Raw genomic sequence first — 46,004 nt, forward strand, 5'->3', positions numbered from 1 at the left:
AGGCCGAGGGCTTGTCCATATTTGCTCGCGTCCACTGTGTTAGTTCTGAGGCAACGACCGTGTCTTTTCCGGTCGAACTTCATAGTGTTTCGGTGGTCATAGCGTGAGGGAAACGCCCGGTTACATTCCGAACCCGGAAGCTAAGCCTTACAGCGCCGATGGTACTGCAGGGGGGACCCTGTGGGAGAGTAGGACACCGCCGAACTCCTTTTATAGCTCCGGCTCTTGGGCACTGCCCAAGAGCCGGAGCTTTTTTGCGTTGAGGTAGGGTCAGGGAGCATCGTTGGCACGTTTCCCACAGGAGGCCCCCGGGTGGAGGTCCAGGAGACCCGGGTCCAGACGGACCGGGTCCTCACCATCCCCAACATCCTCAGCATGGCGCGGCTCGTTGGGGTGCCGCTCTTCCTGTGGTTGATCCTCAGGCCTGAGTTCGGAGGGCCCAAGAGTGACGGCTGGGCATTGCTGGTGCTCGCTCTCAGCGGCATCAGCGACTACCTGGACGGCAAGCTGGCACGCAAGTGGAACCAGATCAGCAGTCTCGGCCGGCTGCTCGACCCGGCCGCCGACCGGCTCTACATTCTTTCGACCCTGGTCGGACTCACCTGGCGTGAGATTCTGCCGATCTGGTTGACGGCTGCACTTCTCTTGCGAGAGCTGGTTCTCCTGGTGATGGTGGGCATCCTCAGGCGTCACGGTTATCCGCCGCCCCAGGTGAACTTCCTCGGCAAGGCCGCCACCTTCAACCTGATGTACGCCTTCCCCTTGCTCCTGCTCAGTGACGGAACGGGTTGGCTCTCGTCACTCGCTGCTATTTTCGGATGGGCGTTCGCTGGATGGGGTACAACCCTGTACTGGTGGGCAGGAGTCCTCTACGTGGTGCAAGTCCGCCGCCTGATTCGTGCGGACGCCATGGCCGATTGAACTCGTCCCTGCGGCACGGCCGAAGCGGCTCGATGGCCCCCGGCGGAAAAGTGCGGGACAATCTGGGCGGGTGAAGTCGGCTAGACCGTCATCTCTTGGAGGAGGACGCTTCCGACATGAAGGCCGTCGTGATGGCCGGAGGCGAAGGCACACGCCTTCGTCCCATGACCTCAAGCATGCCCAAGCCGCTCCTGCCGGTGGCCAACCGGCCGATCATGGAGCACGTTCTGAGGCTGCTCAAAAGGCATGGGCTCAACGAGACCGTGGTCACCGTCCAGTTCCTGGCCTCTCTGGTCAAGAACTACTTCGGTGACGGCGAGGAGCTCGGCATGGAGCTCTCCTATGCCAATGAGGAGAAGCCACTCGGTACCGCCGGAAGCGTCAAGAACGCCGAAGAGGCGTTGAAGGACGATGCTTTCCTTGTCATCTCCGGTGATGCCCTGACCGACTTCGACCTCACCGAGCTCATCAACTTCCACAAAGAAAAGGGCGCGCTGGTCACCGTCTGTCTGACGCGTGTGCCCAATCCCCTTGAATTCGGTATCACCATCGTCGACGAAGAGGGCAAGGTCGAGCGCTTCCTGGAGAAGCCGACCTGGGGCCAGGTCTTCTCGGACACCGTGAACACGGGCATCTATGTCATGGAGCCCGAGGTCTTCGACTATGTCGAGGCCGATGTGCCCGTCGACTGGTCCGGTGATGTCTTTCCCCAGTTGATGAAGGAAGGCAAGCCGGTCTACGGCTATATCGCGGAGGGCTACTGGGAGGACGTCGGTACCCACGAGAGCTACGTGAAGGCCCAGGCCGACGTCCTCGAGGGCAAGGTCGACGTCGAGATCGACGGGTTCGAGCTCTCCCCGGGCGTATGGGTGGCCGAGGGTGCCGAAGTGCATCCCGATGCCGTTCTCCGCGGCCCCCTGTACATCGGGGACTACGCGAAGGTCGAGGCCGGCGCCGAGATCCGGGAACACACCGTCGTCGGCTCCAACGTCGTCGTGAAGAGCGGGGCCTTTCTGCACAAGGCCGTCGTGCACGACAACGTGTACGTGGGCCAGCAGAGCAATCTCCGCGGCTGTGTCGTCGGAAAGAACACCGACATCATGCGTGCCGCCCGGATCGAGGACGGCGCGGTCATCGGCGACGAGTGCCTCGTCGGCGAGGAATCGATTATTCAGGGGAATGTCCGGGTCTACCCGTTCAAGACCATCGAAGCCGGCGCCTTCGTCAACACCTCGGTCATCTGGGAGTCCAGGGGACAGGCGCATCTCTTCGGCGCCCGTGGGGTGTCCGGCATCCTGAACGTCGAGATCACGCCGGAGCTCGCCGTCAGACTGGCCGGTGCCTATGCGACGACCCTCAAGAAGGGTTCGACGGTCACTACGGCCCGCGACCACTCCCGAGGCGCCCGGGCGCTGAAGCGGGCGGTGATCTCCGCCCTTCAGGCCAGCGCGATCGACGTACGCGACCTGGAGAACGTGCCGCTGCCCGTTGCGCGGCAGCAGACCGCTCGGGGCAGTGCCGGCGGGATCATGATCCGGACCACGCCCGGGGTGCCGGACTCCGTGGACATCATGTTCTTCGACGGGCGGGGCGCGGACCTTTCGCAGGGCAGCCAGCGGAAGCTGGACCGGGTGTTCGCGCGGCAGGAGTACCGGCGGGCGTTCCCCGGCGAGATCGGGGATCTGCACTTCCCGGCGAGCGTCTTCGACTCGTACACCGGTTCGCTGCTGCGGAACGTGGACATCACCGGAATCGCCGAGTCCGGGCTGAAGGTGGTCGTCGACGCCTCGAACGGCAGCGCGGGTCTGGTGCTGCCCAGTCTGCTCGGGAAGCTCGGGGTGGACTCGCTCACCATCAACCCGGGACTCGACGAGTCCCGGCCGACCGAGACGGCCGACGCGCGGCGGTCCGGCCTGGTGCGGCTGGGAGAGATCGTGGCGTCCGCGCGGGCCGCGTTCGGTGTGCGCTTCGACCCCGTGGGCGAGCGGCTGTCCCTGGTGGACGAGAAGGGGCGGATCATCGAGGACGACCGCGCGCTGCTCGTCATGCTCGACCTGGTCGCCGCCGAGCGGCGCAGCGGCCGTGTGGCGCTTCCGGTGACGACCACGCGGATCGCGGAGCAGGTGGCGGCGTATCACGGCACGCAGGTCGAGTGGACCACCACCTCGCCCGACGATCTCACCAGGGTCGGACGCGACGACTCGACGATCTTCGGCGGTGACGGCAAGGGCGCCTTCATCGTGCCGGAGTTCAGCAGCGTCTTCGACGGTACGGCGGCCTTCGTACGCCTGATCGGGCTGGTGGCGCGGACGCAGCTCACGCTCAGCCAGATCGACGCGCGGATCCCGCGGGCGCATGTCCTCAAGCGGGACCTGGCGACGCCGTGGGCCGTCAAGGGACTGGTGATGCGGCGGGTCGTGGAGGCGGCGGGCGATCGCTTTGTCGACACGACCGACGGTGTCCGGGTCGTCGAGACCGACGGACGCTGGGTGATGGTGCTGCCCGACCCGGCGGAGGCGGTCACCCATCTGTGGGCCGAGGGGCCGGACGACGCGTCCGCACAGGCCCTGCTGGACGAGTGGTCGGCGGTCGTGGACAGCGCCGGCCGCTGAGCCCACGCACGCACGCGTGCCGGACATGTGTCCCCAAGGGGGCGTGTCCGGCACGCCGATGGGGCCATTCGGAGGTAGGGGCCGCGACGTGCGACGATGTGCGGCATGCCGCAGCAGCCCCCCATTCGGAGCACCCCCACGCGACCCCCGCGTCCGGACGCCTCCATGTCGCTGCTCACCAACGTCATGGATCACAGCCTCGACGACGGGTACGCCGAGGCGGCGGCCCGCAAGAAGGCCGCCGGCGAGGGTGGGCTGCCCAAGACGTTGCGGGCGAGGCTCGGTCTGGCCCTCGGCCTGGTGCTCGCCGCGCTGGTGGTCACCGTGGGGGCGGCTCAGGCGCGGGTGGCGGCTCCGGTGGTGGCCAAGGAGCGCCAGGAGCTCATCGACCGCATCGACCGCGAGGGCGATACGGCCGACAAGCTCGAGGAAAATGTCGACACGCTGCGCGACGACGTGAGTTCGCGGCAGCGGGAGGCGCTCAAGCAGAGCGGGGAGAGCGGCAAGGCCGACCTCGTGGGCATCCTGTCGGGCGCCGCGGCGGTGCACGGGCCCGGCGTCAAGCTGGTCGTGAACGACGCCAAGGAAGCCACCACGGGCGGCGACGGCAACCCGCGTGAGACGTCGGGGTTCTCCGACACCGGACGGGTGCGCGACCGGGACATGCAGCGCGTGGTCAACGGGCTGTGGGAATCGGGTGCCGAGGCCATCTCCATCAACGGACAGCGGCTGACCGCCCTGTCGGCGATCAGGGCCGCGGGTGACGCGATACTGGTCGACAACAAGCCGCTGGTTCCGCCGTATACGGTGCTTGCGGTGGGGGACGGGCAGCGGCTGAGCACCAGGTTCCAGAACAGCGCCGACGGGCTGTATCTGCACGCTCTTCAAGGGGACTACGGCATCCGGACCGCGATCTCCGTGGAGGACGACCTCCGGTTGCCGGCCGCACCGAGTGTGATCGTACGTACAGCAAAGCCGAGAACTGAGAAGGGCACATCGTGATCGCCGTACTGGGCCTCGTCGTGGGAGTCGTGGCCGGCCTGTTGGTCCGGCCCGAGGTTCCGGCTGTTGTCGAGCCTTATCTGCCGATCGCCGTGGTGGCGGCGCTGGACGCCGTCTTCGGTGGTCTGCGCGCCATGCTCGACGGCATCTTCGACGACAAGGTCTTCGTCGTGTCGTTCCTGTCGAACGTAGTCGTGGCCGCGCTGATCGTGTTCCTGGGCGACAAGCTGGGTGTGGGCGCCCAGCTGTCGACCGGTGTCGTCGTCGTGCTCGGGATCCGCATCTTCTCGAACGCCGCGGCGATCCGCCGGCACGTCTTCAGGGCGTGACGCCGATGAGCGAGCAGGAAGAGACGCCCGGCAACGGGCTGCGCAGGGAACTGCCCGAGGAACTCCCGGCGGAGCAGCAGGCGACGCCCGTCGAGGAGACCGCGGGTCCGGCGGCGGAGGCCGACCTGACCGGTCGTCAGAGGCTGGTCAAGGGCCTGTGGCCGCCGCGTGTGACCCGGGCCCAACTCATCGTCGCGGTGCTGCTGTTCGGCCTCGGGTTCGGTCTCGCCGTCCAGGTGGCGTCGAACAGTGACAGCGACAGTGCGCTGCGGGGGGCGAGGCAGGAAGATCTCGTGCGCATCCTCGATGAACTGGACGACCGCACCCAGCGTCTTGAAGACGAGAAGCAGGGCCTCGAGAAGCAGCGGGACGAGCTGGAGAACAGCTCCGACCAGGCGGAGGAGGCCCGCAAGCAGACGGTCGAGAAGGAGCGGCAACTCGGCATCCTGGCGGGCACGGTGGCCGCGCAGGGGCCGGGCATCGAGATGACGATCCAGGACACCAAGGGGACGGTCGAGTCGGACATGCTGCTCGACGCGATCCAGGAGCTGCGGGCGGCGGGCGCGGAGGCGATTCAGGTGAACGGCGTGCGGGTCGTCGCCGGTACCTATCTGTCGGACTCCGACAAAAGCGTGAGCGTCGACGGGAACAAGATCACCGCTCCGTTTCGTTTCAAGGTCATCGGCAATCCGCAGGACCTGGAACCGGCGCTCAACATCCCTGGAGGCGTGGTGCAGACTCTCGAGAAGGAGCAGGCCACGGTGGCCGTGGAGCGGTCGGACAAGATCGTCGTGGACGCCTTGCGGGCGGCGAAGCGGCCTGACTACGCTCGGTCGTCCTCCCGGTGAACCGGGGGTGCATGCGGCGCGTCGGGCAAGGGCATGAGGTTGCGGGGGGTCGGCGCACCGATTGGGTGGTGCGTGGTGGAAACTGTCTGGTGGAAACGGACGTTGTCAGGGTGTCCGGGTCGGCCGGTGTGTTCAATCAGGGTTCGTCCTGCCCCACGGGCGGGTCTGTTTCGGTCAAGGGGAATCGCCCGTGAAGTTGTTTCAGAAGTTGTTCGGCAAGAGCGCGCGAGAGGGTAGCGACAACAACGCCACCGCTCGGCACCGCGCACAGCCCGAAGCCGAGGGCCAGCGCCCGCTGTTCCGGGACCAGGTCGGCGGCCCGGGCGGTGACATTTCCGGAGGTCAGGGCGTGCCGTCTGTTGACCCTGCCCAGTCCGGCGGCATAGGTTTCGGGCAGCCGTCAACCTCAAGTACGGGTGGAGGGTTTTCCCCTATGTCGGCCCAGGTGTGTACGAGGTGCGGTAACCGCAACGCGGAGAACAGCCGCTTCTGCTCCAACTGCGGCGCCCCGCTGCGGGCCGGTGCGGTTCCCGAGCGTCCCTCGGAGACGACCTCCACCATCTCCATCTCCGGCCTCGAGGCCTACGACTCGGAGGTCACCGGCCAGACCCAGATGCCGGCGCTCTCCCCGGAGGCCCAGGCCGCCGTGGACGCGCTGCCGCTGGGCTCCGCGCTGCTGGTCGTGCGCCGCGGTCCGAACTCGGGCAGCCGCTTCCTGCTGGACGGCGAGCTGACCACGGCCGGCCGTCACCCGCAGAGCGACATCTTCCTCGACGACGTCACCGTCTCGCGCCGCCACGTGGAGTTCCGCCGGGGCCAGGACGGCTCGTTCACGGTGTCCGACGTGGGCAGTCTCAACGGCACGTACGTCAACCGTGAGCGGATCGACTCGGTCGCCCTGAACAACGGCGACGAGGTGCAGATCGGCAAGTACCGGCTGGTGTTCTACGCGAGCCAGCAGGGCTACTGACCCTCCCAGGGAAGGTCCATGCTTCAAACACCGGGCGGCGGTGCCGGACACGGCACCGCCGCGACGGACAGTGGACTGATGAGCATCGGCACGGTGCTGAACGTGCTGCGCGACGAGTTTCCCGAAGTGACCATCTCCAAGATCCGTTTCCTGGAGTCCGAGGGCCTCATCGAGCCGCAGCGGACGCCCTCCGGGTACCGCAAGTTCAGCAACCGGGACGTCGAGCGACTCGGCCACGTCCTGAGGATGCAGCGGGACCACTATCTGCCGCTCAAGGTCATCCGGGAGCACCTGGACGCCATGGAGCGGGGCGAGGCCGTCGCGCTGCCCACGGTGGGCCGTCAGCGGGACGGAGAAACGGTCCTGGAGGTCTCCGAGGGACCCACCGCGGCCCGGATCGGCCGTGCCGAGCTGCTGGCCGCCGCCGAGATCGGTGAGCCGGAGCTCGCGGAGTGGGAGTCGTACGGGCTCATCACCCCGCTGCCGGACGGGGCGTACGACGCCGAGGCGGTGACCGTGGCCGCGCTCGTCGTCGAGCTCGGGCGGTTCGGGATCGAGCCGCGGCACCTGCGGGCGATGAAGGCCGCCGCGGACCGTGAGGCGGGGCTCGTGGACCAGGTGGTGGCTCCGCTGAAGCGCCACCGCAATCCGCAGACCCGCGCGCACGCGGAAGCCCGTGCGAAGGAACTGGCGGGGCTCACGGTGCGGCTGCATGCCGCGCTGGTGCAGACCGCCCTCGGTGTGCGGCTGCCCTGAGGACGGCAGGTGCAGGAACTGTCACCCGTTTCCTGCCCGACTACCCAAACGTCCCGGGCACGGCCTAGGGTTGCTGTGTGAACGAGCTCGATGTCGTAGGTGTCCGGGTCGAAATGCCCTCCAACCAACCGATCGTGCTTCTGCGTGAAGTGGGAGGCGACCGCTACCTCCCCATCTGGATCGGGCCCGGGGAGGCGACCGCGATCGCCTTCGCGCAGCAGGGCATGGCCCCCGCACGACCGCTGACCCACGACCTGTTCAAGGACGTGCTGGAGGCGGTCGGCCAGGAGCTCACCGAAGTGCGCATCACGGACCTGCGTGAGGGCGTCTTCTACGCGGAGCTGGTGTTCGCCAGCGGGGTCGAGGTGAGCGCGCGGCCGTCCGACGCCATAGCGCTGGCCCTGCGCACCGGGACGCCGATCTACGGCAGCGACGGGGTGCTCGACGACGCCGGCATCGCGATCCCGGACGAGCAGGAGGACGAGGTGGAGAAGTTCCGCGAGTTCCTCGACCAGATCTCCCCCGAGGACTTCGGCACCAGCAGTCAGTGAGACGGGGTGCGGCCGGTCCGGCGGGTCAGTGGTCCGTGACGGGCCGGGCGTGTCCGGTCGTCACCGAAATGCCGGCATTTGCCACCGGCGTGTGAGAGCGTCCTGCGGCCCGTTCGGAGCGCATTCGGCTAGCCTTTCCCCGCGGATGGCTACGGGAAACCACTCTCAGGGTGATTATCACTCGGCGTGCCGAGTGTGGCGATCGTTGACGCACCCCTGGTGACTGCCTACCGTCGAGAAGGCAGGTCAAGGACGGAGGTCGGCGTGAGAAGCAGCGGCGACGGTACGGCTGGGGGTGCCCCCGGACGCAGTCTCGGGGCGAGCGGTCCGTACCCGCTTCACAGCAGCGCGGCCGATCATCACGTTCCGCAGCGACCGGCGGCCGTGCCGAGCAGCGGAGGGGCGACGTCCATGGCGTCCGAGCAGATCGGCTACCGCGGCCCTACGGCGTGCGCGGCGGCCGGCATCACCTACCGGCAACTCGACTACTGGGCACGCACCGGACTCGTCGAGCCGAGTGTGCGGCCCGCCTACGGGTCGGGGACGCAGCGGCTCTACAGCTTCCGGGACGTCGTCGTCCTGAAGATCGTCAAGCGGTTCCTGGACACCGGCGTGTCGCTCCAGAACATCCGCACCACGGTCCAGCACCTGCGGGAGCGGGGATTCCAGGACCTGGAGCGCATGACGCTCATGAGCGACGGGGCCACGGTCTACGAGTGCACCTCGCCCGACGAGGTCCACGCACTCCTCCAAGGCGGACAGGGGATCTTCGGGATCGCCGTGGGTGTGGTGTGGCGGGACGTCGAGAGCGCGCTGTCGCAGTTGCACGGGGAGCGTGTGGACACCGGCGAGACGCTCGTCGGCACCAACCCCGCGGACGAGCTGGCGCGGCGGCGCAACCGGGCCGTCTGAGGTCCTGCTCCGCTGTTCCGGCGGGGCATTGTCAGTGGCGTAGGGCAGCATCGGACATGTGAGAAAAGCGCCCACGATCCTGCATCTCGACATGGATGCCTTCTACGCCTCGGCGGAGCAGGCGTCCAAGCCGAGTCTGCGCGGGAAGGCCGTCGTCGTGGGCGGGCTGGGGCCGCGGGGTGTGGTGGCCACCGCGTCCTACGAGGCCCGGGTGTTCGGGGTGCACTCGGCGATGCCCATGGCCCAGGCGAGACGGCTCGCGCCGAACGCCGCCTATCTCGTCCCGCGCTTCGGGTTCTACAAGGCGATCAGCGAGCAGGTGATGGGGCTGCTGCGGGAGCTGTCCCCGCTCGTGGAGCCGCTGAGCCTGGACGAGGCGTTCGTCGATCTGGAGGCCGGTGGAGCGGCCTGGGACGAGGGGTCGGCCCGACTGGCCGGAGCGAAGCTGCGGGCCGACATACGGGCCGTCACGGCGCTCACCGGGTCCGTGGGGCTCGCCGCCTCCAAGATGCTCGCGAAGATCGCCTCCGAGCAGGCCAAGCCGGACGGGCTGGTGGTGATCGAGCCGGGGACCGAGCGGGCGTTGCTCGGACCCATGTCGGTGCGGACCCTGCCGGGGGTGGGTCCGGCGACGGGGGACCATCTGCGGCGGGCCGGGATCCACACCGTCGAGGAGATCGTGGAGGCGGGGGAGGACGAGCTCGTACGGCTGCTGGGGAAGGCGCACGGGCACGGGCTGTACGCGATGGCGCTGGCGCGGGACGAGCGGGCCGTGGTGGCGGAGCGGGAGACCAAGTCGGTGTCGGTGGAGGACACCTACGACGTGGACATCCATGACCGGGTCCGGGTCGGGCTCGAGGTGCAGCGGCTGGCGGACCGGTGTGTGCGGCGGTTGCGGGGGGCCGGGTTGTCGGGGCGGACCATCGTGTTGAAGGTCCGGCGGTACGACTTCTCGACCTTGACGCGGTCCGAGACGCTGCGGGGGCCCACGGACGACCCCGCGGTGGTACGGGAGGCCGCTCTGCGGTTGCTGGAGGGGGTGGACTCCACGGGGGGCGTGCGGTTGCTGGGGGTCGGGGTCTCGGGGCTTGCCGACTTCACCCAGGAGGATCTGTTCGCCCAGGCCGCGGGGGACGGGGTGGAACACACCGAGGAGGAGGTCGCCGCCGATGTGCCGGTCGAGGAACGGGAGTCGGGCGGCGAGCGGCGGTGGGTCGCCGGACACGATGTGCGGCACGCCGCGTACGGGCACGGGTGGGTGCAGGGGAGCGGGGTGGGGCGGGTGACCGTGCGGTTCGAGACGCCGGACTCTCCTCCGGGGCGGGTGCGGACGTTTTCCGTCGACGATCCCGGGCTGGAGGTCGCCGAGCCGTTGCCGCTGGGGGTCGTGGGTCGCACAGCGGTGGGTCAGGGCTCCGCGTCCTCCGAGCCTGCCACCTTGCCGAAGGGGCGGTCCGGCAGCGGTGGGGGTGGGGCCAGGTCCAGGCCGTAGTGGTGGTAGAGCTGGAGTTCCTGGGCCGGGGAAAGGTGGCGGCCCACGCCGAAGTCAGGGGCGTCCTTGATCAGGGAGCGGTCGTAGGGGACCTTCAGGTTGCCCTCGACCAGTTCGCTGGGCTCCAGGGGGACGAAGGCGTCGCGGGAGAAGAGGCCGGTGCGTATCGCCGCCCACTCCGGGACCCCGGTGGCGTCGTCGAGGTAGACCTCGTCGACGGTGCCGATCTTCGTGCCGTTGCGGTCGAACGCCTTGCGGCCGATCAGGTTGCGCGGATCGATGTCGGTCTGCACGGGCCCTCCACTTGGTCGCAACTCATCCGAAGCGGTCGTAACACTACGAAAGAGCACATTGGGGTGGGCGGCCACTCGAACGCTCGATCGCGGACCGCGCTGGTAGGCTGGCAGACGGCTGTCGACCCCGTGCGGGAGAGTCCTCCAGACGACATCGGAGGCGCCGAAGGAGCAAATCCTCCCCGGAATCTCTCAGGCTCACGTACCGCACGGACGAGGTCACTCTGGAAAGCAGGGCGGGTGTCGACGGCGGCCTCCGCTCTCACCGACGGTGAAAGCCGGTGGCCCTCGGGCGACCGGTGAAGCTCTCAGGTTGAGATGACAGAGGGGGAGGCCGTCGGGGTACCCGCGCCGGGGTACCCCTCGAAGGTCGCGTCAGACCAGGAGGCCTCCGCAATGACCGCCCACCGCATTCCGCTCGCAGAGCTCGAGCAGGGGATCCCGTTCGAGCAGCGTCACATCGGTCCCGACCACGAGGCCCGGGCCAAGATGCTCGCCCAGGTCGGGTACGGCTCGCTCGACGAGCTGACCGCCGCCGCGGTGCCCGATGTGATCAAGAACGCCGATGCCCTGGAGCTGCCCGGAGCGCGCACCGAGGCCGAGGTGCTGGCCGAGCTGCGGTCGCTGGCCGACCGGAACCAGGTCCTCGCCCCCATGATCGGACTCGGGTACTACGGCACCTTCACGCCGCCCGTCATCCTGCGGAACGTGATGGAGAACCCGGCCTGGTACACCGCCTACACGCCGTACCAGCCGGAGATCTCGCAGGGCCGGCTGGAAGCCCTGCTGAACTTCCAGACCATGGTCGCCGAACTCACCGGGCTGCCGACCTCCGGCGCCTCGCTGCTCGACGAGGGGACGGCGGCCGCCGAGGCCATGGCCCTGTCCCGGCGCATGGGGAAGAACAAGAAGGGCCTCTTCCTCATCGACGCGGACACCCTCCCGCAGACCGTCGCCGTCATCGAGACCCGCGCCGAGCCGACCGGTGTCGAGGTCGTCGTGGCGGACCTGAGCCAGGGCATCCCGGCAGAGATCGCCTCCCGTGAGATCAACGGAGTGCTCCTCCAGTACCCCGGCGCCTCCGGGGCCGTACGCGACATCAAGCCCGTCATCGACCAGGCCCACGAGCTCGGCGCGCTCGTGACCGTCGCCGCCGACCTGCTCGCGCTGACCCTGCTGAGGTCGCCGGGTGAACTCGGTGCGGACATCGCGGTCGGGACCACGCAGCGGTTCGGTGTGCCGATGGGCTTCGGCGGGCCGCACGCGGGCTACATGGCCGTGCACGAGAAGTTCGCGCGGAGCCTGCCCGGGCGGCTCGTGGGCGTGTCCGTGGACGCCGACGGGAACAAGGCGTACCGGCTCGCGCTCCAGACGCGGGAGCAGCACATCCGGCGGGAGAAGGCGACCAGCAACATCTGCACCGCGCAGGTGCTGCTCGCGGTCATGGCCGGGATGTACGCGGTCTACCACGGGCCCGACGGGCTCAAGGCCATCGCGCGACGGACCCACCGGTACGCGAACATCATCGCCGCGGGGCTCACCGCCGGTGGCGTGGAGGTCGTGCACGGCTCCTACTTCGACACGCTCACCGTCCGCGTGGCCGGCAGGGCGGCCGAGGTCGTCGACGCCGCGCGGCAGGGCGGCGTCAACCTGCACCTCGTCGACGCCGACCACGTGTCCCTCGCCTGTGACGAGACCACCCTGCGGGCCCAGGTGGCCGCCGTGTGGGACGCGTTCGGGGTCGAGGGCGACATCGAGGCGCTGGACGCGGCCACCGAGGAGGCGCTGCCGGACGCGCTGCTGCGGGGCGACGACTTCCTCACTCACCCCGTGTTCCACCAGTACCGCTCCGAGACCGCGATGCTGCGCTACCTGCGCCGGCTCGCCGACCGTGACTACGCGCTGGACCGGGGCATGATCCCGCTGGGCTCCTGCACCATGAAGCTCAACGCGACCACCGAGATGGAGCCGGTCACCTGGCCCGAGTTCGGGCAGCTGCACCCCTTCGCGCCCGCCGAGCAGGCCGAGGGCTATCTGACCCTGATCCGGGAGCTGGAGGAGCGGCTCGCCGAGGTCACCGGGTACGACAGCGTGTCGCTCCAGCCGAACGCCGGGTCGCAGGGCGAGCTGGCCGGGCTGCTCGCGGTGCGCGGGTACCACCGGGCCAACGGGGACGAGCAGCGGACCGTGTGTCTGATCCCGTCGTCCGCGCACGGGACCAACGCCGCAAGTGCCGTGATGGCGGGCATGAAGGTCGTCGTCGTGAAGACCGCAGGGGACGGCGAGATCGACGTCGAGGACCTGCGGGCCAAGATCGAGCAGCACCGGGACGAGCTCGCGGTTCTGATGATCACCTACCCCTCGACGCACGGCGTGTTCGAGGAGCACGTCGCCGACATCTGCGCGCAGGTGCACGAGGCCGGCGGGCAGGTGTACGTCGACGGGGCCAACCTCAACGCGCTGGTGGGGCTCGCCAAGCCGGGGCACTTCGGCGGTGACGTCTCGCACCTGAACCTGCACAAGACCTTCTGCATCCCGCACGGCGGCGGTGGTCCGGGCGTCGGCCCGGTGGGCGTGCGGGCGCACCTCGCGCCGTACCTGCCCAACCACCCGATGCAGCCCGCGGCCGGCCCGGAGACGGGCGTCGGGCCCATCTCGGCCGCGCCCTGGGGTTCCGCGGGCATCCTGCCGATCTCGTGGGCGTACGTGCGGCTCATGGGCGGTGAGGGGCTCAAGCGGGCCACGCAGGTGGCCGTGCTCTCCGCCAACTACATCGCCAAGCGGCTCGAGCCGCACTACCCGGTGCTCTACACCGGGCCCGGCGGGCTGGTCGCGCACGAGTGCATCATCGACCTGCGGCCGCTGACGAAGGCGACCGGCGTGAGCGTCGACGATGTGGCCAAGCGGCTCATCGACTACGGCTTCCACGCGCCGACCATGTCGTTCCCGGTGGCCGGGACACTGATGATCGAGCCGACCGAGTCCGAGGACCTGACCGAGCTCGACCGGTTCTGCGAGGCGATGATCGCCATCCGCGGGGAGATCGAGAAGGTCGGCTCGGGGGAGTGGGACGCGGACGACAACCCGCTGCGGAACGCTCCGCACACCGCCGGTGCGCTGGGCGGCGACTGGGAGCACGCGTACACGCGTGAGGAGGCCGTCTTCCCGGGCGGTGTCTCGGTCGCGGACAAGTACTGGCCGCCGGTACGGCGGATCGACCAGGCCTTCGGCGACCGCAACCTGGTGTGCTCGTGCCCGCCGCTGGACGCGTACGAGGACTGATCCGAACTGAGGAGGGCCCCGCTTCGGCGGGGCCCTTTTCGCGTCCGGCGTCGGGTGCGGCGCGACGGCGTCAGGCGTTGGCCAGGGCGACCTCGGTCGACTTGATGAGGGCGACGACCGGGGTGCCGGTGGTGAGGGCGAGATCGGTCGCGGATTCCGCGGTGATCGCGGAGGTGAGTTCGCCTCCTTCCACGGCGATCCGCACGGTGGCCATGGCGGCTCCGGTGGCCACGCCTGTGACCGTGCCGGGGAGCTGGTTGCGGATGGACACACCGCGGACCGGGGCGGTGGCGAGGGAGACCTCCGTCGACTTCACCAGGGCGCGTACGGCGGAGCCCTGGGAGAGGCCGAGGTCCTCGACGGCGTCGAGGGTGATCGCGGCCGTGAGGTCCTGGCCGCCGTCGAGGCGGACCTTGACCGTCGCCATGGCGTCACCGGGGGTGACGGCGGTGACGGTGCCGGGGAGCTGGTTGCGGATGCTCAGGGTCATGGGGTCACGGTAGGGCTGGTGCGGGAGCGCGTCCGGCAGGGCACTGCCGGACGCGCTCGCGGGTCACCCCGTGTGGACGCGGGGGCGGCGGGCGCGGTCCGGTTCGGCCTCGCGCAGGACCTCCCGGGTGACGGGGGCGACCTCGCCCTGCCCGAAGAGGAAGAAGCGCAGGAAGTTGGCGAACGGGCCGCCCTCGGTCCACTCGAAGTAGATGTGCGGGGTGCAGCCCGTCTCGTCGCGGACGTGGAGGAGGAGGGCGGCGAGGGCGTTGGGGATGGAGGAGGACTCCAGGGTCAGGACGCGGTAGCGGTTGTGCAGCACCTCGCCCCGTACGGTGAGGCCGGCCTCGAACTCCGAGGGGTCCAGGACCGTGACCTCCACGAACACGAAGTCCTCGCCCGGGATGTCGTTGTCCTCGCGGATCTGCTCGATCTTGTCGCGGTACTCGGCCTTGTCGCGCGAGTCCGGTTCGTTGGCGATGAAGCGGATCTTGCGGCTGGCCATGTCCCGGACGAAACGTTCCGCCAACGGGTCGAGCGTGACGCTGGTGACGCGGAGTTCGAAGGCACGGGCCAGCCGGGAGAGCAGGGACACCAGGATGATGCCGGCGATGAAACAGGCGCCGATCTTCACGCCGTCCGGGCGCTCGATGACGTTGAGCACGGTCGTGTAGAGGAACACCGCGGAGATGACCGCGAAGCCGATCGTCCAGCCCCGCTGGCCCGCCTTGTGGGCGGCGATGGTCACCGCGATCGCCGCCGAGCTGATCAGCACCAGCACGCCGGTGGCGTACGCGCCGCCCTGCGCGTCCACGTCCGCGTCGAAGATCCACGTCACCAGGAAGCCGATGAGCGTGAACACGATGACCATGGGGCGGACGGCGCGGGCCCAGTGCGGGGCCATGCCGTAGCGGGGCAGGTAGCGCGGCATCAGGTTGAGCAGCCCTGCCATGGCGGAGGCACCGGCGAACCACAGGATGGCGATCGTGGACACGTCGTAGAGCGTGCCGAAGGCGCCGCCCAGGTACTGGTGGGCCAGATAGGCGAGGGCGCGGCCGTTGGCCGGGCCGCCCGACTCGAAGTCCTTCTCCGGGATGAGGAGGGTGGTGATGAAGCTGGTGGCGATCAGGAAGCCGCTCATGATCAGGGCGGCGGTGGTGAGCAGTTTCTTGGTGTCACGGATACGGCCGGTGGGGCGCTCCTCCGTGTCACCCTCGTCGCCCTGGACGTGCGGCATGACGGCGACGCCGGTCTCGAAGCCGGAGAGGCCGAGGGCGAGCTTGGGGAAGACGATCAGGGCCACGCCGATCATCACGAAGATGTTGCCGTGTTCGGCGGTCAGGGCGCTGGACCAGTCGGTGACGACGTGGCCCGCCGTGATGATGTGCCAGAAGCCGACGATCACGACGACGACGTTCAGGGCGAGGTAGAGGCCCACCAGGACGACCGCGACGCCGACCGCCTCCAGGAAGCCCTTGAGGAACACCGCGCCGAGCAGGGCGACCAGGACGAGGGTGATCAGCATCTGCTGGTCGTGCAGGGCGCTGTTCAGGTGCGGGTTCTCGACGAGGTGGGTGGAGGCGTCCGCGGCGGACAGGGTGATGGTGATCAGGAAGTCGGTGGCGGCGAAGCCGAGCAGGGTCAGGACGAAGAGCTTGCCCTGCCAGAAGGACAGCAGCCGCTCCAGCATGGCGATGGAGCCCTCGCCCCGGGGGCTCTCCTCGGCGACCCGGCGGTAGACCGGCAGGGCGCCCGCGAGCGTGACGATCACGAGGACGATCGTGGCGATGGGGGAGAGCAGGCCGGCCGCCAGGGCGGCGATGCCGGGCTGGTAGCCGAGGGTCGAGAAGTAGTCGACGCCGGTCAGGCACATCACCCGCCACCAGCGCTGGCCCCGGTGCGCGGGTTCCGGTTCGGCGTGGGGGCCCGTGTGGCCGCCCGGCTTGCCCATGTCGGACAGGCCTTCCAGCATCCAGGCGCGCAGGCGACTGGCGGGCGGCTGTTCGGTCGTGGCCATCGGGGGGTGCTCCTGCGGTGCGGCTCAGCGGGGTGGCGGCCGCCCGGCTGACGGCGGGACAAGCGTAAGCGGAGAGTGACGTCTGGGCCTTCGGATCGGGGCCGTATGGGCGTCAAGCTTCCGTTAAGACTCGGTCCGCAGCGGCCCGGAGTGGGCGATGGGGAGATTCGTCCCGGTTCGGGCTGTGTTGGAGGAGGGCGCGGGGTGGACACGCAGCGTCATGGTGAGGGGGCGAGATGCGGGGACTGGCGGCGCATCTTAGTGGGGGCTCAAGCGCCGGTGGGCAGCTCGACTGGTCGCTCTCGTAAGGATCGCTGAGAATGCCGAATGTTTCGGCTGTAAGTGCGTGGAGCGGCGGTCAGTGACGGCGACTCCCGGGCGCTCGGCCCAGGGCTCGCCGCGCTTCTCTCGCGCGCTTGTCTCCCCCGTGGGTGGCCTCTCCCTTCGTGGGTCCGATCATCGTCCTCTATGGCATCCAGGGCGCCGCGGGCTTCGTCCGGGGCGATCACCTCACCGCCCCTCGCGACGAGTTGAGTGGTTGTTCTTCGAACATTCCCTCTGCACAGGGGGTTGCCACCCCTCCGTAGCTGTCTCTAGGGTGCGGCAGCAGCGAAGCTTTCTGGATCTCTTTCGAAACTTTCGAGACGCAGGGCGGACCAGGACGTCTCCGTCCCGTACCCAAGGAGCGCAAAATGGGCGACCCGGCACTGTCCCGCCGTGGATTCATAGCGGCGTCCGCCGCGGCCGGTCTGAGCATGACGGCACTGACCGGCTGCGGCGGTGACTCGGACGGAGGGTCGTCCGACGGCACGACCACGGTGGAGTGGTGGAACATCTCCACCACCGAGCCGGCGAAGACGGTCTGGGCCGGTCTCGCCAAGAAGTTCGAGGCGCAGAACCCCAAGGTGAAGATCAAGATCGTCCAGCTGGAGAACGACGCCTACAAGTCGAAGATGACGGCGCTGACCGCCTCCGGCAAGCTCCCCGACATCTTCCACACCTGGGGCGGCGGTGTCCTCAAGCAGCAGGTCGACGCCGGTCTTGTCGAGGATCTGAGCGACCGGACCAAGCCCTGGTCCGACGGTCTGCTGAAGGTCACCAAGGAGCCGTACATCCTCGACGGCAAGCTCTACGGCGTTCCGTTCGACATGGGCATGATCGGCTTCTGGTACAACAAGAAGCTCTTCAAGCAGGCCGGGATCAGTGAACCCCCCACCACTTGGAGCGGCTTCCTGGAGGCCGTGAACAAGCTGAAGGCGAAGAACATCACGCCCATCGCCCTCGCCGGCAAGGAGAAGTGGCCGGGGATGTACTACTGGGCCTACCTCGCGATGCGTACCGCCGGCATCGCCGCCCTCCAGAAGGCCAGCGAGGACAAGGACTTCACCGGCGCCGGGTTCGTCGAGGCCGGCCGGCACCTCAAGGACCTCGTGGACCTCCAGCCCTTCCAGAAGGGCTTCCTCAACGCGGCCTACTCCACCCCGACCGGCCAGGCGGCCGCCGTGGGCAACAGCAAGGCGGCCATGGAGCTCATGGGCCAGTGGGCGCCCTCCGTGCAGGCCGACTCCGGCAAGGGACTCGGCTCCGATCTCGGGTTCTTCCCGTTCCCCGCGGTCGAGGGCGGCAAGGGGGCCATCACCGAGGTGTTCGGCGGTGGCGGCGGCCACGCGCTGCGCCGGGGTGCCCCGCAGGCGGCCGTCGACTTCCTGAAGTTCTTCGCCTCCGAGGCCACCGAACTGGAACTGGTCAAGAAGACCAGCATCCTTCCCGTGCTGCCGAACGCGGAGAAGGCCATGACCGACCCCAACCTCAAGCTCGTACAGGCCCAGTTGAAGGCGGCCACCGGCTTCCAGCTCTACCTCGACCAGGCGTACGCGCCCGCCGTCGGCCAGGAGGTCAACGACAGCGTGGCCGCGCTCATCGCCGGCTCCAAGTCCCCCGAGCAGGTTGCCCAGTCGATCACGCAGACGGCGAAGGAAGAGCAGTAGCCCGCGATGACCTCCACGTTCCTCGCAGACAAGCGGAGCGGTCCGGGCACCGAACTCCCGCCCCCGGAATCAGTCAGGGCCCGGGGGCGGGGCCGTCGACGGGTGCTGCACTGGCTCACCGCGGTCGGCTTCCAACTCCCCGCGCTGGTGCTGTTCATCGGCATGGTCCTGCTGCCGATGCTGTTCGCGCTGTACGCCGCGTTCTTCCGCTGGGGCGGCTTCGGCATGCCGTCGGACTACGTCGGCACCAACAACTTCACGGACCTCTTCGACAACCCGGTCTTCCTGGGCGACCTGTGGCGCTGCCTCGTCCTGGTGGTGCTCTCGCTCGTCATCCAACTGCCGTTCGCGCTCGCCATGGCCGTCCTGCTCAACCAGCGGCTGCGCGGCCGGGCCGTCTACCGGATGCTGTTCTTCGCGCCCTACGTGCTCTCCGAGGCGATCACCGGCGTGCTGTTCAGCATGGTCTTCGCGCCGGACGACGGACTCGCCGACCACGTGCTGGGCGCGGTGGGGCTCGACGGCGTGGGCGGGCTGTGGTTCGCCGATCCCTCCTACGTCATGGCGACGCTCTTCCTCGTCATGACCTGGAAGTACTTCGGCTTCCACATGATGCTCTACCTCGCCGGACTCCAGTCCATCCCGAGGGAGTTGACCGAGGCCGCGCTCATCGACGGCGCCGGCGCCTGGCAGCGGTTCCGCAACGTCACCCTGCCGCTGCTCGCGCCCACCCTGCGCATCAGCGTCTTCCTGTCCGTCATCGGGGCGATCCAGCTCTTCGACCTGGTCTGGGTGATCACCCAGGGCGGGCCGGACCACCACTCCGAGACGATGGCCGTGACCATGTTCCAGTACGGCTTCAAGCGCTACCAGGTCGGCTACGCCAGCGCGATCAGCGTGGTCATGTTCGGGATCTGCCTCGTCTTCGCCCTCGCCTACCAGCGGTTCGTGCTCCGCCGCGACCTCGAAGGGGCCACCACGACGATGAGGGGGGACGGCAAGTGACCAGCCGTACAAGCGGTGTTCGCACCCTGCCGATGCACGTGATCCTCGTCGTCGTCGGCGCGGTGATGGTCGTACCCCTCGGGTACGCCGTCCTGTCCGGCTTCAAGTCGACCGACGAACTCTCCAGCAATCCGTTCGGTCTGCCGAGGAAGTGGCTCACCAGCAACTACACCGACATCCTCGGCGGGAGCGACTTCTGGCGGCTGCTCGGCAGCAGCACGCTGATCGCGGTCGGGACGACGGTGCTGGTGGTCGCCCTGTCCGCGCTGGCCGCGTTCTCGTTCGCGCGGTTCGCCTTCCGGGGGCGGGAGGCGCTGTTCACGCTCTTCACGATGGGGCTGATGTTCCCCTTCGCGGTGGCGGTGCTCCCGCTGTTCCTGCTGCTGCGCTCGCTCGACCTGCTCGACAACCCGCTCGGTGTGATCCTGCCGCAGGCCGCCTTCGGGCTGCCGATGACCATCATCATCCTGCGGGCCTTCTTCCGGGAGATCCCGGGGGAGCTGGAGGAGGCGGCCACGCTCGACGGGTGCAGCTCCTTCGGGTTCTTCTGGCGCGTGCTGCTGCCGATGGCGCGGCCCGCGCTCGGCACGGTGTCGGTGCTCGCCGTCGTCACCAGCTGGAACAACTTCATGCTGCCGCTGCTGGTGTTCACCGACAACACATGGTGGACGCTGCCGGTCGGTGTGCAGCAGTTCCAGGGGCAGTACTCCGCCGAGTACGCGCGAGTCTTCGCCTATCTCGTGCTGGCGATGGTGCCCGCCCTCGCCTTCTACTCGGTCGCCGAACGCCAACTGGTCGGCGGCCTGACCGCCGGAGCCACCAAAGGCTGACGGCGTTTTCTCCAGTACGGCTCACCCACCCCCGCACGTGAGGAGTCGCACCATGCGCAAGAACCGTCTCAGACTCGCCGGAGTCCTGGCCGCGGCCCTGGTCGTCACCGGCCTGGGCGCGCCCGCCGCCCAGGCCCACGGCAAGCCGGCCACGCTCGCCGACCTCGCCCAGCGGCACGGCCGGTACTTCGGCAGCGCCACCGACAATCCCGAGCTCGTGGACGAGCCGTACAAGAAGATCCTCGGCAGTGAGTTCGACCAGATCACGCCGGGCAACGGCATGAAGTGGTACGCCACCGAGCCCCAGCAGGGCGTGTTCGACTTCTCCGCGGGCGACGAGATCGTGAACCTGGCCCGGGCTCATCACCAGAAGGTGCGCGGCCACACCCTGGTCTGGCACAGCCAGTTGCCGGACTGGGTCACCTCGCGCGAGTGGACGGCGGGCGAGCTGCGGGCCGTACTGAAGAAGCACATCCAGACCGAGGTACGGCACTACCGGGGCAAGGTGTTCGCCTGGGACGTCGTCAACGAGGCCTTCAACGAGGACGGTACGTACCGGGAGACCGTCTTCTACAAGACGCTCGGTCCCGGTTACATCGCGGACGCGCTGCGGTGGGCCCGGCAGGCCGACCCGAAGGTCAAGCTGTACCTCAACGACTACAACATCGAGGCGGTCGGGGCGAAGAGCGACGCCTACTACAACCTGGCCAAGGAGTTGAAGGCGCAGGGCGTTCCGCTCGACGGGATCGGGCTCCAGGCGCACCTGGCGCTCCAGTACGGCTACCCGGCCACCCTGGAGGACAACCTCCGCCGCTTCTCCAGGCTGGGCCTCGACACCGCGCTCACCGAGGTCGACATCCGGATGATCCTGCCGGCCACCGAGGAGAAGCTGGCCCAACAGGCCGAGTGGTACGCCGACGTGACCGACGCGTGCCTCGCCGTGCGGCGGTGCGTCGGCATCACGGTGTGGGACTGGACCGACAAGTACAGCTGGATACCGGCCTTCTTCGAGGGCGAGGGCGCTGCGCTGCCCTGGGACGAGCAGTTCCAGCCGAAGCCGGCGTACTTCGCGATCAGGGAGGCGCTGAAGTAGGGGGCGGGTGCGTACGGGGCTGGGGCGGGTCCGGTCGGGGCACCTTCGGGGGCGCTGACCGGACCCGTGCGCTGGCCGTGCTCGGGGTGGTGAGGTCCATGGGGGAGCGGGGGTCCTCGGGGCGGGAGTGCTGATCCGTGTGCCTTCAGCGGGCGGCCCTGGGGGCTCTCGGGCGGCAGAATCCTGCGGCTTGGCGCGCCAACGGCGCAGCTGGTCTATGAGTTGGCCGCGGCGGTGGGGGGCATACGTCGGTGGCTCGGCAGGGTGGCCACCGGCCCGCCTCGCGGACCGGCGGGCTTCGCCGGTCGGGGCTGTCCTGCGGGCGTGGGGCGGTCCTGGCCGGCGGGGTCCTGTAGTCCACCGGTCGGGCCAGTGCGGTGTGGAGCTCGCGGGTCCCGCTGTCTGTCGGTGGGGTGGCTGCGGCGTGGTGGTTTGGGCGGAGCGGGACCTGTGCGGGGGCGGAGGTGCCGTGGTCCTGCCCGGGGCGCTGTGGTTGGGCGCTGGGTCGCCTGACAGAAGGGCGTCTTACTGGTTGCGTTGCGCGTGGCGCCACCCGCCAGGGGGTCGTCGGAGTGGCCGTGTCCGCGTTGCAGCCCCCGTCCGGGCCGTTCCCGTGTGCGGCGGCGTGCGTCAGGGGGGCGCAGGAGGAGCCGTGCTGGATCGGACCACCAGTTCTGTGCCCAGTTCTACTCGGGGGCTGTCCGGGGGTTCGTTGCGGGTCAGTTTGAGGATGGTGCGGACGGCCAACTTGCCCATCTCCGAGAGGGGTTGGCGGATGGTGGTGAGTGGGGGTGCGGACCAGCGGACTTCCGGGAGGTCGTCGAAGCCGACCAGGCTCATGTCCTCCGGGACCCTGAGGCCGCGTCGTCGCAGAGCCTCGATCGCGCCGAGGGCCATCTGGTCGCTGGCCGCGAAGACCGCGGTCGGCGGCTCGGGGAGGTCGAGGAGCTTCTCGCAGCCGGCGAAGCCGGACTCCGGGTGGAAGTCGCCCGGCACCACCAGTGACTCGTCGAGGGCGAGCCCGGCGCCCTCCAGCGCGGCCCGGTAGCCGTCGAAGCGGGCCCGGGAGCACAGCAGTCGGGGCGGTCCTGCGATCAGGCCGATCCTGCGGTGGCCCAGCGACAGCAGGTGCTCGGTGGCCGCCAGTCCTCCCGACCAGTTCGCGGCGCCGATGGTCGGGGCCTCCGGTGCGGGTGAGCCCGCCGGGTCGACGACGACCAAGGGGACGCCGAGGGCGCGCAGTTCGTCGTGGAGGACGGTGTCCAGCGCCGAGGTGACGAGGATGACCCCGTCGGAGGCGCGGGCGCGGAGGTTGCGCATCCAGTCGCGGGCCGCGCCGGAGCGGCCGTGGATCGCGGAGACCACGGTGCCGACGCCCTCCGCCTGGGCGACCTCCTCGACACCCCGGATGATCTCCACGGCCCAGGGGCTGTCGAGGTCGTTGAAGACCAGGTCGAGCAGGGCGGCACGGGTGCCGGGGGCCGCCGGGCGCCTGCGGTAGCCGTACCGCTGGAGGAGTTCCTCGACCCGGGCGCGGGTGCGCGGGGAGACGTCCGAGCGCCCGTTGACCACCCGTGACACCGTCGGCACCGAGACTCCGGCCTGCCGGGCGATCTCCGTGATGGTGACTCTGCCCCGGGGCTCGGCACCGGCCTCGCCAGCTCTCACTGCCCACCTCCGCGTCGTAGCCCCGAAAGCGTTCGGGTTCCGAAAGCGTCCGAGTGCTGAAAGCATCCCGTGTGCCGAAAGCTTCCGAGCTCCGAAACTTCCAGGAGTCTTCCGGAAGAGTGGGTCCATATACAAGGCGTCACAGTAAGTGATCGCCCTCCGACATGCGTCGGGGCCGGTGCGCAGACAGTCGCTGCGAGCCGGCCCCTCAATGTCTCCGGGCGGTACGGCGGCCAGGCCCTGGCCGCCCGGCAGTGCTCAGGCCGCCGTGGCCCCCGCGAGCGGGCGGTGCGGGGCGATGACCCGGCCGTCGGGCAGGAGCTCACCGGTGTCCTCGAAGAGCAGGACGCCGTTGCACAGCAGGCTCCAGCCCTGTTCCGGGTGGTGCGCCACGAGGCGGGCGGATTCCCGGTCGGCGGAGTCGGCGGTGGGACACGGTGGCTGGTGCTGGCACATGGGTGGGATCTTTCGCTGTGTTGTGGTCATGACGTCCCCCGTCGCGATTACTCAGTCGGAACCCAGTGTTGCCCCACGGGCGTCAATCCGCAGGTATTTCGCATCACCACTTCTTCACAGATTGGAGACGCGTCACCCGGCCGGGCGGTTCATCTGAACTGCACTGTCCCTTCGGGTGGTTCGAGGGGGCCGGATAGGGCTAGTTCCCTTGGATTCAGCATCTATTTGGCTCTTTCGAGCAATTCCGCGCTCGTACGAGCAAGTGATTTCCGTGGGCCCGGTGGCGTCGGTGGCGTCGGAAACGCCGACGTACCCCGCGACCCGGAATTCGGGGCGGGGTACGAGGGGGGCGCGGGTGCTTCTTCAGGCCGGTGAGCTCAGCAGGGGCGCCGGAGTCAGCCGATGGGTCAGCAGCGGCAGGAGTTCGGCGGCCCGGTGCGGACGGTGGGCGGCGATGCCCGGCGGGGCCGGGGCGAGCGGGACGAGAAGGTCGGTGGCGGCGGGGCGGCCGGTGGCGGCGTCCGCCGCGCAGTCGCCGTGCAGCCACAGCGCGAGCATGTACAGGGCCGGGATCGACAGCAGTCGCGGCTGGTACGGCTGCTGCATCACCTCCGCCTGGCGCAGTGCCTGCTCGGTGGACGCGAGGTAGGGGCCCTCGAAGAAGTGCGAGAACGCCCAGCCGTCCGCGGTCAGCCTGGTCTCCGCGGCCGCCACCGAGCGCTCGCCGCAGCGGATCAGGAAACGCCACCCGGTCAGTCGGGTGGCGGTGCCGTCCAGTACGTGCACGGGGAGGGGCAACTCGGGTGTGACGGGTCCCTGGGCGCGCAGCAGGGACGGGGTCCGGGCCTCACGGACGGCGGTGGGTGAGGCGAGGGCGGTGAGGACGGAACGAAGTGCGGGCGCGGGAGCCGGGGGTACATGCAGCGGCATGGTGGGTCGCCTCTCATTCGACAGGCACGATGGCGCGAGGGCGGGGGCGGACGGCGCTGTCAGCTCACGGGGTCAGAGAGGCGGGGGCCGGGGTCCGGTGACGCGGGGGCGAGTGAGGATTGCCGTACGTCACCTGACGGCAGGATCCAGGACCGCGGGTGCCAACCCTCTGCCTTGTTCGCGGAGTTTATACGACAAATGTTCACACGGTGTTTCGGCTAGCCGTTTCCGTCGCCCGGGGCAAGGGCCCAATCGGTCGGCGTTACGCGGGAATCATCCCGATACCGCGCCTGCATCACGGCGGTGACCTCGGGAAATGCTTCCGAACTGGTCGGCCAATTCTCGTCGGCGTTTCTCACGAGTTCTTCAGGGAACTAGAAACTGCTGAACGCTTCATGCCGAGTGAATGTGCCACCGGTCACATCCAACAGGGTAGCGGCATCGGGGCCGCCGCGGGGACGTTACCGATCGTTCCGGCTGGGCATCATCCCACCTGACTGATGACGGATCGAGGAGGTACTCCCGATGGGGGAGAAGGTCGTGGCAGGCCGGTTCGACCTGTCCGATCGCCAGAACTACCGCGACAAGCTCCGCAGGTGTCTGACGGGGCTGGAGCGGCTCCTGGCGGAGCAGCGGTTCGATCGCCCCAGGAATCTGATGGGCCTGGAGATCGAATTGAATCTGGTCGGTCCTGACGGCATGCCGAGAATGCTGAACGGGGAGGTCCTCGAACGCATCGCGAGCCGAGATTTCCAAACAGAACTCGCCATGTTCAACCTGGAAGTCAACATAGCCCCACACGGGCTGGGTGGCCGCGTATTCGACCGGCTCGCGGAGGAAATCCGTACCTCGCTGGCGTACGCCGACCGCAAAGCCGGCGAACTCGATGCGGGAATCGTGATGATCGGCATTCTGCCGACCCTCGACCGGGACGACCTGGTCTCCTCGAACCTTTCCGACGTCGACCGCTACACCCTGCTCAACGACCAGATCGTGGCCGCGCGCGGTGAGGACTTCCTCCTCGACATCGATGGCGTGGAACGCCTCACCTGCACCTCGAAGTCCATCGTCCCGGAGGCCGCCTGCACCTCGGTGCAGCTGCACCTCCAGGTCACCCCCGGCCGCTTCGCCGACGTGTGGAACGCCGCGCAGGCGGTGGCCGGGGTGCAGATAGCCGTGGGCGCCAACTCGCCGTTCCTGTTCGGGCGCGAGCTGTGGCGCGAGTCCCGCCCGCCGCTCTTCCAGCAGTCCACGGACACGCGCCCGCCGGAGCTCCAGGCCCAGGGGGTACGGCCGCGGACCTGGTTCGGGGAGCGGTGGATCTCCTCGGCGTACGACCTGTTCGAGGAGAACCTGCGCTACTTCCCGGCGCTGCTGCCGATCTGCGACGAGGAGGACCCGCTGGAGGTCCTCGACGAGGGCGGGGTGCCCTCGCTCGCCGAACTCGTCCTGCACAACGGCACGGTGTACCGCTGGAACCGGCCGGTCTACGGCATCGCCGACGGAGTCCCGCACCTGCGCGTGGAGAACCGGGTGCTGCCGGCCGGGCCCACCGTCACGGACGTCATCGCCAACGCGGTCTTCTACTACGGCCTCGTCCGCGCCCTCGCCGAGGAATCCCGGCCGGTGTGGACCCGGCTGCCGTTCGAGGCGGCCGCGGCCAACTTCGACGAGGCCTGCCGGTACGGGATCGACGCGCGGATGACCTGGCCCCGGCGCGGGCGGCACGGCGGCACGGTCGAGATCGACGCGGTGAGCCTCGTACGCGACGAACTGCTGCCACTGGCCGAGCAGGGGCTGGCCGGGTGGGGCATCGAGCCGGCCGACCGGGACCTGTATCTCGGGGTGATCGAGGAGCGGTGCCGGCGGCGGACCAACGGGGCGTCCTGGCAGGCGGCGACCTTCCACCGGGCGCTGGAGGCGGGGATGCCACGGGACGCGGCGCTCGCCGCGACGACCCGCCGGTACCGGGAGCTGATGCACCAGGGCGAGCCGGTGCACACCTGGCCGGTGGGGTTGCCGGAGCCGGCGCCGTTGGGGTGACGGGGCCAGACGTGGTCGGGGCGGTGTTCTCGCGCGGATGCACCGCGCGAGAACACCGCCCCGACTGACCTACCGCTGGTCAGCGGTGGCTCTGCTGACGCGTCCTCCGTGCCGTGAGGAACACCAGCGCGCCCCCGGCCACCAGCAGCGCGGCGATGCCCGTGCGCAGCAGGACGCCGTCCGTGCCCGTGGCGGCGAGTCCGCCGCCGGTCGTCGTGCCGCCGCTCCCGGTGCCCGCGCCGGAGCCGGAGGGGCTCGCCGTGGCCGACGGGGACGGGGTGCCGGACGGTGACGCGGAGGTGCTGGGCGACGGGCTCGGCGAGCCGTCGGCCTGGACCGCGATCACCGCCGTGTCGTTCGCCGTGTCCTCGTCACGGTTGGGGTAGTCGGGGTTCTCCACCGCCTTGACGCTGCCCTGCGCGCCGGGGACGACCCGGTCGATCCGCACCGTGAACTCCTGGGTCACCGAGTCACCCGGTCCGAACTCCGTGCTGGCGATGGCGCAGGTGTAGCTCTTCGCGCCGGCCTTGCGCGGGGTGCAGTTCCACAGCGGCCCGGGGTCGCCCTGCTCGCCGGGGCCGGGGGCGCCGGTGATGGTGGTGCCCGCGGGCGGGGTCACCACGAAGGTGCCGGAGTCGTCGGCGTCCATCCAGCGGAAGTCCATCAGTCCCGGCCCGGCGTTGCGCACCCCCACGGTGATGCTCACCGTGTCGCCGACCTTGCCCTCGACGGTGTCACCGATCGCCTGGTAGTCGGCGTGCTGGGAGGTGGCGAAGGTGCCGTACCCGGAACCGGTGAAGCCGGAGCCGGGAGCGACGGACTTCAGGCCGAGCGGGGCACCGGTGCCGGCCTCGGGAAACGCGCTCGGGTCGAAGGAGTCGGGCGCGGTGCCGCCGACCGGCCACACGACGTAGGTGTTGTAGCCGTACATCGTCTCCGTGGCGGCGGTGTAGCGCAGCGGAGCGTTCGTCTCGTAGGCCGAGCCGGGTGCGATCGTGGTGTCGAACCGGCACCAGGCGCCGGTGTCGGGCCGGTCCGAGTAGTGGCAGTTGGAGTGGTCGCGGGCGAGCTTGACGCCCTCGGAGTCCTGCACCAGCAGCATGACGCCCTTGTCGGCGGGGGCGGTGCCGGTGTTGGCGAAGGCCGGGGTGCGCGCGAAGACGGCGCCGGGCGCGATGTCCTTCAGCGCCGGGTAGGGCCGGGCGACGAGCTTGGGGCCGCCGACCAGGACGTCCGTCTTCCCGGTCACGGTGGGCGCGTCCGAGGCGGTGGCGGTGTAGGTGATCGCGCCGGTGTCACCCGCCTTGGCGGCGGCCGTGGGCTTCAGGAAGAACGGGTCGATCGACTCCTTGCCCGACAGCGCGCCCACCGAGCACTTCACCTTGAGGGCACCGGTGCTCTCGCAGTCCCCCGTCACCACCATCGTCGCCTTCCCGGCGAGGGAGGAGGCGTCGACCGCGACCGAGACGTCATGGGCGTCCCCGCCCGAGGCGGTGACGGCGAGGTTCAGGTTGGGGCCCTCGCCCGCGGTGGGCAGGTAGTAGTTCTCCTGGGTGTCCAGGACGAGCGTCGTTCCGGCGGCGTGCGCGGCCGGGGTCACGACCGCGAGGGCGGCCGTCGCGAAGGCGGCAGCAGCCGCTGCCCGCCAAGATCTGGATGTCGTCAGCACGCTACATGGACACGCCAGGCGTCGCGAAGGTTGCATCCGAGGGGCCGTCAGTTGACGGACGGGGTGCGTTCTTCCGCTTCCGCGGGCGGCACGCCGCTGCCGGTGTGCCACCAGCGGCGGGACCCCAGTGCGGCCAGTCCGGCGCCGGCGGTGTTGAGCAGGACGTCGTCCACGGACGACACCCGGTCCAGATGCAGGACGTACTGCGCCGTCTCGACCAGGACCGAGCAACCGGCCCCGAGCGCGAGAACCCGCCGCAGGGATGCCAGTGCCGTGAACCGCAGGGGGCCGAGGGAACCCAGCGCCGCGAACACCAGCAGGTTGCCGACGATCTGGCCCGCGTCCATCGTGAGCAGGTCCCGCAGCGGCACCAGGTTCACGACCGCCCGGCCCTCGTCGCCCGGCAGCAGGATCAGCCGGACCGGCGGCACGGTCCCGTAGACGATGCCGACCTCGGCGACCGACCTGCGCCAGGCGGCGGACGCCCTCGCACCGGCGAGCCTGCGCCGACGGGCCGGCGCCCACGCCACCAGCGCCGCCAACGGCAGCGCGGCCACCGTGAGGAGCACCACCCCGGTGAACGTACCGACCCAGCCGTGCCATCCTTCGAGCCGCACCCCGTCACCCCTGCCCCTGCTTCCGCCCGGTTGTCTTGAGGAGTCTCACCGGCGGGATGTATCGGGGGCGTATCGGTCGACGCCGACGATCAGGCGCCGCTGCCGCTGCTCCGGGCGCCCGCTGCCACGATCGCCTTCAGGATGACCGTGTGGATCTGGGACGGGTCGTTGACCTGTTGGCCCGAGCCTCGGGTGGCCCCGGCCAGCTGCTGGGCCTCGGCCCGGTCCGCGTCGGGGCCGACCGCGATGACGATGAGAGGGACGGGGCGCTCGGGGTCGGAGAGCCTTTCGAGTTCGGAGATCAGCTTCGCGCGCGAGATGCTGCCCGGGTCCTGGTTGACACCGTCGGTCAGGACCACCAGCGCGTTGAACTTGCCCCGGGCGTAGGAGGAGGTCGCCGACCGGTACGCGGCGAGCGTGGTGTCGTACAGCCCCGTCGCCCCGCCCGGCACCGGCTTCAGCCCGCCGAACGCCACCGACAGGCGCTCGCGTTGGGTGCCGGCGCCGCTCCCGCCCCCGCTGTCGCCCAGTCGTTGTGTCGGCACCAGGACCTTGTAGTCCTTGTCACCGTCGAGTTTGGTGGAGAACTCCCACAGGCCGATCTCGTCCTCCTGGGTGAAGGTCGAAAGGGCCTGGAGGAGCGACTCCTTGGTGACGTCCATCCGGGAACGGCCGGTGCCCGGAACCGTCTCGGACATGGACGCGGACGCGTCCACCACGGTCGTGATCCGCGCGCTCTGCACGGTGATCGTCCAGGTGCCGAGGGCCTGCTGGAGGGCCGCGGCCGAGGCGGGCTCGACGGCTGCCGCCGTGTAGGGCTGCGGCACCTTCCCGCCGGCCTTCGCGACCAGGGAGGACGACACCTGGTCGTCGGACGTCCTGAACCCCCGTTCCGTCAGCAGCTGTTCCTGCTCGGGCCTGCGCAGGTACGTCATGAACCGGATCGCCGCGCGGCTCTCGTCCGTGCTCAGCCGGGTCTCGTCGACGAGCGCGTACGGGTAGTCCAGCCGCGGTGAACCGTCCTTCGGGTAGAAGAAGTCGAGGCCGTCCCCGGAGTCCGTCGAGGAGTTGTGCGCGAACGCCGCCTGTTCGGACAGGACCAGGGCCTGGTTGCGCCTCGGGTTGCCCTGCTCGGTGCCGGAGGCGTCCCGGGGGAGCGTCTCCGGCACCTGGCCGTCGCTGTCCGAGATGCGCTGCGAGAGCGACTTCATCATCGCCGCCGCCTGCGTCTCCCCGCCCTTGACCTGCCCGGCCGCGTCACTGAGCCGGGTGAGGGCGAGCAGCCCGGTCGCGCTGCGCGCGGGATCGGCGGCGCCCAGCCTGAGGGAGTCGTCCTTCAGCGTGGCACCGGCCAGCTCGAGCCAGCCGTACGTCTTCCTCGGCCAGCCCAGCGACCGCGCGGCGGCCGGCACCATCGCCACCCCGACCGGGCTGGAGGCCACGTTGCCGACCCGCGCCACCTGCGTCGCGCCGCCGTCCGCGTCGATCTGCTCCACCCACACGTCCGAGTCCGGCACCCACACCTGGGCGCCCGGGTCCTTGCCGGCCGCGAGGGTGTCCCGGACCTTGTACGACTCGCGCGCGGTCACCGAGATGGCGACGCAGCGGCCGTCCGAGGTGAGGTTCTCGTCGTGCGCCCGCTCGGCGGCTGCTCGCAGGGCCGGGGCCACGTCGGGGGAGGCGGCGACGTCCAGCCGTACCGCCTCGTCCCGGCAGGAGGAGCCGAAGGAGAGCAGACCGCCCCGGACGGCGACGGCCGTACCGCCGGCGGCGGCCAGGACGAGCACCGTCGCGACGGCCACGGTCCGGCGGCGGCCCGAGCGTGGACGGGGGTCGCTGCCGCCCGCCCCATACTGATCGGGCAAGCTGTGACGTCCCATGACGGTGGTGCCCTCCCCTGTCGCTCGCTCCGTACCGGCACGGCCGCGTATGGCAGGACAGGGGCGGTGAACCCCGTACGGCGTCCGTCCCCCCGACGGCCTGGCGCACGATCTTCGTCACTTCTTTCGAAGGACCCTAGCGGGGCGGCGGTGGGGATGAGGCTGGATTACTCAACTGGAGGCAGGTGTGCAGGCGGAGGAAGGGGCAGTGGCCGATTCTTTTCCGCAGCGGGCGCTCTCGCGGAAGTTCTTCCGTGACGAGACGCTGCTCGTTCTGGGGCTTTCGCTCGGTGCGAGCGGTGTGTCCGCGCTGATCAGCTTTGTCGGATCGATCACGAAACCAGGGGGGCTCAAGGACCAGGCGGCGACCCTCAACGCCTCGGCCGCGCCCGGCCGTCCATGGCTGGATCTCTCCTGGCAGCTCTTCGGGATCGCGTCGGCCCTGGTGCCCGTCCTCCTGGTCGCGCACCTTCTGCTGCGCGAGGGCGAGAGCCTCAGGACCCTGGGCTTCGACCGCACCCGGCCGGCCTTCGACCTCGTGCGCGGGGCCGGGATCGCGGCCGTGATCGGCAGTACCGGGATCGCCTTCTACCTGGCCGCGCGCGGGCTCGGCTTCAACCTCACGGTGGTGCCCGAGGCGCTCCCCGACGTCTGGTGGAAGTACCCGGTGCTGATCCTCTCGGCGATGCAGAACGCGATCCTCGAAGAGGTGATCGTGGTCGGCTACCTGCTGCGCCGGCTCGGGCAGCTGGGCTGGACCCCGGGGACGGCGCTCGTGGCCAGTTCCGTGCTGCGCGGCAGCTACCACCTGTACCAGGGCGTCGGCGGGTTCATCGGCAACATGGTGATGGGCGTGGTGTTCGTCTACCTGTACCGGCGCTGGGGGCGGGTGGGGCCCCTGGTGGTGGCGCATTCCCTGCTCGACATCGGGGCGTTCGTGGGGTACGCGCTGCTCGCGGGGAAGGTGGGCTGGCTGCCTACGGCATGACGCCGGGGAGCGGCCTGCTGCCGGCTCTCAGGTCAGCAGCTCGCCCTCGATGACCGTGACCGCGCGGCCCGTCAGCAGGGTGCGCTCGCCGCGCAGTTGGGTGCGCACGCGGCCGGAGCGGGGTGAGGCCTGGAGCCCCGTGAGTGTCGTACGGCCGAGGCGCTGCGACCAGTAGGGGGCCAGCGCGGTGTGGGCGCTGCCGGTGACCGGGTCCTCGTCGATGCCGACGTTCGGGAAGAAGCAGCGGGAGACGAAGTCGTAGCCCAGCTCCGGGTTCTCGGCGCGCGCGGTGGCGATGATGCCGCGCGCCGAGTGCGCGGCCAGTGCCTTGATGTCGGGGCGCAGGGCGCGGACGGTCTTCTCGTCGTCCAGTTCGAGCAACAGGTCGCCGATGTCCGGGCCGGTGTCGAACGCCGTGAGCGGTGCGGCACCCAGCGCTTCGGCGACCCCCGCGGGAGGCGCCACCGGAGTGAGCGGGGCCGTCGGGAAGTCCAGGGTGATCGAGCCGTCCTCGGCGGGCGTGGCGACGAGGACCCCGCTGCGGGTGGCGAACCGCACCGGGCCCGTGTGCGCGCCGGTGGTGTGCAGGACGTGGGCCGTGGCGAGGGTCGCGTGTCCGCACATGGCCACCTCGGTGGCGGGCGTGAACCAGCGCAGCGCCCAGTCGGCCTCGCCGCCCCCGGGGAGCCGGTGGGCGAAGGCCGTCTCGGCGTGGTTGACCTCCAGGGCGATGTTCTGGAGCCGGTCGTCGTCCGGGAAGGTGTCGCCCGGGAGGTCGTCCAGGAGCAGGACCCCGGCCGGGTTGCCGGCGAACGGGCGGTCGGTGAAGGCGTCGACGATTCGGATGCGCATGGGCCGACGATAGGGGCCGGATTGGCCTGGGGAACAAGGCCAATCCGGTGTGGCTGGACCGATTTTCACGACCCGAGGGCGACCCGAGGACGACCCGTGGAGTGATCTGGGTCACATCCTGTCACGGTGGTCAGCCGTCCGGTGTCTTGATGCCGAACCCCTTGAGGGACGACCTCGAGGCGGACGCATCCGAAACCAAGGAGACACCATGAACACCGAGGTCCTCGTGATCGGTGGCGGCTACGCGGGCGTCATGGCGGCCAACCGGCTGACCCGGCGCGACGACGTGACGGTGACCCTGATCAACCCGCGCCCGGACTTCGTCGAGCGGATCCGGCTGCACCAGCTGGTGGGCGGCACGCACCCCGCGGTCGTCGAGTACCGGAAGGTCCTCGCCGAGGGGGTCCGGCTGGTCGTCGACACGGTGGCCCGGATCGACGCCGACGGGCGCGAGGTGGCGCTCGCGAGCGGCGGCACACTCGGCTACGACTACCTGGTCTACGCGGTGGGCAGCGGCAGCGCCGACCCGAGCGTGCCGGGAGCGGCCGAGTTCGCCCACCCCATCGCCACCCTGGAGGACGCCGAGCGGCTGCGGCCCCTCGTCGAGGCGGTCTCCGCCCCGGCTCCGGTGACGATCGTCGGTGCCGGTCCCACCGGCATCGAGACCGCCGCCGAACTGGCGGAGCAGGGCCACGCCGTTACCCTGGTCTGCGGCGGCGTGCTCGGCCCCTACCTGCACCGGAAAGGCCGGCGCTCGGTCGCCCGCCGACTCGCCGGGCTCGGTGTGACGGTGGTGGAGGGCGTGCGGGTAACCGCCGTGACCGGCGATTCCGTATGGCTCTCCGACGGCCGTACGCTCCCCAGTGCGCTGACCGTCTGGACCGTCGGCTTCGGCGTGCCCGACCTGGCCGCGCGCAGCGGCCTGACCACCGACGCACTGGGCCGGCTGCTCACCGACGAGACCCTGACCAGCGTGGACGACGAGCGCATCGTGGCGGCCGGTGACTCGGCGGCGCCCTCGGACCTGCCGCTGCGCATGAGCTGCCAGGCCGCGATCCCGCTGGGCGCCCGCGCCGCCGACACCATCCTCAGCCGGATCGAGCGGGAGGTGCCGGCGCCCCTCAACGAGGCGTTCGCCGGTCAGTGCATCAGCCTCGGCCGGGGTGCCGGGATCTTCCAGTTCGCCCGCCGCTCCGACGTCGCCGTGGGGCTCCACATCGGCGGTCGTCCCGGCGCGCGGGTGAAGGAGTTCGTGTGCCAGGGCATCATCAAGCACCTCGCGGGCGAGGCCGGCAAGCCCGGTTCGTACCGGCTGCACAAGGTCTCGGGCGGCCCCGCGCGACAGGAGCAGCTCGACGCCCGGCGTGCGGAGACCACGACCACCGTCGAACAGATGGCCTGATCGGCTCGGGATCGGGGGAGGGACCGGAACATGACTGATCACGCCACCGACACGTTCGTCGCCCACCGCAACCTGCTCTTCACCGTCGCCTACGAGATGCTCGGATCTGCGGCCGACGCGGAGGACGTCCTCCAGGAGACCTGGCTGCGATGGGTCAAGGTGGACCTGGAGCGGGTGCAGGACCCGCGCGCCTACCTGGTCCGCATCACCACCCGGCAGGCCCTCAACCGGCTGCGGAGCCTGACGCGCCGCAAGGAGGCCTACGTCGGCCAGTGGCTGCCCGAGCCGCTGATCACGGCGCCGGACGTGGCCGAGGACGTGGAGCTGTCCGAGAGTCTGTCGATGGCGTTGATGTGCGTCCTGGAGACCCTGTCACCGACGGAGCGCGCGGTGTTCGTGCTGCGCGAGGTCTTCGACGTGGACTACGACGAGATCGCGGCCGCCGTGGAGAAGAGCCCCGACGCGGTGCGCCAGATCGCGCACCGCGCCCGGAGGCACGTCGACGCGCGCCGCCCCCGGAGAACGGCCTCCGCGAGTGAGACCCGGGCCGCGGTGGAGTCGTTCCGGCTCGCGCTGGAGACCGGGGACCTGCAAGGACTGCTCGACGTGCTCGCACCCGATGTCGTCCTGGTCAGCGACGGCGGCGGCATCAAACAGGCGGCGATGCGGCCGGTCGTCACCGCCGACAAGGTCGCCCGCTTCATCTTCGGCGGCATCGCCAAGTTCACCGTCTCCTTCACCTCCGAGCCGACCGAGGTCAACGGCAGCCCGGCGCTCGTGCTCCACGTCAACGGCGAGATGGACGGCGTCCTCGCGGTGCAGGTCGAGGACGGGCGGATCAGCGGCATGTACTACGTCCGGAACCCGGAGAAGCTGACGCGGGTGGGCGCGGAGACGCGGTTGTCGTTGGAGCCCGGGGAGCCGGGGCAGGGGATCGGCTGACCGTGAGGCCCGGGCCTCACGGGGCCCGGGCCGATGAGGAAGTCGTACCGGCTGTTGCGCGATGAGCGGCCAGGCCTTCATTATCAGGAATCCTGTTACTTTAATTTTGTAGCGATGGGTGCCCTGTCATGCCGTTCAGCCCCCGAATCCAGGCCAGAGGGATCCAGCTCCTGCTGGGCCGGGTCATGGCCCGGGTCCACAAGGACCTGCGCTTCCCCGACATCCCGGCGTACACCGAGACCCTCCGGGTGCAGACCGGTGCCGGCCCGGTGAAGTGCACCGTCTACCGCCCCACGGGCACCGTCGCCGACACGCCCGCCCCCGTGTACGTCAACTTCCACGGGGGCGGGTTCGTGGTGGCCCGCCCCGAGCAGGACGACCACCTCTGCCGCCGCATCGCTGCGACCGCCGGCTGCGTCGTGGTCAACGTGGGCTATGCCGTCGCGCCCCAGCGGCCGTATCCGACCGCCGTGACCCAGGCCTACGACGTCACCGCATGGATCGCCGGAAACGGTGCCGCGGGCGGCTGGGACGGCTCCCGACTCGCCGTCGGCGGACACAGTGCCGGGGGCAATCTGGCCGTGGCGGTGTGCCGTCTGGCCAGGGAGCGCGGTGCCTTCGCGCCCCGCCTCCAGATCATCGACTCGGCCCCGCTGGACCAGCTGGCCGACCCGGAGACCAAGCGGTCACCCGTCGCCAAGCCGCTGCTGTCCCCGCAGCTCATGCGGATCTTCACGGCGGCGTACGTCCCGGACCCCGCCGACCGCTCCCACCTCCTGGTCTCGCCCGCGCTCGCCGACGACCTGGCCGGCCTTCCGCCCGCATTGGTCATCACGGCGGAGAACGACCGCCTGCGCGACGAGGGCGACGCCTACGCCAAGGCCCTGGAGGCCGCGGGCGTCCCGGTCACCCACCGCGTCTTCGAGGGTGTGGACCACTACTTCACCCACACGGGCCCGGCGTCGAGCGGGACAGCGGCGATCGACCTGATGGCGAGCAGTCTGCGGGCGGCGTTGGGCAGTTGAGGCGCGCGGGTCGGCGGGTCTCCCGAACTGGACGAACGCTGCCGACCCGGTGCCCCCGCACTCGCTTTCGTCCGCGAGCTCCAAGGAACCCCTGTCGCCGGGCCTTGCCATGCGAACAGTTCCGATATATCGTTGAGGCATCGCGACAGATCAACGATGGAATGGAGTGATTGCGATGCGTTCCCACGGATTCGAGCGTGGACATGGTGGAGCCGGTCGTCAGGGCCGAGGTGGCTTCGAGGGGCGGCGTGGTGCCTTCGGGCCGTTCGGTCCCGGAGGGCCCGGTGGTCCCGGTGGACCCTTCGGCGGGCCGGGGTTCGGTCCCGGGCCCTGGGGCCCGAGGGGGAGGGGCGGACCCAGGGGAAGGGCGCGGCGCGGTGACGTGCGGGCCTCGATCCTGGCCCTGCTGAAGGACCGGCCGATGCACGGTTACGAGATGATCCAGGAGATCGCCGAGCGCAGCGGCGGGGCGTGGAAGCCCAGCCCCGGCTCGGTGTACCCCACCCTCCAGCTGCTGGAGGACGAGGGGCTGATCGCCAGCGAGAGCGAGGGCGGCAAGAAGCTGTTCTCGCTCACCGAGGCCGGTCGTACGGCTGCCGACGAGGGCCCCGACGCCCCCTGGGAGGAAGCCTCCCGCGGCATCGACTTCGAGGCGCTCGGCGAGATCCGCCAGGCCGGCTTCGGCCTGATGGAGGCCTTCGGCCAGGTCTGGAAGACCGGCAACAAGGAACAGCGCGACAAGGCGGTGGCCGTCATCAACGAGGCCCGCAAGAAGCTGTACCTCATCCTCGCCGACGAGGACTGACGGTCGTACGGCGGTCGAAGGGCGCCCCGTGGAGAGATCCGCGGGGCGCCCTTCGCGTACGGTCCGCTCGCTCCGCGCTCAGTCCACGCTCACTCCACCAGTCCGGCCAGCTTCCGCAGGGACTCGTTCAGCGCGGCGGTCCCCGAGTCCTTGAGCTTGCCCGCCATCAGCGACACGGCGGCGCCGGTGAACTCCCCGTCGATGCGGACGCCGGTGGCGTCGCCGTCGGGGGTCAGCGTGTAGCGCGTGGCCACGCTCACCGCCATCGGTCCCTTGCCCCGGATGGCCAGCAGCCGGGCCGGCTCCACCTGGTCGACGGTCCACTCGACCTCGGCGGGGAAGCCCATCAGCTTCATGTTCTCCTGGAAGGTCGCGCCCACTTCGAGCACCGCGGGGCCGCCCTTGGGGAAGCTGGTGTGGGTCGCGTTCCACTCCCCGTACGAGGACCAGTCCGTGAGCTGGGCCCAGACCTTGTCCGCGGGTGCCTGGACGAGTGCCTCCGCGCTGATTTCCGCCATGCGGCCACCTCTTCGTGTCGGGCTGTGGTGTCGCGGAAAGTAGCCGCAGGCGTCGCAACATTCAATACTGATGAACCGTCAGGAAATGTCGGACCCGGACCGCACCCTGCCGGCTCAGCCGACCGGCCGTATCGTCGCCGCGTCGAACAGGTCCCATGCGCGCGGGTACGCGCTCTCGTCGTGGCAGTGCCACGCCTGCCAGAACAGGTCGGCGGGCCGCGCGTCCTCCGGGGCGTACACCCGGTACACGTACTCTCTGCCGTCCACGGCCGGCAGGGCCACCAGCCAGCTCCCGCTCTCCACGCCTGTGTGGGACGAGTGACCTCGCATCGCGGTTGCGCCGGGGGCGCGGGGCGAGGCGGCGCGCGCCCATCGGGGCACCAGTGCCTGATCTCCTCCCTGAGGAGGAGATTTCGGCCCCTCGGGTCCGCTCTGCGTGGGACGCGGAAATGCTTCGCCTCGGCGATGACGTGCCGGGGTGGGGCTGATGAGGTGGGGGATGTGCACCCCCGTATCCCCCGGCAGTCGGCCCGCGACCAGGGCCGCCCGCCGCAGGTCGCCCCCGACGGCGACGCAACGCTCAGCGCGGAACTGGCAGCGGTCGTCTCCGGCGCCCGCAGGCGCGCGCTCCGGGACGGGGACCGGCAGATCGACACGGCCCACCTGCTGCACTCCCTGCTGGACGCCGACCCGGAGGCCAGTGCCGTCTTCGCGGACGAGCCCCATCTGCCCCGGCTGCTCGGCTACCTCGTGCAGCGCAGCATCGGTTACGGACTGCGGTGGCAGGGCACGGTCGAGGACTCCGGCGCCGTTCCCGTCGTGACCGCGGCCGGGACCATCGGCGCCGACCCCGCCGCGGCCGGGCCCTTTGGCGCCGACCCCGCCACGGCTGCGGCCGAGGGCTTCTCGCCGCTCGCCGCCGAGGCCATGGAGTACGCCCGGGTCCGCGCAGGGCACCGCGACGGCGGCCCCGCCCGGGGCGTCGACCTGCTGGCGGGGATCCTGGTGGACTCCGGGTCCCGCGCCGTGGAGGTGCTGGCCCGCGCCGGGATCGACGCCGGGGAGGTGCGCGCCCGGCTCGACGGCCTGCTGCCGGGAGGCCTGTGGGGCCGGTCTCGGCGCGGGGATCGCTAGGGGCTTTCCACGCTCCATCCGGCACGGTCCAGCCGATGAGACAGGAGTCAACGGGGGTGACGCTCATGTCGTCCCCTGTCATCATGGGTCGGTGCACATCTCTGAGAGCAGCAGGGCCGGTGACGGCAAGGGTGCGGGACTCGGTCTGGCGCTGGTGTCCGCGCTCGCCTTCGGCGGGTCCGGGGTCGCGGCCAAGCCGTTGATCGAGGCGGGCCTCGACCCGCTCCACGTGGTGTGGCTGCGGGTGGCGGGCGCCGCCCTCGTCATGCTGCCGCTGGCCGTACGCCATCGTGCGCTGCTGCGCAGCCGTCCCGCCCTGCTCGCCGGGTTCGGCCTGCTCGGCGTGGCCGGCGTCCAGGCCTTCTACTTCGCCTCGATCTCCCGGATCCCCGTCGGCGTCGCCCTGCTCGTCGAGTACCTCGCGCCCGCCCTGGTGCTCGGCTGGGTGCGGTTCGTGCAGCGACGGCCGGTCACCCGGGCCGCCGCGCTCGGCGTGGTCCTCGCGGTCGGCGGACTCGCCTGCGTCGTCGAGGTCTGGTCTGGGCTGAGCTTCGACGCCCTCGGCCTGCTTCTCGCGCTCGGCGCGGCCTGCTGCCAGGTCGGCTACTTCGTCCTGTCCGACCAGGGCAGCGACAGCGGCCGGCAGGCCCCCGACCCGCTGGGCGTGATCGCGTACGGCCTCCTCGTCGGCACCGCCGTCCTGACCGTCGTCGCCCGTCCGTGGACCATGGACTTCTCCGTCCTCACCCACCGCGCCGACATGAACGGCACCCCGGTCGCCGCCGGACTGCTGCTCGGCTGGATCGTGCTCGTGGCCACCGTCCTCGCCTACGTCACCGGCGTGGTCTCGGTGCGCAGGCTCTCCCCGGCGATCGCGGGAGTGGTGGCCTGTCTCGAGGCCGTCGTCGCGACCGTGCTCGCCTGGGTGCTGCTCGGCGAGCACCTCTCGGCACCGCAGATCGTGGGCGGCGCGGTCGTGCTCCTCGGCGCCTTCATCGCGCAGTCCTCGACCCCTGCCAAGGGCACCCTGGAGCCGGTCGCCACCGGCGGCGCCGAAACCCGGTTGTCCGCCCGGGAGAACGCCGCCTAGGCTCCCGGATCATGCACACGCCCCTCCTCGTCACCCCGCCTCCGGCCGCCTGAGGCGGGCCTCCGGAGTCCACGCCCGGCCACCCGCCGGGCGTGACGGTGCTGCCCGCAGACGAAGTCCGAGGACCCCGCCACCGCGCGGGTGTCCTTTCCGAACTTCCGCGCTTTCGCGCGACTGCGGAGAGAACACGTGTCGCATGCTTCCTCGGGCCTGCCCATCGGGCGAGGCCTCGTCTACCTGATCATCGCCGGTACCACCTGGGGCACCGCGGGAGCGGTCGCCTCCCTCGTCTACCGCACCAGTGACCTGGGCCCTGCGGCCCTGTCCTTCTGGCGCTGCGCGACCGGCCTGGCGGTCCTGGCCGCCGTCCGCCTCGCCCGGCCCCGCGCGCGTACGACCGTCCCGGAGCCCCTTGTCCGCCGGGCACTGCGCGTCGGCGGCTCGGGCGTCGGACTCGCGGTGTTCCAGACCGCCTACTTCGCCGCCGTACGGTCCACCGGACTGGCCGTGGCCACCGTCGTCACGCTGGGCGCGGGCCCCGTCCTCAGCGCGCTCGGCGCGCGGCTGGTCCTGGGGGAGCGGCTCGGCCGGAGCGGGGCCGTCGCCGTCGTGGGCGCGCTCGCCGGACTCGGCGTGCTGACGCTCGGCGGCACGGGGGCGTCCGTCCGCCCGCTCGGTGTGCTCCTCGGGCTGCTGTCGGCGGCCGGGTGCTGTGTGATGACCCTGATCACGCGTGCCGCCGAGGCGGAGTCCACCGGAACGTCCATCGGGGTGTTCGCGGTCACCAGCGTCTGTCTGCTGCCGTTCGCGGCGGCCGAGGGACTGGTCCCGCACACCGGCCAACCCGCGCTGCTCGTGGGCCTGTTGGCGTACTTGGCGACGGTCCCGACCGCCCTCGCCTACGGTCTCTACTTCGCGGCCGCCGCGGTCGTCCGTCCCACCACCGTCTCCGTGGTCATGCTGCTCGAACCGGTGAGCGCGGCGGTACTGGCCGTGCTGCTGTTCGGTGAGCACCTCACGGTGACGACCCTCGCGGGCACCCTGCTGATGCTGGGCGCGGTCGCGGGGCTGGCGGTGACGGAGGCGCGCGTGCCCGCGTGACGGAGCGAGGGGCCCTTCTGCCCGCAGGGATCACAGGGATCACAGGGATCTCAAGGTCTCCCGGATATCAGCGCCGAAGGGCCCCTCCGCTCAGGCGCCTTGCCGCCGCAGCAAATGCTCCCGTGCCGCCGCGTCCCCCGGGCCGGCCCGGTCCGCCAGGCCCTCCGCGATCCGTGCCCGCACCTGCTCGGTCCGCTTGCCGGCGTACTTGAACTTCGCCCGTACCTCGGTCACTTCGAGCCGCAGTCCCCGAATGCCCGACAGCATCCGGCCGTACGGCACCTCGCCCACCGCGACCTCGGCGGAACCGCCCTCCGGCTGGAAGTGGCCGACCTGGAGGTTCAGCAGCGCCGCCTTCTCGGCCGGGTCGTCCACCACGTGGGCCCGGCAACGGAGTTGGACGGCCGCGTAGAAGCTCGTCGGGGTGCCGTGGGCGGCGGGGCCGTCCGGGTCGGCCTGCCAGGGACCGGGGATGTAGGCGTAGTCGTCGACCACGCTCAGCACGACCTCCGGGTTCGCCTCCAGCGCGCTCCACAGCGGGTTGGGCCGCGCCAGGTGGGTCAGGGCCTCGCCGCGCCCTGCGTCGTAGAAGAAGTGCAGGGGCTGGACGAACGGCGGCTCGCCCGCGGGCCCGTTGACGGCCAGCTGGCCGAAGTCGTGGACGGCGAGCCACTGTTGCCACTCGGTGTCGGAGGCGGGCGCGTCCCAGGGGTGGATCAGCATCACAGGGCCGTCAGGTAGCCGGGGACCTCGGTGCCGGGGGCCAGGTCGCCGTCGGCGACGGGGGAGCCGTAGCCCTTGCGCAGCGGGAGGACGCCGGCCCAGTGGGGGAGGGCGAGGTCCTCGGGCTCGTCGTTGACCCCGCCGGTGCGGAGCTTGGCGGAGACCTCGTCGAGGTCGAGGCGGATCACGGCGGTCGCGGCCAACTCCTTCTTGTTGGCGGGGCGGGAGTCCTGGGCGCGGCCCGGGACCACGTGGTCGACCAGGGCGTCGAGGGCGAGACGCTTCTCCTCGGGGTCCGTGACGTCGTGGGCGATGCCGTGCACCACCACCGACCGGTAGTTGATGGAGTGGTGGAAGGCCGAGCGGGCCAGGATCAGCGCGTCGACATGCGTGACCGTCAGGCACACCGGCAGCCCGGGGTCGGCCTGGCCGGTCATCCGCAGCGGGCGCGAGCCGGTGGAGCCGTGGACGTAGAGCCGCTCGCCGACCCGGCCGTAGAGCGTGGGCAGCACCACCGGGGCGCCGTCCCGGACGAAGCCCAGGTGGCAGACGTATCCCTCGTCGAGTATCGAGTGCACCAGGTCCCTGTCGTACGAGGCCCGGTCGGCGGAGCGCGTCGGGACGGTGCGGTCGGTCGGCGCGTAGGCGGGCGGCTCCGGCGTGGTCGCGGTGGTCCCCTGCATTGCGGTCTCCATTGCACTAGTGCATAATCTTCTTTGTGCTAGGAGAATACCGGATCGAAGGCAGGCGCGCAGCGGAGATTGCGGCGAGCGTCGAGCGCGCGGTGGGTGCGGGAGAGCTGGAGCCCGGTCAACCACTGCCGCCGATGCGGGAGTTGGCCGTGCAACTGGGCGTGAATCCCAACACGGTCGCGGCCGCCTACCGGAGCCTGCGGGAGCGCGGGGTCATCGAGACCGCCGGGCGCCGGGGCAGCCGGGTGCGGTCGAAGCCGGCGACCACGGGACGCGAGTACATCCGCGTAGAGGTCCCGGAGGGCGTGCGGGACGTGGCGAACGGCAACCCGGACCCCGCGCTGCTGCCGCCGCTCGGCCCCGCCTTCGCGGCCGCCGCCGCACAGGGCGACCGGCAGCCGGTCCTGTACGGCGACGCGACCGTGGACCCCGAGCTGGCGCGGCTCGCCCGCGGGGCACTGGACGCGGACGGCGTCCCGGCCGGGCAGGTAGCCGTCGCCTCCGGCTCCCTCGACGTCATCGAGCGGGTCCTGGGCGCCCATCTCAAACCGGGCGACACCGTGGCCGTCGAGGACCCCGGCTGGGGCAGCCTCCTCGACCTGGTCCCGGCCCTGGGCCTGCGCGTCGCCCCCGTGGGCGTCGACGACGAGGGCCCGCTCGCCGAGGACGTGCGCCGCGCCCTGGAGTCGGGTGCCCGGGCCCTGATCGTGACGGACCGGGCCCAGAACCCGACCGGTGCCTCCGTCACCGCCCCACGCGCGCGTGCCCTGCGCGCGGTCCTCGCGGACCACCCGGACACCCTCCTGGTCGAGGACGACCACGGCCACGGCATCGTCGACCTCCCCCTGCACCCCCTCGCCGGTGTCACTCGCCACTGGGCCTTCGTCCGCTCGGTGGCCAAGGCCTACGGCCCCGACCTGCGCCTCGCCGTGCTCACCGGCGACGAGATCACCGTCGACCGCGTCCACGGCCGGCACCGCCTCGGCCCCGGCTGGGTCAGCCGGATCACCCAGCGGGCCGTGGTGAACCTCTGGGCGGACGGCGTGCTGGACACGGCGAAGCCGGCCGCGGCCTACCGTGAGCGCAGGGACCGGCTGATCGAGGCGCTCGCGGCCCGCGGCGTCGAGGGCCACGGCCGCAGCGGGCTGAACGTCTGGATCCCGGTCCAGGACGAGACCGGAGCGGTGGCCCGGCTCCTGCACGCCGGCTGGGCGGTGGCCCCGGGAGCGCGGTTCCGGATGAGCGCGCCCCAGGGAATCCGGCTGACCGTCGCGAGCCTGAAGGCCGATGAGGTCGCCCCCTTGGCGGACGCCGTCGCCAAGGCCGTGGGCCCGGCGCCCACCCGTGTCCACGCGCACCCCCGCGTGGAAAGGTGACGCCCATGCTGAACCTGGAGCGCCTGCGCACCCTCGACGCCCTCGCCCGGCACGGCTCGGTCAGCGGCGCCGCCGAGGGGCTGCACATCACGACGTCGGCGGTCTCGCAGCAACTGTCCAAGCTGGAGCGGGAGGTCGGCCAGCGACTCCTCGCCAGGAACGGCCGGGGCGTGCGGCTCACCGACGCCGGCCGCCTGCTGGCCGAGCACGCGGCCCGCATCCTGTCCCACGTCGAACTCGCCCAGTCCGACCTGGAGGCCCAACGCGGCCAGGTGGTAGGGGAGTTGCGGCTCGCCGCCTTCCCGACGGCGGCCCGCGGCCTGTTCCCGGCCGCGCTCGCCGCCCTGCGCTCGGCCCACCCCGGGCTGCGGATCACCTCGTGCGAGACGGACCCGGAACTCGCGCTGCGCACGGTGCTCCGCGGCGGCTACGACCTCGCGGTCGTCCTGGACTGGTACAACAAGCCGCTGCCCGTGCCGGACGGGCTGATGAAGGCGTCGATCGTCGACGACACCGCCGACCTGGCGATGCCCGTCACCCACCGCCACGCGCACCGCGCCGAGGTCGACCTGGAGGACTTCGCCGACGACGAGTGGGTGACCTGGGGCGAGAACGAGTTCTGCCACGAGTGGCTGATGCACACCCTGCGCGCCAAGGGCATCGAGCCGCGCGTCGCGCACCGCGCGGAGGAACACGCGACCCAACTCGCCCTGGTGGGCGCGGGACTCGGCGTGTGCGTGGCGCCCCGGCTCGGCCGCGGCCCGGTCCCCGACGGGGTGCGGACCGTGCCGGTGCGGCAACCGGTCAGCCGGCACGTCTACGCGGTGTGGCGGGCGGACGCCGACCGTCGCCCGTCGATCCGGGCGGCGGTCGAGGCGCTGAAGTCGGCCGCGCGGCAGGCCGTTTGAGCTAGGGCGTGTTGCGAAAGTCCCGTCGTTCGCCCGAAGGGCGGGCCGCGCGGCGTCAGGTGCGTGCTCTCGGCGTGCCGGGCGGAAGCCCTCGTACTGGATGTACTTGGGCTTTCGCCCGGTGCGGCGAGAGTTCGTGCATGGCGTCGCGAGGCAGGCGGGATTTTCGCAACACGCCCTAGGCGGAGCCCAGCTTGCGGAAGTCCCAGGACACGATCTTCTCCGGCGTCAGCCGTATCCACGCGTGCCGGCCGTCGTGCGGCATCTCCTCCAGCCGGAAGTTCTTGCGCGCGAACAGGATCTCAGGGACGTCGAGTTCGGCACACAGCTCACCGGTGCGCGGGGCCTCGCCCACGAAGTCCACGGTCCCGGACAGCTCGACGCCGCGCAGTTCGTCGTACTCCTCACCCGTGTCGACCACGATCGCGACCCGTGGATCGCGGCGCAGATCGGTCCAGCGCTTGCTGCGCACGACGGAGTACAGCCACATCGAGGTGCCGTCCCAGGCGAACCACAGGGTGCTCACGTGCGGGGCGCCGCCGCCCGAGACCGTGGCGACCCGGCAGGTGCGCTGGCTGGTCAGGAACTCGTCCAGCTCGCCCGGCGTCATCATGATCTTCCGGCCTCGGCGCTGAGTGACGGTCATGCATCCCCCTCTTTCTCTCACGTCGTGTCAGAGGAGAGATCCTCTGACATCACGTCAGAAAAGGATGGGTCGTCTTCCGTCCGCACGCAATGGTCGCTACTGTCACCGGCCCCGGCCACTCGCGACAAGGGGGAACCGTGCCGTCGTACGGACAACTCAGCGAGCTGCTCGCCCCCGGGACCACCGTCCTGCTCACCGTCGAGTGCCAGCAGGGTGTCGTCGGACCGGACAGCGCCCTGCCCGAACTCGCCCGTGAGGCACGGAAGTCGGGTGCGCTCGCCAATGTTGCCCGGCTCGTCGCCGCCGCCCACGAGAGCGGGGTGCAGGTGATCCACGCGATCGCCGAACGCCGGCCGGACGGGCGCGGGGCGAACCGCAACGCCCGCCTGTTCCGCGCCGCCGAACGACTGCCCGTCCAGCAGCTGTCCGGCACCGCCGCGGTGCGGGTGGCGGCCCCGATCGAGGTGAGCGAGGAGGACTTCGTCGTACGGCGGCTGCACGGGCTGTCGCCGATCCAGGGCACCGAGGTCGACGCGCTGCTGCGCAACCTCGGCTGCCGCACCCTGGTGGTGACCGGGGTCTCCGCCAACGTGGCCGTGCCGAACGCCGTCTTCGACGCCGTGAACCGCGGGTACGGCGTCGTCGTGCCGAGCGACGCCGTCGCGGGGGTGCCCTCCGACTACACCCCCGTGATGATCCGCCACACCCTCGCCCTGGTCGCCACGATCACGACCACCGACGAGGTGCTGGGCGCGCTCGGCCGGCCCCGGCGGACGCGGGTCAGGCCAGCGTGATCGAGTCCCCGCTCACGGTGATCTGCGCGGCCGGCAGCGGCTGGGTCGCGGGACCCTTCTTGACACTGCCGTCCTCGACCGAGAAATGGCTGTTGTGACACGGACACACGATGACGCCGTCGGCCACGCTGCCCACCGCGCAGCCCTGGTGGGTGCACTTGGACGAGAAGGCCTTGAACTGGCCCGCCGTGGGCTGGGTGACCACCACGCCCTTGTCCTTGAAGATCGTGCCACCGCCCTCGGGGATGTCACTGGTCTTCGCCAGTGCGGTGCCGCCGGAGCCGGACGAGGCGCCGCTGTCGGAACTCGCCCCGCCACCGCTCGCGTTCTGGTCGGCCTGGCTGGTGGACGAGCC

General features: G+C 70.6%; 43 protein-coding genes, 1 rRNA gene and 1 riboswitch. Of the genes, 28 read left to right on the forward strand and 16 right to left on the reverse strand.

Annotated features, from left to right (window positions below):
- Positions 1 to 88 precede the first annotated feature (88 nt).
- The 11 genes from rrf (at position 89) to H295_RS0136310 (ending at position 10,393) form a co-directional block, all read left to right on the forward strand.
- Positions 89 to 205, forward strand: a 5S ribosomal RNA gene (gene rrf / locus H295_RS0136260).
- A gap of 107 nt (positions 206 to 312) precedes the next feature.
- On the forward strand, positions 313 to 921 hold the full coding sequence (locus H295_RS0136265) for a CDP-alcohol phosphatidyltransferase family protein (protein ID WP_020140257.1): 609 nt from the start codon (positions 313 to 315) through the stop codon (positions 919 to 921).
- 116 nt (positions 922 to 1,037) lie between these two features.
- Positions 1,038 to 3,533: a mannose-1-phosphate guanyltransferase gene (locus tag H295_RS0136270; protein WP_020140258.1), complete on the forward strand. Its 2,496-nt coding sequence runs from the start codon at positions 1,038 to 1,040 to the stop codon at positions 3,531 to 3,533.
- Between the two features lie 105 nt (positions 3,534 to 3,638).
- Complete coding sequence (locus H295_RS0136275; protein WP_234021760.1) at positions 3,639 to 4,535, forward strand: DUF881 domain-containing protein; 897 nt, start codon at positions 3,639 to 3,641, stop codon at positions 4,533 to 4,535.
- A complete protein-coding gene (locus tag H295_RS0136280; protein ID WP_003988855.1) occupies positions 4,532 to 4,864 on the forward strand; it encodes a small basic family protein in 333 nt (110 codons plus the stop codon). The genes H295_RS0136275 and H295_RS0136280 overlap by 4 nt, the downstream gene beginning before the upstream one ends.
- A gap of 5 nt (positions 4,865 to 4,869) precedes the next feature.
- Positions 4,870 to 5,712, forward strand: a complete 843-nt coding sequence (locus H295_RS0136285; protein WP_020140260.1) for a DUF881 domain-containing protein — start codon at positions 4,870 to 4,872, stop codon at positions 5,710 to 5,712.
- A gap of 61 nt (positions 5,713 to 5,773) precedes the next feature.
- Positions 5,774 to 6,682 carry an FHA domain-containing protein gene (locus H295_RS46130; protein ID WP_078616855.1) on the forward strand — a complete coding sequence of 303 codons (909 nt, stop codon included), beginning with the start codon at positions 5,774 to 5,776 and terminating at the stop codon, positions 6,680 to 6,682.
- A gap of 18 nt (positions 6,683 to 6,700) precedes the next feature.
- On the forward strand, positions 6,701 to 7,438 hold the full coding sequence (locus H295_RS0136295; RefSeq protein ID WP_028810069.1) for a MerR family transcriptional regulator: 738 nt from the start codon (positions 6,701 to 6,703) through the stop codon (positions 7,436 to 7,438).
- A gap of 77 nt (positions 7,439 to 7,515) precedes the next feature.
- A complete protein-coding gene (locus tag H295_RS0136300; protein WP_004002801.1) occupies positions 7,516 to 7,989 on the forward strand; it encodes a bifunctional nuclease family protein in 474 nt (157 codons plus the stop codon).
- Between the two features lie 264 nt (positions 7,990 to 8,253).
- Positions 8,254 to 8,901 carry a MerR family transcriptional regulator gene (locus H295_RS0136305; RefSeq protein WP_078616856.1) on the forward strand — a complete coding sequence of 216 codons (648 nt, stop codon included), beginning with the start codon at positions 8,254 to 8,256 and terminating at the stop codon, positions 8,899 to 8,901.
- Between the two features lie 58 nt (positions 8,902 to 8,959).
- A complete protein-coding gene (locus H295_RS0136310; protein WP_028810070.1) occupies positions 8,960 to 10,393 on the forward strand; it encodes a DNA polymerase IV in 1,434 nt (477 codons plus the stop codon).
- Here H295_RS0136310 and H295_RS0136315 read toward each other — a convergent pair.
- Complete coding sequence (locus tag H295_RS0136315; protein ID WP_020140265.1) at positions 10,309 to 10,686, reverse strand: PRC-barrel domain-containing protein; 378 nt, start codon at positions 10,684 to 10,686, stop codon at positions 10,309 to 10,311. The genes H295_RS0136310 and H295_RS0136315 overlap by 85 nt on opposite strands.
- Before the next feature lie 122 nt (positions 10,687 to 10,808).
- Positions 10,809 to 10,904, forward strand: a riboswitch (glycine riboswitch).
- Positions 10,905 to 11,082: 178 nt separating this feature from the next.
- Here H295_RS0136315 and gcvP point away from each other — a divergent pair.
- A complete protein-coding gene (gene gcvP / locus H295_RS0136320) occupies positions 11,083 to 13,968 on the forward strand; it encodes an aminomethyl-transferring glycine dehydrogenase (protein WP_020140266.1) in 2,886 nt (961 codons plus the stop codon).
- Between the two features lie 70 nt (positions 13,969 to 14,038).
- Here the strand turns inward: gcvP and H295_RS0136325 are convergent, their stop codons facing one another.
- Positions 14,039 to 14,458, reverse strand: coding sequence for a TOBE domain-containing protein (locus tag H295_RS0136325; protein WP_020140267.1), 420 nt, complete (start codon positions 14,456 to 14,458; stop codon positions 14,039 to 14,041).
- A gap of 63 nt (positions 14,459 to 14,521) precedes the next feature.
- Positions 14,522 to 16,474, reverse strand: coding sequence for an APC family permease (locus H295_RS0136330; RefSeq protein WP_020140268.1), 1,953 nt, complete (start codon positions 16,472 to 16,474; stop codon positions 14,522 to 14,524).
- A gap of 692 nt (positions 16,475 to 17,166) precedes the next feature.
- Between H295_RS0136330 and H295_RS0136335 the strand changes: the two genes are divergently transcribed.
- From H295_RS0136335 to H295_RS0136350, 4 genes are read left to right on the forward strand one after another with little or no spacing between them, the layout of a single operon-like run.
- Entirely contained in the window at positions 17,167 to 18,462 is a 1,296-nt protein-coding gene (locus H295_RS0136335; protein WP_020140269.1) for an extracellular solute-binding protein, read from the forward strand.
- A 6-nt stretch (positions 18,463 to 18,468) separates the two neighbouring features.
- Positions 18,469 to 19,467 (forward strand): carbohydrate ABC transporter permease, encoded by a 999-nt coding sequence (locus H295_RS0136340; protein ID WP_028810071.1) that lies wholly within the window; start codon positions 18,469 to 18,471, stop codon positions 19,465 to 19,467.
- Positions 19,468 to 19,499: 32 nt separating this feature from the next.
- Entirely contained in the window at positions 19,500 to 20,297 is a 798-nt protein-coding gene (locus H295_RS0136345) for a carbohydrate ABC transporter permease (protein WP_020140271.1), read from the forward strand.
- Positions 20,298 to 20,349: 52 nt separating this feature from the next.
- Entirely contained in the window at positions 20,350 to 21,390 is a 1,041-nt protein-coding gene (locus H295_RS0136350) for an endo-1,4-beta-xylanase (protein ID WP_020140272.1), read from the forward strand.
- Positions 21,391 to 22,020: 630 nt separating this feature from the next.
- On the opposite strand, the gene H295_RS0136355 is transcribed toward H295_RS0136350, so the two are convergent.
- From H295_RS0136355 to H295_RS0136365, 3 genes are all read right to left on the reverse strand, one after another.
- Positions 22,021 to 23,058: a LacI family DNA-binding transcriptional regulator gene (locus tag H295_RS0136355; RefSeq protein WP_020140273.1), complete on the reverse strand. Its 1,038-nt coding sequence runs from the start codon at positions 23,056 to 23,058 to the stop codon at positions 22,021 to 22,023.
- A gap of 258 nt (positions 23,059 to 23,316) precedes the next feature.
- Positions 23,317 to 23,514: a DUF5999 family protein gene (locus H295_RS0136360; protein WP_020140274.1), complete on the reverse strand. Its 198-nt coding sequence runs from the start codon at positions 23,512 to 23,514 to the stop codon at positions 23,317 to 23,319.
- 363 nt (positions 23,515 to 23,877) lie between these two features.
- On the reverse strand, positions 23,878 to 24,444 hold the full coding sequence (locus H295_RS0136365) for a hypothetical protein (protein WP_020140275.1): 567 nt from the start codon (positions 24,442 to 24,444) through the stop codon (positions 23,878 to 23,880).
- 525 nt (positions 24,445 to 24,969) lie between these two features.
- Here H295_RS0136365 and H295_RS0136370 point away from each other — a divergent pair.
- Complete coding sequence (locus tag H295_RS0136370) at positions 24,970 to 26,487, forward strand: glutamate-cysteine ligase family protein (protein WP_020140276.1); 1,518 nt, start codon at positions 24,970 to 24,972, stop codon at positions 26,485 to 26,487.
- A 79-nt stretch (positions 26,488 to 26,566) separates the two neighbouring features.
- On the opposite strand, the gene H295_RS47680 is transcribed toward H295_RS0136370, so the two are convergent.
- The 3 genes from H295_RS47680 to H295_RS0136385 form a co-directional block, all read right to left on the reverse strand.
- The gene (locus H295_RS47680; protein WP_199788664.1) at positions 26,567 to 28,156 is read right to left on the reverse strand and encodes a hypothetical protein; all 1,590 of its coding nucleotides are present in this window, start codon (positions 28,154 to 28,156) and stop codon (positions 26,567 to 26,569) included.
- Positions 28,157 to 28,203: 47 nt separating this feature from the next.
- Positions 28,204 to 28,773, reverse strand: a complete 570-nt coding sequence (locus H295_RS0136380; RefSeq protein WP_020140278.1) for a VanZ family protein — start codon at positions 28,771 to 28,773, stop codon at positions 28,204 to 28,206.
- Positions 28,774 to 28,862: 89 nt separating this feature from the next.
- Positions 28,863 to 30,653 (reverse strand): substrate-binding and VWA domain-containing protein, encoded by a 1,791-nt coding sequence (locus H295_RS0136385; protein ID WP_043218574.1) that lies wholly within the window; start codon positions 30,651 to 30,653, stop codon positions 28,863 to 28,865.
- A gap of 187 nt (positions 30,654 to 30,840) precedes the next feature.
- Here H295_RS0136385 and H295_RS0136390 point away from each other — a divergent pair, with 187 nt between their 5' ends.
- On the forward strand, positions 30,841 to 31,641 hold the full coding sequence (locus tag H295_RS0136390) for a CPBP family intramembrane glutamic endopeptidase (protein WP_028810073.1): 801 nt from the start codon (positions 30,841 to 30,843) through the stop codon (positions 31,639 to 31,641).
- 27 nt (positions 31,642 to 31,668) lie between these two features.
- On the opposite strand, the gene H295_RS0136395 is transcribed toward H295_RS0136390, so the two are convergent.
- Positions 31,669 to 32,493, reverse strand: coding sequence for a PhzF family phenazine biosynthesis protein (locus H295_RS0136395; protein WP_020140281.1), 825 nt, complete (start codon positions 32,491 to 32,493; stop codon positions 31,669 to 31,671).
- Positions 32,494 to 32,701: 208 nt separating this feature from the next.
- On the opposite strand from H295_RS0136395, the gene H295_RS0136400 reads away from it, so the two are divergent.
- The 4 genes from H295_RS0136400 to H295_RS44150 all read left to right on the forward strand — a co-directional run bounded on the left by H295_RS0136400 (position 32,702) and on the right by H295_RS44150 (position 36,667).
- A complete protein-coding gene (locus H295_RS0136400) occupies positions 32,702 to 33,895 on the forward strand; it encodes an NAD(P)/FAD-dependent oxidoreductase (RefSeq protein WP_020140282.1) in 1,194 nt (397 codons plus the stop codon).
- Positions 33,896 to 33,925: 30 nt separating this feature from the next.
- Positions 33,926 to 34,837: an RNA polymerase sigma-70 factor gene (locus tag H295_RS0136405; RefSeq protein WP_020140283.1), complete on the forward strand. Its 912-nt coding sequence runs from the start codon at positions 33,926 to 33,928 to the stop codon at positions 34,835 to 34,837.
- Positions 34,838 to 34,965: 128 nt separating this feature from the next.
- A complete protein-coding gene (locus tag H295_RS0136410; protein WP_020140284.1) occupies positions 34,966 to 35,862 on the forward strand; it encodes an alpha/beta hydrolase in 897 nt (298 codons plus the stop codon).
- A gap of 175 nt (positions 35,863 to 36,037) precedes the next feature.
- On the forward strand, positions 36,038 to 36,667 hold the full coding sequence (locus H295_RS44150; protein WP_028810074.1) for a PadR family transcriptional regulator: 630 nt from the start codon (positions 36,038 to 36,040) through the stop codon (positions 36,665 to 36,667).
- 89 nt (positions 36,668 to 36,756) lie between these two features.
- Here H295_RS44150 and H295_RS0136420 read toward each other — a convergent pair whose 3' ends face one another.
- Complete coding sequence (locus tag H295_RS0136420) at positions 36,757 to 37,185, reverse strand: SRPBCC family protein (protein ID WP_020140286.1); 429 nt, start codon at positions 37,183 to 37,185, stop codon at positions 36,757 to 36,759.
- Positions 37,186 to 37,299: 114 nt separating this feature from the next.
- Positions 37,300 to 37,488 (reverse strand): hypothetical protein, encoded by a 189-nt coding sequence (locus H295_RS47330; RefSeq protein ID WP_158691104.1) that lies wholly within the window; start codon positions 37,486 to 37,488, stop codon positions 37,300 to 37,302.
- Between the two features lie 198 nt (positions 37,489 to 37,686).
- On the opposite strand from H295_RS47330, the gene H295_RS0136430 reads away from it, so the two are divergent.
- The 3 genes from H295_RS0136430 (at position 37,687) to H295_RS0136440 (ending at position 40,510) form a co-directional block, all read left to right on the forward strand.
- A complete protein-coding gene (locus tag H295_RS0136430; protein ID WP_020140288.1) occupies positions 37,687 to 38,319 on the forward strand; it encodes a Clp protease N-terminal domain-containing protein in 633 nt (210 codons plus the stop codon).
- Positions 38,320 to 38,410: 91 nt separating this feature from the next.
- Positions 38,411 to 39,409 (forward strand): DMT family transporter, encoded by a 999-nt coding sequence (locus H295_RS0136435; RefSeq protein WP_020140289.1) that lies wholly within the window; start codon positions 38,411 to 38,413, stop codon positions 39,407 to 39,409.
- Between the two features lie 189 nt (positions 39,410 to 39,598).
- A complete protein-coding gene (locus H295_RS0136440; protein WP_020140290.1) occupies positions 39,599 to 40,510 on the forward strand; it encodes a DMT family transporter in 912 nt (303 codons plus the stop codon).
- Between the two features lie 90 nt (positions 40,511 to 40,600).
- Here the strand turns inward: H295_RS0136440 and H295_RS0136445 are convergent, their stop codons facing one another.
- Both H295_RS0136445 and H295_RS0136450 read right to left on the reverse strand, forming a co-directional pair.
- Positions 40,601 to 41,233: an FMN-binding negative transcriptional regulator gene (locus H295_RS0136445; RefSeq protein WP_020140291.1), complete on the reverse strand. Its 633-nt coding sequence runs from the start codon at positions 41,231 to 41,233 to the stop codon at positions 40,601 to 40,603.
- Entirely contained in the window at positions 41,233 to 41,916 is a 684-nt protein-coding gene (locus H295_RS0136450; RefSeq protein ID WP_020140292.1) for a pyridoxamine 5'-phosphate oxidase family protein, read from the reverse strand. Before H295_RS0136450 ends, H295_RS0136445 begins: the two co-directional genes overlap by 1 nt.
- Before the next feature lie 35 nt (positions 41,917 to 41,951).
- Between H295_RS0136450 and H295_RS0136455 the strand changes: the two genes are divergently transcribed.
- Positions 41,952 to 43,301 carry an aminotransferase class I/II-fold pyridoxal phosphate-dependent enzyme gene (locus H295_RS0136455; RefSeq protein WP_028810075.1) on the forward strand — a complete coding sequence of 450 codons (1,350 nt, stop codon included), beginning with the start codon at positions 41,952 to 41,954 and terminating at the stop codon, positions 43,299 to 43,301.
- A 5-nt stretch (positions 43,302 to 43,306) separates the two neighbouring features.
- Positions 43,307 to 44,209 (forward strand): LysR family transcriptional regulator, encoded by a 903-nt coding sequence (locus H295_RS0136460; protein ID WP_020140294.1) that lies wholly within the window; start codon positions 43,307 to 43,309, stop codon positions 44,207 to 44,209.
- Between the two features lie 178 nt (positions 44,210 to 44,387).
- Here H295_RS0136460 and H295_RS0136465 read toward each other — a convergent pair whose 3' ends face one another.
- Entirely contained in the window at positions 44,388 to 44,855 is a 468-nt protein-coding gene (locus H295_RS0136465; RefSeq protein WP_020140295.1) for a pyridoxamine 5'-phosphate oxidase family protein, read from the reverse strand.
- Positions 44,856 to 44,992: 137 nt separating this feature from the next.
- Between H295_RS0136465 and H295_RS0136470 the strand changes: the two genes are divergently transcribed.
- A complete protein-coding gene (locus H295_RS0136470) occupies positions 44,993 to 45,649 on the forward strand; it encodes a cysteine hydrolase (RefSeq protein WP_020140296.1) in 657 nt (218 codons plus the stop codon).
- Here the strand turns inward: H295_RS0136470 and H295_RS0136475 are convergent.
- On the reverse strand, positions 45,636 to 46,004 hold a 369-nt coding region (locus H295_RS0136475; RefSeq protein WP_020140297.1), incomplete at its 5' end, for a Rieske (2Fe-2S) protein. The two genes, H295_RS0136470 and H295_RS0136475, sit on opposite strands and share 14 nt — an antisense overlap.

The sequence above is a fragment of the Streptomyces sp. 351MFTsu5.1 genome (genome assembly GCF_000383655.1).
GTDB classification, from domain to species: Bacteria; Actinomycetota; Actinomycetes; order Streptomycetales; family Streptomycetaceae; genus Streptomyces; species Streptomyces griseorubiginosus.

Coding starts and splice junctions, on each gene's coding strand:
- H295_RS0136345 (WP_020140271.1), top strand. CDS start 19,500: ATGCACGTGATCCTCGTCGTCGTCGGCGCGGTGATGGTCGTACCCCTC.
- H295_RS0136370 (WP_020140276.1), top strand. CDS start 24,970: ATGGGGGAGAAGGTCGTGGCAGGCCGGTTCGACCTGTCCGATCGCCAG.
- H295_RS0136385 (WP_043218574.1), bottom strand. CDS start 30,653: ATGGGACGTCACAGCTTGCCCGATCAGTATGGGGCGGGCGGCAGCGAC.
- H295_RS0136350 (WP_020140272.1), top strand. CDS start 20,350: ATGCGCAAGAACCGTCTCAGACTCGCCGGAGTCCTGGCCGCGGCCCTG.
- H295_RS0136445 (WP_020140291.1), bottom strand. CDS start 41,233: ATGCTGATCCACCCCTGGGACGCGCCCGCCTCCGACACCGAGTGGCAA.
- H295_RS0136465 (WP_020140295.1), bottom strand. CDS start 44,855: ATGACCGTCACTCAGCGCCGAGGCCGGAAGATCATGATGACGCCGGGC.
- H295_RS0136400 (WP_020140282.1), top strand. CDS start 32,702: ATGAACACCGAGGTCCTCGTGATCGGTGGCGGCTACGCGGGCGTCATG.
- H295_RS0136360 (WP_020140274.1), bottom strand. CDS start 23,514: ATGTGCCAGCACCAGCCACCGTGTCCCACCGCCGACTCCGCCGACCGG.
- H295_RS0136330 (WP_020140268.1), bottom strand. CDS start 16,474: ATGGCCACGACCGAACAGCCGCCCGCCAGTCGCCTGCGCGCCTGGATG.
- H295_RS0136335 (WP_020140269.1), top strand. CDS start 17,167: ATGGGCGACCCGGCACTGTCCCGCCGTGGATTCATAGCGGCGTCCGCC.
- H295_RS0136340 (WP_028810071.1), top strand. CDS start 18,469: ATGACCTCCACGTTCCTCGCAGACAAGCGGAGCGGTCCGGGCACCGAA.
- gcvP (WP_020140266.1), top strand. CDS start 11,083: ATGACCGCCCACCGCATTCCGCTCGCAGAGCTCGAGCAGGGGATCCCG.
- H295_RS44150 (WP_028810074.1), top strand. CDS start 36,038: ATGCGTTCCCACGGATTCGAGCGTGGACATGGTGGAGCCGGTCGTCAG.
- H295_RS0136270 (WP_020140258.1), top strand. CDS start 1,038: ATGAAGGCCGTCGTGATGGCCGGAGGCGAAGGCACACGCCTTCGTCCC.
- H295_RS0136405 (WP_020140283.1), top strand. CDS start 33,926: ATGACTGATCACGCCACCGACACGTTCGTCGCCCACCGCAACCTGCTC.
- H295_RS0136285 (WP_020140260.1), top strand. CDS start 4,870: ATGAGCGAGCAGGAAGAGACGCCCGGCAACGGGCTGCGCAGGGAACTG.
- H295_RS0136325 (WP_020140267.1), bottom strand. CDS start 14,458: ATGACCCTGAGCATCCGCAACCAGCTCCCCGGCACCGTCACCGCCGTC.
- H295_RS0136450 (WP_020140292.1), bottom strand. CDS start 41,916: ATGCAGGGGACCACCGCGACCACGCCGGAGCCGCCCGCCTACGCGCCG.
- H295_RS0136365 (WP_020140275.1), bottom strand. CDS start 24,444: ATGCCGCTGCATGTACCCCCGGCTCCCGCGCCCGCACTTCGTTCCGTC.
- H295_RS0136460 (WP_020140294.1), top strand. CDS start 43,307: ATGCTGAACCTGGAGCGCCTGCGCACCCTCGACGCCCTCGCCCGGCAC.
- H295_RS0136395 (WP_020140281.1), bottom strand. CDS start 32,493: ATGCGCATCCGAATCGTCGACGCCTTCACCGACCGCCCGTTCGCCGGC.
- H295_RS0136410 (WP_020140284.1), top strand. CDS start 34,966: ATGCCGTTCAGCCCCCGAATCCAGGCCAGAGGGATCCAGCTCCTGCTG.
- H295_RS0136295 (WP_028810069.1), top strand. CDS start 6,701: ATGCTTCAAACACCGGGCGGCGGTGCCGGACACGGCACCGCCGCGACG.
- H295_RS0136275 (WP_234021760.1), top strand. CDS start 3,639: ATGCCGCAGCAGCCCCCCATTCGGAGCACCCCCACGCGACCCCCGCGT.
- H295_RS0136420 (WP_020140286.1), bottom strand. CDS start 37,185: ATGGCGGAAATCAGCGCGGAGGCACTCGTCCAGGCACCCGCGGACAAG.